We start from the raw sequence: 56,269 nt of genomic DNA on the forward strand, positions 1-56,269 counted from the left end.
CATTCTTTCACCCTCCAGAACACCCTCAACCAACCATTCAGGATCGGGCGGAGGAGTTCTAGGTCGGACCGACTTCCTCGCACCATCCGCTCCTTCTTCTCCCGCACGCACGAAAGAGGCAAAGTAATTGGGGTCAGCGTCTTTGGGCGTCCATTCTGGTCTAGTCTTTTCTGAGGTCATTCGTTGTCCGCAGACTATACAGATTTACACAGATTTTTAAGCTTGGTTTTTCAATCAGACGGATAACCCAAACAGACACGTTATCCGCCAAATCTTGCCGTTTCGATCTAAATCGGGACGAAGCCAGTTCATCGACTCAGTAATCTCTGGACCTAATCACTTTTCCCATCCGCAGATTTCGCTGATTTTCGCAGATTGAAAACCAATCTTTTTGTCTGAAGACTGGAAGCACCGAAATTGATTAGGAGGCCACGGGTTAGGCCAGTTGACTTCAAATAATTGATTACTTGTGCCTCTTCACTTCCGCCAATCTCACGAAGCGCCTTTAATTCAACGATCACTGTTCCATAACAGACGAAATCCGCCTGATACTCCGCTATAATCTCTCCTCGATAAGAAATCGGCAAACGCGACTCACGGGTAAATGGAACGCCAAGGAAATCGAACTCTTTCGCGAGTGCCTTCTGATAGACTGCTTCCAAAAACCCATGACCTAACTCTCGATGAACTGCCATTGCAGCCCCAATGATAGCGTAGGTCTCGTCATCCCTTTTCTCCAAATCTGCGCTCATCTGCGTAATCCGCGGATCTTACTCAGCGTCCACCTCCGAACTCAGCAGACCTATTCCTCCATCAACAAATCAAGGATCTTGTTCGCAGTGTCCGGAATCACTGAACCGGGACCAAAGATCGCTGCGGCACCATGCTCATAGAGAAACTCGTAGTCCTGGACGGGAATCACTCCACCACAAACGACCAACATATCGGGACGACCGAGCTTCTCGAGTTCGCTCTTAAGAGCGGGGAGAAGTGTCTTATGACCAGCCGCCAGCGAGCTCATGGCGACAATGTGACAGTCGTTTTCCACAGCTTGCCGAGCCGTCTCCTCCGGTGTCTGGAAAAGGGGTCCAATATCCACGTCGAATCCCAGATCAGCATAACCTGAAGAAACTACCTTGGCTCCCCGGTCGTGTCCGTCCTGTCCCATCTTAGCCACCATAATCCGGGGACGCCGACCTTCCGCCTGGGAGAACGCCTTGATTTTTCTCGTTACTTCATCCACCTGCTCACTCTTTCCGAACTCGCGTCCATAGACTCCCGAAACTGAGCGAATCTGCGCCCGATAGCGACCAAAGTGTTCTTCCATCGCGTCTGAAATTTCTCCGAGCGAAGCCCTTTTCCGAGCGGCATCGACCGCCAGTTCCAAGAGATTCCCTTTCCCTGTTCCTGAAGCCTCAGCAATTGCGCCTAAGGCTTCGCGAACCGCAGTTTCATCCCGTTCGGTCCGCAACTTCTCTAAACGCTTAATTTGCGACTCCCGGACGGCGGTGTTGTCGATATCAAGGATATCGAGAGGATCCTCCTTTTCGAGTCGGTATTTATTGAGCCCGACGATAGTCTCTTTCCCCGAGTCAATCCGGGCTTGCCGCCTTGCTGCCGCCTCTTCGATTCGCAATTTCGGAACACCTTCCTCGATGGCTTTTGTCATCCCACCAAGAGATTCGCACTCCTCAATGTGAGCCCAAGCCTTGTGCATCAGCTCATGAGTCAACGCTTCCACATAGTAGGAACCTCCCCAAGGATCGATCACCGAGCAAATCCCCGTCTCCTCTTGAAGGTAGAGCTGGGTGTTTCTGGCGATACGCGCCGAAAAATCAGTCGGAAGGGCAATTGCCTCGTCGAGTGCGTTAGTATGAAGCGACTGGGTGTGGCCTGTCGCCGAGGCCATCGCTTCAATACAAGTGCGTACCACATTGTTGAATGGATCCTGCTCCGTGAGGGACCATCCGCTGGTCTGAGAGTGGGTGCGGAGAGCAAGGCTCTTCGGATTCTTTGGGCCAAAGCGATTCACGATCTTTGCCCAGAGCATGCGGGCAGCCCTCATCTTAGCGACCTCCATGAAAAAGTCCTTTCCGATCGCCCAGAAGAACGACAACCGCGGTGCAAACGCATCCACAGAGAGACCCGCTTCAGTGCCAGTCCGTAGATACTCCAGACCATCGGCTAAGGTGTAGCCCATTTCGAGGTCAGCGGTCGCACCCGCTTCCTGCATGTGATAACCGGAAATCGAGATACTGTTGAACTTGGGCATATTCTTGGAGGTATACTCAAAAATATCGCCAATGATCCTCATCGAGGGTTTGGGCGGATAGATATAGGTGTTCCGCACCATAAACTCCTTCAAAATATCGTTTTGGATCGTGCCCGAGAGTTGAGCAAGGTCGCACCCCTGCTCCAATCCTGCAACGATGTAGAAAGCAAGAATCGGGATGACCGCTCCGTTCATGGTCATCGAAACCGAAACTTGATCGAGGGGAATGTTCGCAAACAACACCTCCATATCGAGAATCGAATCAATCGCGACTCCAGCCTTACCCACGTCGCTGACCACCCTTTCGTGATCACTGTCATACCCGCGGTGTGTCGCAAGATCGAAGGCAACCGAGAGACCTTTCTGACCCGCTGCAAGGTTTCGCCGGTAAAACGCATTCGATTCCTCCGCAGTGGAGAAACCAGCGTACTGCCGAACCGTCCAAGGACGCGTCACATACATCGTAGCGTAGGGACCACGCAAATACGGAGGAAGTCCAGCCGTGAAGTCAAGGTGTTCAAACCCTTCCATGTCAGCTTCCGTATAGAGAGGGTTAACCGGAAATCCCTCCAGGGTATCCGACACCCACTCCGAAACAGGACGCCCAGTCTTCTCTTTGACGGATTGCTCCCACTCTCCCCTCGTTGCAGAAAGTGGAGGGGGTTTCAGATCGATTTTTGTGAAATCTGGGTTCTTCATCGATTTTTCGTTTCAGCAATTCAAGGTCACACCGGCTTTTTCAAGAAGCTCTCGATTGAGCAGGAAATTGTCGCTCTTCACCCAGAGAAACTCGTCCATTCCTGACTTTCGAAAAACCTCCTCATTCTCCCCCGGATGTCCGGCGAGGACCACGGTGACTTCCGGGCTACTGGCCTTAATGCTTTCGGCAAACGCGCTAAACAACTCACCGTATTGGTCATCCGTTCCGCAGACGACAGCCACTTTGGCACCGGATTCCGTCAACGCTGCAACTGCCGATTCCGGAGAGTCAAAGCCTTCTGGATAGATCACCGAGAATCCTCCCGAGCTAAAAAAGCCACGAGTAAAATCCGCCCGTATTTTGTGCTTCCGAAGAGGCCCAAGGTTAACGAGAAACAGTTCGGGCGGCTTTCCGGTTTCTTCTTCGAAACGGAAGGCACTCTTCCGCAACCGCTCGAAATCCTCCGCCAATCTCTCGTGCGGTAAGGCAGCAACTCTTTCCTTTTCATCGGTTTCCGGAAAAAATGCTTTCCGAAACTGACCAACAGAGGCCCCCTTCTTCGCCGCCTCCAGCAAGCTCTGCAAATCCATTCCTTCCCATTCAGGCGGATCTTTGTCGCCCATAGCAGCAACCGCTCGATCCTTCTCAGCCTCATAGTCGGGCAAACGCGCCTCGATCAACTCTTCCGCCGGATTTGCATACACATTGGTTCCTATGAGCGAAAATCGACGCTGATTGAGCCGCTTACTCTGCTCTGCACGAGATCGCGCACAGACTTCGGCAACTTTTCCACCACGGAAAGCATCGACGATGCCGCCTGCCGATTCGATCTCCTGAAAACGTTTCCAAGCCTCGTTGACCAACTCGTTCGTCAATGACTCTAGATACCAAGAGCCTCCCGCCGGATCGACAACCCGGTTCAACTCGCATTCTTCCCCAAGGATGGTGTGCGTGTTGCGTGAGATTCTTCGCGAGAATGCATCAGACTCCCGAACACATTCGTCAAATGCCCCTATCGTTAGTCCTTCTAAACCTCCCAGAACCCCGGAGAACGATTCTGTCGTTGTCCGCAGCATGTTGACGTAAGGATCAAACACGGTCTTGTTGAATCTGCCGGTTCGCCCAATCGCCCTCATCGGAGAAGGTGAGGCAATTGAAAAAGATTCCTGAACCTGTGCCCACGCGATCCTCGCTGCGCGGATCTTGGCGATCTCCATGAAAAAGTTACTTCCCAGAGCAAAGGTGAAAACCATTCTCCCGGCAACCGCACCCGGCTCCAATCCCCTTTTGCTCAACTGTCGAAGGTATTCAACACCCTCTGCCAAAACGAGCGCCAGCTCATCCACCGCCGATCCCCCTGCAACGTGAAAAGGTATTCCCGAACAACCGATCAGACCGAACTGTGGCAATGAATCAGCAAGAAGGTCCCACGCGACTTTGACTTGATCCATGAGCACATCATACGCACCCGGCAACGATCCGGCTCCCACCCAGTGTCCAATCGGATCCGAGTGAAACCCACCACGAATTTGGGAGAGGTTGGTCCCGTAATTCTCAACCCATATCCGCAAGAACGAAGCCAGTGGGACCATCGCACAACCAGGGCGAACGTGAATGGCCACCGCCTCTGGAACGAGTCCTTTCAAAGCAGCCTCTAAACCCTTGTACCGAGCCAAAGAAAGGCCGCAGCCACCGACGTCCCCGATTGAGGCCTCTCTGGGATCCAGGCAAAGTGATGTCGCCAGATCAGGGGAAACGACCACCCCCGTCTGGCCGGATGCCAAGCCCTCCATCAGTTGCCGATTGAACTCCACTGGGTCGCCAACAGTAATCTCTTGCAGCGAATCCCACGAAGCGGCCAAATAGCCCTCTGCCTTAGCACCCCGCGGACTCCCAACCTGTCCGGGGTAAGTCCCCACGTAAGGCAATCCTTCGGTTGAATCCTTTCGATAAATCGGGTTCAGAGTAATCCCCTCCACCGTTTTCGTGTGCATCTTCTTGTCGAAAGGTGCTCCCTTCAGAAGACCCTCGGCGGCGCTCTTCCAATCGTCGTAAGACGGCTTGGGAAACTCGTCCAAAAGGGTTTCTGATGATGACATTTTACTATCGTATTCGCTCATGAATCTCTGTGGGGAAAATCACCGCCCACGCATCTTTGTCCCACTTGACCAATTCTCAGTCAATTAAATAAATTTATGTTCATTTCCATTTGACTTTAATTTTTCTTATCGATGTAAGGGAGGAAAGACCAAAATCATGATACAAAAAATCGATCATTTAGGAATCGCGGTCAGGAGCCTTGACGAAACGATTCCCTACTATGAGAAAGCCCTCGGACTGCACTGCCACGGTACTGAAGAAGTGGAATCGCAGGGGGTAAAGACAGCATTTTTTGAGGCGGGAGACGTTCATCTCGAACTATTGGAGCCAACAAGTGAAGACAGCCCTATCGCCAAGTTTCTGGAAAAGAACGGCGAGGGAATCCACCACATTGCTTTTGCCACTGATGATATCACAGGACAGCTCGATCAGGCATCCGGACAGGGAATCCGTCTTATTCACGAAGTTCCTTTTGAGGGGGCTGCCAATAAAATGGTTGCATTCCTTCATCCAAAGAGTACCCACGGCGTGCTGACTGAATTTTGTAGTCCCAAAGAGTGACTCACTAGACACAATACCGTTACACGCGAAAACGGGTGTCGCCAAAACCGAACTTCACCCCTCAAAATTGATTTTGCAGCATGGCTATTGATCCTAGACTTCTCGAAGACCTCAAAGCTCGCCGGGAAACCGCAAAGAAAGCTGGTGGCGAGGCGAAACTTGAGAAACGCAAAGCGAGAGGACTTCTCTCCGCCCGTGAGCGACTTGAAGAATTTTTTGATCCGGGGACGTTCCAGGAGTTTGGCATGCACGCCGCTCATCAATGCACGAACTTTGGAATGGAAAAGACGGTGCTGCCTGCTGACGGAGTGGTGACAGGAATCGGCAGTGTCGACGGACGATCGGTTGCTGCTTTCAGTCAAGATTTCACGGTTGGAGGGGGAGCGCTTGGCGCGATTCATGCCAAAAAGATCTGCGAAGTCATGGACTTTGCCCACGAGAACGGGATCCCGATCGTTGGAGTCAATGATTCCGGGGGAGCCCGAATCCAGGAAGGCGTCGATGCACTTTCGGGATATGGAAAAGTCTTCTTCAAAAACGTATACCTCTCGGGGGTGGTTCCCCAAATCGCCGTAATTTCAGGGCCTTGTGCGGGTGGAGCCGCTTACTCCCCCGCTTTGATGGACTTCCTCATCATGACCCGGGCAAACGCAAACATGTTCATTTGTGGCCCCGGCGTCATCCAATCAGCCACCGGTGAGAAGGCCTCACTCGAGCAGTTTGCAACCGCCGACGCCCATGCCGCCGTAAGCGGCAACATCCACCTCATCGCGGAAGATGACATTCACGCAATGAACTTGGCAGCTGAACTCCTTTCCTATTTGCCTGCCAACAACCTTCAGGATCCTCCGCACAACCTCACTGAGGACCTGACCACGGCGAAGGATGAGGGAATGAACGAGCTCATTCCCGAGAACCCAAAAACTCCCTTTGATGTATTCGAGGTGATCGAGCGCCTTGTCGATGACGGGGAGTTCTTCGAGATCATGCCAGACTTTGCCAGAAGCCTGGTCACTTGTTTCGCACGGATCGACGGCATGATCATAGGAATTATTGCAAACCAACCGAAAGTAATGGCTGGAACTCTGGACATTGACTCCTCGGACAAAGGAGCCCGTTTCATTCGAGCCTGCAATATTTACAACATACCGCTGGTCAATCTGGTAGACGTGCCTGGATTTATGCCCGGCCTTGCCCAGGAGCGCGGTGGAATCATTCGCCATGGAGCCAAGATGTTGTTTGCCTACGCAGCATCCACAGTTCCAAAAATAACGGTAATCATGCGGAAAGCTTACGGTGGTGCCTATCTGGCGATGTGTAGCTCCGACTTGGGTGCCGACCAAGTCTTTGCCTGGCCGACAGCAGAAATCGCGGTCATGGGCGCCGAGGGCGCGGTCAAGGTTCTCTACCGCAAGGAGCTGGAGAAATCGGAGGATCCTAAAGGCCGCGAGGAGGAGCTCCGGAAGGAATACCGCGATAAGTTTGCCTCACCCTACCAAGCAGCAGAGAAAGCGATGATTACGGATGTGATCGAACCCTCGGAAACGAAATCCGTAGTTTCGCGGGCACTGAGGAACACGATGAACAAGCGTGACACACGGCCACCAAAGAAACACGGTAACATACCACTCTAGAATTTGAATTTCTGAGCTCTATGAACGTCTTTCCCAGTCTTCCAATCGCTGCTATGGCCGATTCTCCCGAAGCACTGAACCTCCTGTTTACCGGCTTTTCGTTCGTCGTAGTCGTTCTCGCTCTTCTAGCACTTCTCACTTTTGTCGGGGGAAAGTTTTTTGCGAAGCGGGCGGCCGTTTCGGTTTTGGCGGTTCCGAACGCACCGCGGGCTGCAGATTTAATTAAACAAAAGGAAGCAGTCGAAGGTCAGGTAGCTGCTGTAGTGACCGCTGCTGTTTACCTGGCCTTACAGGACCATCACTTTCGGGTTCATTCGATCCGCCCGACCCAACCCGGTGGTTGGGCGCAGGAGGGGCGCCGCCAACTCTTCTCCTCTCATAGGGTTCGATAAAGAACCAACGCAAAGAATTCATATCGATCATGACCATGAAGAAGCTTAGAGTTACCGTCGACGGGAAGAGCTACGACGTTGAAGTCGAGATTCTCGACGAGGGCGGATCACAACCAGTTCGAACCTCTTATTCACCCGCAAGAGCAAGTGCTTCCGCAGCCCCAGCCGCAGCTCCGAGTGCAGGAGCGTCAAAAAGCGCGGCCGGGGAAGGCGAAGTCCCAAGTCCTCTTTCGGCGGTTGTTGTCTCGGTAGAAGTAAAGGAAGGAGATAGCGTCCAGGAGGGAGATCAATTGCTCACTCTTGAGGCTATGAAAATGAACACTTTGGTTACCGCTCCGAAGTCCGGAACCGTCGAGTCAATTTTGGTCGGTCCCGGCGACGCAGTCGAGGAGGGTCAGGGCTTAATCAAGCTTTCCTAAAACCCTCTTCTTCCAAGCCTGCAAAAGCTTTCCAGAATTTGATGGATTCATTCCTGAAATTGTTATCTGAAACCGGGTTCACTCAGCTCAACTGGCATATGTTTCTGATGTGGGTGATCATCGGAGCCATATTCTATCTTGCGATCGCTAAAAAGTTTGAGCCGCTTCTTCTCATTCCGATTGGTTTCGGGGCGCTTTTAGTGAATCTGCCGGACACGGGCCTTCTTAACTCGCCGGTGTATGCAGACGATGGTTCTCTGGAAACAGCCGGGGGCCTCCTCTATTACTTTTACGAGGGTATTCACATTGAGCTGTTTCCTCCTTTGATCTTCCTGGGAGTGGGAGCCCTTACGGATTTTGGGCCCCTTATCGCAAATCCAAAGACTCTCCTTCTTGGAGCTGCGGCTCAATTCGGGATCTTCGCAACTTTCTTCGGGGCTGTTTATTTTGGATTCGATATGGCAGCCGCGGCATCCATCGGAATAATCGGTGGCGCAGATGGGCCCACATCGATCTTTCTAACCAGCAAACTTGCCCCAGACCTGTTGGGCGCGGTAGCTGTCGCCGCTTATAGCTACATGGCTCTTGTGCCGGTAATCCAGCCCCCAATCATGAGACTGCTCACAACGGAGTCAGAACGAAAAATCCGCATGGTGCGTCTACGTCCAGTAGGGAAGCTGGAGAAGATCGTCTTCGCACTCGTCGTATCTGTCCTTTGCATACTTCTCGTTCCCAGCTCAGCCCCGCTCATCGGAATGCTAATGCTGGGTAATTTTCTTCGGGAATCTGGCGTAACCGAACGCCTCGTAAAAGCCTGCCAAAACGAGATTATCAATATTGTCACGATCTTCCTCGGGCTCGCCGTAGGAACAAAGATGAGTTACGACATGTTTCTCGAGCCAAGCACCCTCAAAATCATGCTCCTGGGGATCATCGCTTTTGTAATCGCTACGGGCTCAGGGGTAATTATGGCAAAAGTCATGAATCTGTTCCTAAAGAAGGATAAGATTAACCCGCTAATTGGATCGGCAGGTGTAAGTGCGGTCCCGATGGCTGCGAGGGTCTCCCAATTGGAAGGACAAAAAGCTGATCCAGGTAACTTTCTCCTCATGCATGCGATGGGTCCAAACGTGGCGGGAGTGATTGGGTCCGCACTAGCAGCCGGTTTCTTCCTTACCCTCTTGGGAGGATAACCCATTCAGTGTATCCCTCTGAATTCCCGCCCTTGGAGACACGCTCGATTTGATCGAAATGAAAAGATACTTACTCAACCACTTACGCCATAGGAGAATCAATCGAGACTCGTTTAAGGGAGATCGTCTGTAGAACAATGCCAATCAAAGAAATAACTGCCGAAGAGGCGGCCAGTCTTATCAAACACGGAGACACCGTTGGGTTTAGTGGTTTTACGCCGGCAGGAGCGGTCAAGGAAATCCCCCGGGCGATCGCCGAAAAGGCAAAGAGAGAACACTCCAATGGCCAACCGTTTCAAATCGGTGTTGTGACAGGAGCATCTACCGGAGATTCTCTCGACGGTAGTCTGGCGCTCGCGAAAGCAGTTTCTTTTCGGACTCCTTATCAGTCGAACAAGGACTTGCGCAAAGCGATCAACGAAGGTGAAGCGCACTTCTTTGACATGCACCTCTCCATGCTACCCCAAAGCGTCCGCTACGGTTTCATGGGACGTTTCGCCATGGCAGTGGTCGAAGCCTGCGATGTCTCGGAGGATGGTCACATCGTTCTCTCAACATCTGTCGGAGCCTCGCCGACCTTTTGCCACTGCGCTGATCGGATTCTCATCGAATTGAACGAGTTTCACCCGAAGAGTCTCCGTGGTTTTCATGATATCTATGAGCCGGAAGATCCACCCCATCGCCGGGAAATTCCCATTTATTCGTGCTCGGAACGCATCGGGTCTGACACCATTAAGGTCGATCCGTCGAAAATAGCTGGGATCGTCCGGACGAGGTTGCCTGACGAAGTCGGGACCTTCAAGGATCCGGACGAAATCACTAATAAAATAGGCGAGAATGTCGCAGACTTTCTCGCTGGTGAGTTGAAACGTGGGGCAATCCCCAAGGATTTCCTCCCCATCCAGAGCGGGGTTGGTAATATCGCCAACTCTGTGCTCGGTGCTATGGGAAGAAATCCTGATATCCCCTCCTTTGAGATGTATTCCGAGGTTATCCAAGACTCGGTGGTGCAACTGATGGAAGACGAGCATGTTCACTTCGGCAGCGCGACCTCATTGACCTTGAGTCAGCCTGTTCTAGCGAAGGTATATGATAACCTAGATTTCTTTCGGTCACGCATTCTCCTTCGTCCGCAAGAAATTTCCAACCATCCGGAAATTGTTCGCCGGCTCGGTATTATATCCATCAATACCGCAATCGAGACCGATATCTTTGGAAACGTGAACAGCACCCATGTCATGGGCAACAACCTCATGAACGGTATCGGCGGATCGGGTGACTTTACCAGAAACGCCTACTTGTCTGTCTTTACCTGTCCTTCAATGGCGAAGGGAGGTAAGATCAGCACCATCGTTCCTTTGGTCAGCCACATGGATCACAGTGAGCATTCCGTTCAGGTGATCATTACCGAACGTGGAGTCGCCGACTTGCGAGGCAAGGATCCGCTCGAACGAGCCCGCCTTATTGTTGAGAACTGCGCTCATCCGGAATATCAGGATCTCCTACGCGGGTATTTCGCTAGCGTGAAGAACGGCCATACCCCGCAGACGCTCAGCTGCGCATTTTCCATGCACCAAGAGTTTCTTGAGACGGGAGACATGCGAAAAGTGGAGTGGTCTCTGCCAATTTAGTCACCTCGGATCTCCTTCGAAATCCATCGCCGAAATCTTAGCCCCGAAAAGACGACGGAGTTTAAAGCGTAGTCCCGATTTTTGAAAATCGGGATTTCCCCCACTGTGGGAATCTGTTTTCTTTCCCCAGTGTCATTCTTCAGTGAGCCCCTTTCATTCGAATTTGTACAACGTGCAATCTGGACAGCTGGGGTAATTGGATTTACCAATGGATTTCTAAGCGGTTTCGTTGTCCTCCGCAGGTCTGCATTGATGATGGGTGCCCTTTCCCACTCTCTGTTGCCGGGAATTGCGGTAGCTGTTCTTCTCTTGGGCCTCACTACTGCTACCGCTTTTGTTGGTGCACTTGTTTCGGCTCTAATCGTAGGTCTAGTCGCACTCTTCATCGCAAAAACCTCGAGGATCGATAGCCATACAGCACTTGCGGTCCTGTACACCGCGGCCTTTGCAGGTGGGCTTTTGATCATCGATTGGATCTCTACTCCCACAGAGTTGGAGCACTGGCTCTTCGGTAACATTCTCGCTCTCTCTGACGAAGACCTGTTTCTTTCCCTGGCAGCTTCCGGTCTGATTCTATTGACGCTCGCAGCATTCTCACGGCCTCTCCTACTGTTTCTTTTCGAGCCAACTATTGCGCAGAGCCAGGGAGTTCCTGTTCGTTTTCTTGGCTATCTGCTCACAGGTTTGGTTATCCTTGGACTAGTGGTATCTATTCAGGCAGTTGGCTGTATCCTCTCGGTTGCGATGCTTGTGGCTCCGGCAGCTGCAATGCTACAGTTTGCCAAGAGTCCGTTCGCACTGGTCTGGGGTGGAGCGTTGCTTGGCTCTACGATCTCCATCGCTGCCGTTTTTGTATCCTATTGGCTAGACCTGAGAGTCGGTGCAGTAATCGTCCTTATGCTTGGAGGGACTGTCTTCGTTGCCTACCTCACCGGAATCCGAAACGGGGCCGTTCGGTTTCTTCTAAATCGACCCCGATCCAAGCAAAGCTAAACAAAGAGGTAAGCATTCCATGGGAAGAAATTCGGTCAAAAAACTTCGAAAACCACCGCGCTACAATCGGGGAACTGCTATCGTTCACCTTCTTGACGAAGCCGACCTGATGAGATTGGTAGAGTCGGCAGACAATCCTCTACTTCTTGTTCTTGAAGGGGTGCAGGATCCTCACAACCTTGGCGCTTGCCTAAGGACCGCCTCGGGTGCAGGCGTGACCTCGGTAGTTGCTCCGATCAAAGGCGCATGTGGCATAACGGATACGGTCAGAGATATTTCCTGTGGAGGAACAGAGGATGTCCCATTTCTTCAGGTGAGGAATCTCAGTCAGACTCTCCGGAAGTTCCAAGATTTAGGCATCTGCCTTGTCGCTACCGCCGACGAGGCCGAGGAATCTCTCTACGAAGTTGACCTGCGTGGACCCACCGCACTGATCTTGGGAAGCGAGGGTTGGGGTGTTCGCCGAAAGACAGCAGAAAATGCCGACCATCGTGTCAACATTCCGATGATGGGAAGCGTTGATTGCCTCAACGTTTCCGTTTCAACTGGCGTTTGCCTTTATGAGGCAGTGCGCCAAAGGCAACAGTAACACCAACCAAAGACTTGCTATGGAATCATCAGACACCCGTGAAAAATCGGTTCTTTGCTTCGGCGACTCCCTTACCTGGGGCTACAACCCCGTCTCGGGGGAACGTCATCCGAGGCACCAGCGATGGCCATTTGTAGCCGAAAGCCACCTTGGATCCGGCTATCATCTAATTGAAGAAGCCTTGAACGGGCGGACGACCGTGGTCGATGATCCGTACCGGGATTTTCGCTCGGGCAAGTCGGTTCTCCCGATGCTGCTCGAGAGTCATTCGCCAATCGACCTAGTGGTCATTTTCCTCGGGGTGAATGACTTTAAGTTTCGGAGTAGCCAAACGAGCCGGGAAGTAGCGTTGGGCATTCTTTCGCTCTACAATACTGTGGTTACCAGCCGTGCCGGACCAGACCAGACATCTCCTGAATGTTTGATCGTCTCACCACCCCTGATCCCAGAACCACACGGGATGATGAACACCCTCTTTAGAAATGGGCTGGATGAAGTTCCAAAACTATTTGCGGAGCTGGAGATGGCCAGTGAGACGTTTCCGTTGCATCTACTAGATGCTGCGCAGATCGTTAAACCTAGTGTTCCGGATGGTATTCACCTTTCCACCGAAGAAACGGAAAAGCTCGGTATCGCAATTGGAACGAGAATTGGCGAATTGATCTAAAAGCACTCAATCTCGGGTAACCGACGTCGTTCAAAATTCTCAATTCCCGGCAACCTCCTGCTACCCGTGACAACTCTTGTTGAAAGAGCTCACCAGTGGCTAATACCCGCTTTCGGCCGCGGCGGCCTTCTGGTTGATGCCACTTGCGGGAATGGCAAAGACACTCTTTTTCTTTGCCGCTTCGCGAAAAATGGTGATCGGGTAATTGGTCTCGACAAACAGGAACTGGCGATCCATCGGACAAGGTCATTGCTGGAGGAGAATGGTTACCGAGCTGACCTCTTCCAGACGAATCATACGGAAGTGGGCAAAATCCTCAAAACGATCGACAGTTCCTTGATTGCGGCAGCCATATTTAATTTGGGCTACCTCCCCAGAGGCGACCACTCGATAGTCACGGAGCCGTCCTCCACCCTCACTGCCATTAAAGCCCTCCTTGAACAGGCGTCACCGGTCTTCCGACTATCGGTCGTTGCCTACCGCGGTCATCCCGGAGGCATTGAAGAAGAAGAGGTGGTTAGAAGATTCTTCGAGGAACTATCTGGTGCAGGATTTTCAGTAGAAACCGAATCTGGAAGCGAATCTCCTACCGCACCTGTGTTCTTTGGATTGAGAAGATCAGCCCACATTGACAGGTGCTGAATATTTTTTCCAACGCGATACGTGATCAAGAGGTCTTCCTGGCCGAGGCTATCAGATGACCGCCACTGTCGAGACCCGGATAGGGATATCACTCAACAGGCCTTCAAAAAGACCTGCAACAATCCCGAACCAGAACTTCCCCCCCTTTTGGCCTGCTCCCTTGATTAGCAGACATAAAATATAGGCAAGGCACCCGCGAATAGCACCATTTCAGGAATGAATCGGGAAAATTGTGTAGCATCTCGCCGTGAGGCGGATGATTACGATTTCATCGGTTTCCTTGGGTCATCGGCCTCACCCGGCCTTCGCCAAGGTTTCTGCGGGCAGGTCGACCGGTTCTCGGAGCACCCACTGGGCACCGGCTCGTGCGATTCAGATCGCCCAAGCCTTAGGAATTGCGGCTAACCAGACGGCGACGCAAAGACACAAAGCTGATAGCAACCATGCCTAACAGGACCCCGAAAGAATCCGGTTCGGGAACAATCTGGATGTTAAACGGATCTGTCGTAGTGGGGTCGGGATTGGTAGGAACACCCACATACGTTCCTAGAGGAAAGTCCCAAATCCCTGCGACGATCGAACCTTCTTTGGTATCAAAAGTAAGAGTAGCAGGCACGCCTCGGTCAGTTGTCTCCGTCGCCTTAAAAACCAAATCTTTGGTCGAAATATCGAAGAGATCAAAATTGTCAAATCTGGCACCACCAGCTGTTCCTTCCAATGCGAAATCGTCGTTCAGCTCTTTAAACAACTCGTCCAATTCAGCACGCAAGGCCGGAGAAGGAGCGAACTCCCATGAATACTCATATCCGGGCGTGCCTGTTGAATCGAACAAACCAGGTCCAGCATCTGCCCCTTTGATGAAATACTCACCGGTAACATTGTTGTAAATAAGGTCAATAATCCCATATGACTGATTGGATGCAAACGCAGCAATTGCAACTGCGGCGAAAAGTGGAAGACGAAGTTGTTTTGTGAATATTGTTCCCATTCCGCAACCGGAGAAAAGTTCCGCTGTTGTCGTTGTCAACATAAATTTATAAGAGATCGACTCTTTTAGAGGTACTTTTTGCTACGCCAGCCGATCCGAACCTCCGAACCGTAAATAATTTGCACAGGGCAAAAAAACCAGTGTTCTTGAGCCGGACATCTAATTCTGGATCCGGGGTCTTCTCGTGTGCATTCCGCCTAATTTTAATATTACGGACCATCCTGTTTTAGTAGACATTCCAGTGTAAGCAGAAACCGTCATGGGCCAAGACTTTACCAACTTGCTAAGAGAACAGAAGAGCCAAATCACCCACGAATTGAAGGTCCTTTCATAACCGCTTGGATTCTAACCGCATTCGATACTGAGAACCCTTCTTGGCTTAGGTTTAAAGAGTTACAGCGCATTTTGAAAGCCGGATGGGCCATCGCTCCCTCGCAAACACCTACGTCTACTTAGAATCAGACTTTACCAAGTCAGACCAACCCGCAAGAAAAAAAGGGCCCAGAATCGAATTGGAGGACAAACCCCTTCAGCTGCGGCTAGCGCGGCGACGAACCAAAGACGCAAAGGACACCGCAGCGACACCCAAAAGCACTCCAAAAGAGCTAGGTTCGGGTACGATCGTTAAAGTAAAAGGATCCGTCGTAGTATTGTTTGGAAGGACAGGTTGGCCTACAAAAGTTCCGAACGCAAAGTCCCAAATGCCCGCTAATATAGCCCCGGTTTGCTCGTTTAAAATTAGGGGCGCAGGGTCGAGATCCCTTTGGGACGAACCCGCAGCTTGAAACGTCAGGGATTTCGTGGCGATATCCACCAGATTCAAACTATTAAACACCGTTCCACCAGCGGTTCCCAAAATAGCATCCGCGTCGTTCAACTCTTTGAACAGCTCATCCACTTCAGCTCGCCAAACCGCACCAGGACCAAATTCCCAAGTGTATTCGTATCCACCAGTTTGGAAGTCCCCAGGTCCCGCATCGCTACCTTCCACGACATACGCGCCAGTGGTGTTATTGTAGGTAATGTTGATACCGGCATTTACTTGGGTGGAAGCAAACACAATGGTAAAAACCACGGCGAAGGCAGAGAGTTGTAGCTGCATTGTTAAATTCTTTCCCATATCGCCGAAGAGCCAGACCTACCCATTTTTGTTGTCAACATAAATTTCTTAAAGGGGCGCACTCTAAATATGGTATTTTTACTTACTCTCAAATGTGGTGAAATTAGAAGAGGGATCGGTTTAAGGTAGGAAAACAACTCTACCCACTTTACTATACCCTCACTCTAAATCCTAGATCCGAAGTCTTTTCGTTTCTGTTCCTTCAAAATCCAAGAAACTATTCTGTGTTAGTCTGTATCCCATGTAGGCCAAAAACGCCATGGACAACGATTCTCCAACCTAACTGCGAGAACAGAAGATCCAACTCAACCACAAATTGACGTATAACGAAAATGTGTTTTTAGACCCCCAGTTTTTTCCACACCAAGCGATTGCGCACCCGACTGAATGGAAAAGACAAAGCATCGACTAGACTAAGTCTACGAACAGAAAGACTCATCTGAGTTTCTACCGGTACATCAGCGCAACACAGACAATCGTCCGCTTCGCTCGCAGACTGATCAACTCGATAGACAACCAGATTCCCAAAGTCAGAATGCAATCGGTGTGACTCGAGGCGAGTTTTTGTGCACAAAACTCGCTTAAACACCGAGGTAGTGAAGAGAAACCCTTCGAATTCGCTATTGATATATAGGTTAACAGAAACCTCTCTCTGGAACTTTCTCCATGCCCAAAGAACCTTAGGAGTCGGTCACTGTCCGTTGAATGGACGATCATTTTGAGATTGAGAAAACGATCAAATCCGACCAGCTTTATACCTGTTACCCAGCACGATCATTTCGAGCAATTTGACCAGATCCGGCATATCTATATCACGTTGGCTCGTTGGTGCTATCGCTCGATGCCTTGTTTTTAGCAGCACGGCACTTGCTTCTGAAGAGTTCATAGAGGCGACCCAGTGGCGGACGATTCAGCAACGGGAAATTCTTTTTTTTCTGCCTGAAGCGTGGAAAGTCGAAACGGATGTTCTAGACAGTGGTTTTGAGGGCATCTCTCCAGTAACGAGTAAAGATGACCCTTTTCAGGAGAGGATCGAAGTCGATGTCGTTGAGGATCGAGACGGTCGCTCTCTGACCGAGTTTGCCACGGAGGAAATCGTTGGTCTGGCAAGCCGCCTGTCAAACTTAACGATTATCACTAGCGGTCCAGTCGAACACGGAGAGCATATCGGTCTTGGGGTTGAAGCCTCGTACACTTCGTCGTGGGGAGAAATGTTCGTTGAGATCTTCTTTTTAAAAACGGAAGGGCGGTTTTATGAATTTACCGTCAAGGGTCAGGCGCAGGATTTAGATAGATTTCGACCAATCTTTGACAAAATGTTGGCATCGATGAGACCCATACCGGCGATCTTTGATCAAGTTTACGTCAATCAAAAATTTCTCATCCAGTTCCCGTCCAATTGGGAGATCAGAGAAGGTCTTCCCGGAACAGTCGTAGCGGGCGTGAGTCCTCGGAATGGAAGAGACGATGAATTCCGGGAGAGAGTAACTGTCGCATACGAGCGGCTTAGAGAGGGAATGACTTTCGAAATATACGCGTCAAAGATGTTTGGAGTTCTTCTTGAACGCCTCCCCGGCTCACAAGAGATCTCTCGACGCAATGTGATGTTTGGAAACACGAAAGGTCTCGCCCTCGAGCTATCTCACAAGATCCAGCGGATCCGCACTACTCTAGAAGTCCTAATCGTTCCTGACGGAAGACAAGTATTTGTCTTTAATTGTGCGGGACGAGATCCCGACTACACGAGTTTCAAACCAATCTTTAGTCGGATTCTGAATAGCTTTGCATCGACAACCCCGCCTCCTACGCTTTTCGAAGACCCATGACGAGTCTGTTGCGAACTTCCCTCCTGTTTTTCCTTCCGGTTTTCGGGGGCCTAATCCTCTACCAGTACTACATTTCCGACCAGCCAACCGTTGAGGAGCAGAAAGTTCTTCTAAAGGAGACTCACGCCGACCTGTTGAACAGAGCAAAGGAATCAGCTGAAACCTGGTTGCTGGAGGGAGAAAACGGAGAAAACCGAATGCCTGCAAATCTCGAGTCAGAAGGTCTCATTCTGGCGGAGGTGATTCAGGAGACGCAGCCTGTAGTTTCCGCTCTCTCCTCTACCCTTTTTGAAAATGTATGGTCTTTGTACCCGGAAACAATTCGGGTCCCGGCCCATATCTCGAAATTTCGCTTTAGTATTGGCTCTGGTCCAGACATCAACGAGACCATGGCCATTTTATTGGAAGAGACAATTTACTACCCGAATGGAGACCCAGCCCGGTTAAATGTATTTCTTCGTTGGGATGCCTCGTTTAACTATGACTAGTTCTTATCCGTTTGTGAAACTTGGAATTCTCCCTCTCTCTTTTGCCGTGTTTTTAGTGCCGAGCTTTTCGGCCGAAACAACTGATCCCGTCTCTGAAAGCATGACGGGATTTGAAGAAGCGATTCGTTTGCAAACTCAGCTTTCAGACGAGAAGCGCGATTGGAATCGGCAACGGGATATTCTCACCGCGGAGATAAAAATGCTTGAGGCACAGTTGGAGGAGTCTTTGGAACGGGTTCGCTCGATCGAAGCTGAGAGAACGTCAATTCAAGAGCAAAGACAGGAGCTCGTCGAAGACCTCGCGACTGAACGTAAGACGGCGGCTCACCTACAGTCGGTTATGGATTCGACGGAGGACCAGTTTAGGAGTTTGTTGACCGCCCTCCCTCCGTGGTTCAATGGATCTACACCAAGAATAGACGTAGATTCAGAGACGATTGATCCCGTGGAATTGTTTAGGGCCCTTCGATCCATCCAAATTGAAAATGAGCGAATTTCGGTCAGCTCGGGCGAAGTTTCTCCCGTCGATTCAAACTTGGACTACCGGGTGGATTTACTCTCTTTCGGTCTGGGTGGAGCTTTTTTCTCGTCCGCCGATGGAAGTTTTGGAGGTAGATATGTCTTTGATGGAGAAATGTGGCAGGTAGAAGACATCAGCCAATTTGCCGGAGAGATTCGATCAGCGATCCTCCAAACGAATGGTTTAGTTGCCCCTGAGATCCTTTTATTACCAGTCTCAGTTAGCGGAAATCCATGATCAGCAGAAAGGAAATATGGTTCTCCATTTTCATTGCTTGTTTGCTCGGGGCTTTCTCTGCATCCGGTGATCCACTCGCAGAAATAAGTGAGCAGGGTCGCGCTCAGGCCAGGGAAGCGCTATCCGAGTTGCGCGAATTCCGACTCAGCGTAGAACAAGAAGCGCTTCCACTCGAGACCCGCGTTCGCGAGCTCCGGGAGCAACTCGATGAGGCTCAAAGACGTCTTGAGCAGTTTCGCGAAGCAGCAGACTCCAGCGCAATCGCCCTGAGTGAACTTCAGGATGAGAAAGAGAAGCTTTCTCTGCGAAGACAAACGATCGAATCCCTTCTCGATGAGATCATCGGCTCACATGCCGTAGCCCCGCGTTATGGAGAACGTGAAATTATCAAAAGCCTATGGAAAGAATGGACTTCGACCAGAGGAACGGCTGACCAACTACTACTCGCGGAACCTATCCTTGTCCAAGTGCTTTCAGATCTGAGCAGCGAGGTAGGAGGCAACATCTCTTCGCTCACTGTATTCCTGCCAACGGGTCAAAAAATAGGAGGTATTGGTCTTTCACTCGGTCCACTTCTCTACTTCGCCGCTCAGGGAGTGAATGTAGGTATGGTAGACAGTTCAGATCCAGTGCTCCCGACTTTGCGACCTTCAGTCGGAAAAGAAGAAGACTTGATTCGAAACACATTGGCCGACCGATCAGGTATTTTGCCGATCGACCCAACTGGAGGAGTAGCACTGGCTCTCCGCGACAGTCAGTCTGGCTTGACTGGCGAGATTCGGCAGGCCGGAATCTGGATTTATCCCATCCTCATCGCCGCAATTGTAGCTCTTGTTGTCGTACTCTTGAAATGGACTATGATCGCCCGGACCCAGATGGCATTTCGTAGAGGGATCCCACTTGGGTTAAGGTTTCAGGCAAATCCTGGGAAGGACACCCTCCGGAAGTTGCTGAAAGACCAGCCAGAACAACTGCGGAGCTTTTGGGAAACACTCTATTCTTCCGGCGGGATCGACCCGGATTCACGAGAAGACCTTCTCTTCGCAAGGTTGATTGAAGTCCGCCTGAGGCTTACCAAAGGCCTTGCCGCTCTGTCCGTTATTGCAGCAACTACACCGCTTCTCGGCCTCCTCGGAACGGTTACTGGAATGATTGCGACGTTTCAACAGATCACTCTTTTCGGTCAGGGCGACCCTCGCAGTCTGTCCGGCGGAATTTCCGAAGCCCTCCTCACTACAAAATACGGGCTGATCGTCGCTATTCCAACCTTCCTGATCTACGCCTACCTGTCGCGCAAAGCCCATGGAACAGTCTCGGACCTAGAGAATTTTGCCCGGGCCGCTGAGAGTCCGGAACAAGGATGAGTCAACTGCTGAAAGAATCTTGGACGATCTGGAAGGCAGGTGGCTTTCTCATGGTGCCTCTGGCGATCATAGCATTTGCCGTTCTCTACGCGGAAATCAGGCTCTACCTACAGATCCGCTTCTACCAACCCGAAAGTTCTGTTTCTGTGACAGGCCCACGCTCGATTTCTACAGTTTTCGAGACTCTCCGCGAATCGATCCTTCAGCCGATCGACCGGAAAGTTCGCTACTACTCCGTTTTGGTTGGCGTCTGTCCGCTCCTTGGCCTTCTAGGCACGGTTGTCGGGATGACTACGACTTTTACGGGAATGGCGCAGCCTGGAACTACCAACCTTTCCCAAGAGGTAGCCAATGGAATCTCCGAGGCTCTCGTTACCACTCAAGCGGGTCTACTGGTCGCGATTCCGGGTCTGATTCTTATCTCTCTCTTGAAACGAAGTCGTGACCGAATTGCTCTCCGTTTCTTTGCTTTGGAAGCCGAACAACTTCAGTCAACCGAGAACGGGTGTCCAAATCAGTTGAAGTTGCACACAATGTAGAATGAAATTACGCAAGACCACGACAACCCCGAGCCACATTGGAGCTACTGATGAATCCATCAACGTGTCACCATTGATCGACGTCGTGTTCATCCTCCTCATTTTCTTTATCGTAACGACAGTTTTCGTTCAGGAGACTGGTATTCAGGTAGAACGACCCCAAGCTGCGAGTGCGTCAGAGCTTTCGCGTGAGGCGATTCTTATCGCAGTAGACCGTGAGGGCAGGATCTACTACGGCGGTAATCCAATCGAGCTTCAGGCCGTGCGACCAGTCGTCAAAAGACTACTTCAAGGAGACGTCCGTCCCGTAATTATCCAGGCGGACCGTGCAACCGCTACAGAAGATCTCGTCGCGGTTATTGACGAGATCAATCTGGCCGGCGCAGCCACAATCAATATCGCAACGACTGCAACCGGTGGATAGACCTACACAATCAGGACAACGACTGGTCCCGGCGATCATAGCCGCTATCTTAACTTTTGCTCTCTTTCTCCTTCTCCCGCTCTCACGGTTTCTCTCTCCCCTGCCGGAACAGGAGGTCTGGACCGTTCGGGAGATCAACCGCATTGAAGTACCTCCTCCGCCTCCCCCAAAACTTTCTCAAACCGAACCAACGCCTGGTCAACAAGTTCAATCTCCTAATCTTCAGCCTCTACCCAGTAGAGTCACTCTAGACGCCCTCCCAATCACCCTTTCGGTCAATCCCGACCCAGACTTAACAACTGTCCCCTCCTTCGTTGATTTGTCAGAGAGTTTCGACGCTGGAGAAGAGATCCGACGTTTTACTTTTGAGGATCTTGACGGCGGACCCGTCGCTCTGAGTGTTCCACCCGTCTCTATACCGCTGCGACTGGCTAGAAGCGGTTTTGGCCGAGGTCGAGTTGTCTTCTCAATCAGGATTCTTACGGACGGGTCCGTCGAGATTCTCGATGTCGTAGAGAGTTCTCATCCCGATCTCATTGAACCCGCGAGAAGGTCAGCGAGAAGAGCCAGGTTCGAAACTCCGAAAATCAACGGAGAACCGGTTGAAGTAGAAGGTCATTGGCCCTTGGTCATCGACGCCACAAGAAGATAATAACCACCCGCCTTCTCTGTAGAAACGAATGATTTTCCGCGCCAGCACAATCGAACTAGTGAGTAATCGGACCAGCCTGCCTGCCAAACGGTTTTTCCTGTTTCACCGAAAAACGAGAGCTTTGCCTCACAGAGAGAACTCATTCGTCGTCTCGCCGGCGTCTCAAGGATCATCATTTCAGCAACACTTTTCAATTTCTGCACGAATGCCGAAGCGAATCTATTTCGGTTTCTTACTCTTTTTGCTTTCTGCCCTTCCAACATTGGGATTTGAACTCGAACCTGTGGAATTCTCCTGGGACAACCCTGACTTTCAGAATAGTTTTATTGGCACCTACGGTTTCAACAGCGACATCGAACCTCGACTATCAACGGCAGACCAAGCCTTTCTGCGAAACACTATCCTTCCCCTTATTGAAACTGATCCTGCAGTGGCGCGGGAGCGCGTAAATGAACGTCTCACCCAAACTTCTTCTCCCGTGCTGTACTTCGTGCAAGGCAACGTTCTCTTACAACTCGGAGAAACGGAAGAAGCCGCATTCTATTTGAAAAGAGCTCTGTCCCTCTTTCCAAGCTTTCGCCGAGCTTACCGGTCACTTGCGCTCCTGCAGCTTCAGGAAGACAACTTTCAAGACTCAATTCCTCTCTGGATCAAAGTGATCGAACTCGGTGGAGGAGACGGTCAGAGCTACGGTTTGCTTGGCTACGCCTACCTGCAGGAAGAGAATTGGATAGCAGCAGCGAGGGCTCTGGAGAATGCGTTAGTCTTCCGGCCGGAGAGTCGTGATATTCGAAGAGGTATTGTTCATGCCTTCACTCAATCGGGCAGACCAGAGCAAGCAAGTGAACTGGTCATCGAACTACTGAACGAAAATCCCGAAGAGCCACAACTATGGAGGCTTTTGGCCAACCTGCGGCTTGCAGAAGACGATCTTTCCGGAACTGCGGCTGCCCTCGAGGTCAGCACGCGGTTTCCAACAAAGCAGCCGGACTCCCTGCTTTTACTAGGGACCATATACGCCAGTTTAGGACTTCCTCAAAAGGCGCTCGATGCCTATGAAAGGTTACTCGAAGTCCCAAAAGCCGACCTATCCTTCGAAACTGCCATGAAGCCGCTGAGGACCCTGATGACTCAAAGATTGTGGGACGAGAGTCTTCGATATGCAGCACTCCTCCGAACCTCTTTTGGTAGGGATCTTGATTCGGACCAATCCAATCTGGTCAATGCGGCGATTGTTACTGCATCTCTATACACAAACCCATCAGAGGAGGTCGCAGAGACTGCGGAATCCTATGCAGAAGTGTTCCCATTGGACGGGCTTCTACACCTGTCCCTTGGCGAGTATTTCACGAATCAGGAAAACCTAGGAATGGCCATACTCTTTCTGCGAAGAGCTGCGGCGACCGATGAACACCAATATGAGGCGAAGCTGCGCCTAGCCAACTTATTCGTATCCGAAGAACGCTACGAGGAGGCGATCACTACTTTGCGAGAGTTACAGCAGATCCAGTTCGATAGTCGGGTAGCCGCCTTTCTCTCCAGGATCGAAAATCTCGAAAACTCCGAACGACTAACGGTTGGACCCTAGGGGAACCCACTCAAGACCCATTCGGGAAGTTATCGTAGTGTCGTTCGCAAAGACCGATGACCCGCAACAACAGACGGTTACTCATGGCTCCGAAATCATCCGCCTCCGAGGCGGATGCAACTCCCTCATAGGGATAGACACCTTACCTCAGCGCGGTTTCACCTTTGGACCGGCTCTTCCAAATTATCGGTTCGATAAGACCGACATCGAAGGGTTTTGTGGCGATCCGAAACTAGTGCGAGTTCTGCCCTACTCCTAAAGTCTTGCACCCTACCAAGCTTTGCATTCGCATCGGCCTGTGCAAGCAGAGAGGGTTCAGCTTACCGCACGGGAAACTGCGGGTAGTTTTGTTCGCACTTCTCTGAATTTGAGGGGCACACAGGATGAAAATGGAAGCGTTTTCCATTGGGTGATCATTGCACTGATCGGCTTTTATTTCGTAGCCGGATCGTGGCTGTTTGGGGGAGTAGTTCTTTGGACCCGACTCATCCTCTTTTGGATGGCGGTTGTCATATTTCTTCTCGCAGTTGCTCCGGTAAAGGATCGGCGGACTCGAGATGGCGCATTAAACCGTTCCAGAAAGGCTTTCGTTACCCTACTCCGATTTCCTGTGTTTTGGATTGGCCTGCTCTTGTTTGGATATGTTGGGCTCCAGTGGTCCAACCCAGCTTGGACTTACACTGAAATAGGCGGTAGGTGGTGGATCTCCAATGTGGGTCTTAAACCGAACTTGGATTGGCCGACATCAGTTTATGCGCCAATTGAAAGAGGAAACCCCGGAAGCTTCCTTTTGCGATTTGTAGGAGTGTGGTTGGTCATTTGCGCAGGCTGGATCGTGATACGCCGTAGGAAAGAGCTGCTCACGGTTCTAATCATATTTGCCGTCAACTCCTTTCTCGTTGCACTCGTAGCCGTCATTCAGGCTATCGACCTTCCGAGTAAAGTGCTCTGGGTCTACCCTTGGCCCAGACCTGACTTTGCAGGACCGTTCTTCTATCGAAACCATGGAGGCGCTTTTTTTTACTTAGCAGCAGCCATTTCATTTGGCCTCGCACTCTATTTTCAGCGGAAATGGGAACCCTCCCAAACGAGAAGCTCTCCAACGATAGTGTTCGCAGTCTTTGGTCTAATGAACAGCGGCGCCGTAGCGGCTTCCGGATCGAGGGCTGGATGGGTTTTCGGAACCGCTATACTCCTTTGTTACGCCGTACTTTCGACCGGAATCTGGCTGCGGAGAAGCCAGTGGCGGACAAGTTCATTTAGCGGCATAATAGTTGGTTTATTGGTTTCAATACTGATCGTTTCCATCGTGGCAGCCCAGAACCAGGAAACATTGGAACGACACTTCCGCCGGTTGCTAAATGTTCCTGCCGAGTTGGAGTATTCAGGAAGAACGATCGGAAATGACGCCTCGATAGTGATGTTTCAAGACGTTCCTATCTTCGGCTACGGTGCAGACTCTTACGGACATGTCTTTAGCCTGTACATCGATCAGTTTCCTGAACTGGTCCGCCAGAACAGACGAACGGGTGGAATCAGAACGAGCTGGGTCCAAGCACACAACGACCCGTTGCAGATGGCAGTGGAACTGGGAATCGTTGGTGCCTCAATCATCAGCTTATTTCTTCTTTATTACCTCGTCATGTTTCTCGCCAAAATTAGTTGGTTTCGAGAAGAGACGATTCTTTGGAGTGTTGCTGTGCTTGTTCTATTTCTCCACTCCTTCGCCGATCTGATTTTCCAAAGTACGATATTGCTGGCGCTGTTCGCTCTGCTCCCCGCTACTGTGCTTTTAAGCCTAAGGTTCGAAAAACAAGAACAGGTATCCTTACAGGGTCCAAAGTCTTCTACCGGGAAACTGACGCCGAGAACCCCTTAGTCGATCGCTAGATTTATTCCACCACTTCGGTAGCAAAAGTACTTGGAACAAACAGTCTCTCGATCAAACAGTCGTGGGATAAAGTGTAGTCTGTATAGACCCGAATATCTTCCCTCCCGAATCCCGACGCCTCAGGCTTTCGCATCATTCTGGTTTCGACTCGTGGCACAAACACTGCTTTAGTAACGCCTATGAGCGCTCCAACAGATGTGAAAGACGCCCCGAAAAAAACTGAAGTAAAGAAGACGATTGATCTCAATAATCTGCCCGAGTGGCTACGCGACTATTCCTATAACGCCTCAACTTTAGAAAAGGGAAATTTCTCCGATCACCCGGTCCACGGAACAACAGTTTATTTGGCCTACACTGCGGTTCCAACTAGGTTCGGTGATTTCCGAGCCTGCATTTTTCAGGACATTATTCACAAAGGCTACATCATTGCGCTCACCTATGGAGACGTTGAAAATGCGGATCTTCTTTACACCCGCATGCATTCCAGTTGCGTCACCAGCGAAACCCTGGGCGGATGCGACTGCGACTGTGTTCAGCAGTTGGAAGGAGCAATGGAGAAGATTGCGAAAAGCGGAGATGGAGTCCTCTTTTATCTTCTACAGGAAGGAAGAGGGGTTGGCTACTCAGCCAAAGCGCGTGATCGAATGCTGGTTCAGGCGAGTGGTGACACCCTCTCGACATTCGATGCCTACCGACTCCTTGGTCTGAAAAAAGACTACCGGCAGTATCTCAACATTGCGGATATCGTGCACATACTCGGAATTGATGCAGAATGGGTAATCCTGACCAACAATCCGGACAAAGTCGCAGCGATGGAGAGGAACGGTCTCACCGTTGCCCGAACAGAGACCATCGAGTTCGAACCGGGACCGTTCAACTTATTCTACCTGAAGTCGAAAAAAGAATCGGGACACGAGCTATCGCGTCCCAACGAAATACCACTTGCCGACATCAAGCTTCCCGAACCAGTAGTACCATTCAAACCGAAGCGGCTGACGGAGGCTGAGCGTTTTATTTATATGGCAAGCTATCTCCTTCCAGTGCGCCCTATTGACGACGAGATTGTGGTTTCGTACGAGGCAGTCCGGAGCATGCTAGGCGACTCTGCGATTGAAGAATACACGACGGGTATCCATCCGCTGATCAAGGAGTTTGAGTCTCTGCGGGGAAATCGGCTCATGCTGAAGATAGACCCTGAGACCATGAAAAGAGCCAATGAAAGTGCGGAGGGTAATCCTCTCCAGGGCCTTCTCTTTGAACCGTATTGGTTTCGCGTTCACGTTTACTACGACATCGTGACGGGTGATGACTTTGTGGTGCTTACTCATGGCAAACCGAAACCCTACGAAAGCCCAATTGTCCGAATTCAAAGCGAATCCATTCTCAATCGATTCCCGGTCAAAGTGGATGACAACAAAGCCAAATACAATCGGGCCATCCAGCACATTGTTCGCTATGGTAGTGGCGCAGTAGTCTTGGTATACCAGGACGGCAGAGGAGCAGGATTCGGAGCTTTTGCAGTGGATAGAATGCTAATGGAGCAAAACCGGAGCAGGGGAACCAGAGACTCCTATGAAAAACTTGGAATTCCCTTTGACCAACGCGACTATGAAGTGGCGTTTCAGGTTTTAAAGAGTCACCTCCCGAGCCTAAACATTCAGATGGTTATGAATTCCCCAAATAGTTTGGTGCAGAAGAATGAATACGCCCAAGCCCTTCACAGGAGTGGACTCAATGTGGTGAATTGGATCTTCCTGGAATCAGAAGGCTGATCGATGGCCGCCAGTGCAGGCCTTGAGATTCTCAAAGACAGAATCTCCCAGATTCCGCAGTTTCTTGCCGAGACGTTTGATTCGGTGTTTCCGCATCCAGAAAAACTTCGATCATCATCAGGGGTAGTCGCCACGGGTTTGGGAAGCTCCGAAGCCGCTGCTCGTTACCTAGTGAGATTACTGAACGAATGGACGTCTATCCCTGCAGAGTTTCTTCCCCTAAATCGATTTTATCAATCCAAGCCAGCAGAAGAGAACTCCCGGTACCTCATTGTTTTTACCCAAGGGCTAGCACCCAACGCCCAGATCGCACTTGCAAGACGAGAGTCGTATTCCGGCCTGACCCTGATTACCTCTTCCACGACCAAGGGCCAAAGGGCGGCCGGAAAACCTGATCGGGCAGACCTCCTCGAAAAAGTCAGAGAGGAAGGAGCAACCATCTTCTGCCATCCTTTCGAAAACGAGTTCGAGATTCTTCCTCGGGTGATCGGTCCAGTCTGCACAATGGCATCGGCACTACTAATCGGATCTTCACTCAGTGAACGGAATATCCCAGTTGGAGAAATCCTATCTTTTTTTGAACATCCTCCTTTGGACGACCTAACCACCGATAAGCTCGCGGCAGAGATTCTAGCCGGAGTGGACTTCTACTTTACTGACCTTACGGTCCTCTACGCGCAGAACCTGAGTGCGAAGATTTTAGAAACTTTGTTTCTCCGAGCTCCTTCTTGCCGAGATGTGTTCGACTACTCACACGGGCCCTTTCAAGCGGAGACGCAAAATCCATCGAGCCGATGGATCTTCAGTTCCCAAAGCCAAGCAGACCACACCCTCCTAAAGGAGATAGGACCCCTTTTTGACCGGATAAATCCTGCGAGGGCCTTCTCGTCTCCACTTCCTGAGCCGTATTCCATTTTTTACTACGAGAGCCTTCTCAACCAAATCACCCTTCAGGCAGCTGCAGAGTACGGCGTAGACCTGGTCGACTGGCCCGGAAAAGGTCTGGATAAAGAAGGGTATTCTCTGGCAAGTCCGTTTGAGGAGAAAGAGATGGAATCATGAGAGTGTTTCGGGTGGCCTTGGAATCCGGTGATGAAACCTACGCGACTTCCCGAGAGGGAGACTTTTACCGCTGTGAAGGAGATCTTACTACTGGTTTCGTTGGGACCGATGAGGAGATCCAAGTTGCCTCGGTTCTGGCTCCGATCGCCCTCGGTTCCACTCTTTTCGCTATTGGATTGAACTATCGCGAGCACGCCATGGAGATGAACCAGCCACTCCCTGACTTCCCGGTAGTTACAATGAAGTCCCCCTCTGCAGTCATTGGTACTGGAGAACCGATTCTCCTTCCTCGGGCGCTGCGTAGCGAACAGGTAGATTTTGAAGCGGAACTCGCCATCGTAATCGGCAAGAGGTGTAAAAATGCTTCCGTTAAAGAGGCATTGTCCTACGTCGCAGGATTTACTGTTGCGAACGACGTGAGTGCACGAGATTGGCAGAAGATTTACAGTGGTGGCCAGTGGTGCAAAGGAAAGGGGTTTGATACGTTCTGCCCTCTTGGACCTTTACTGGTCACTCCAGACAGCATTGGAGACCCGAATAACCTTCACATTAGCTCCCGCCTCAACGGCGAAACTTTTCAGGACTCTTCGACAAGCGATCTAATTTTTCCCGTCGAAGACCTGATCGTTTTTCTCAGCGGAAGCACCACTCTTTTACCAGGAACCGTCATTTTGACGGGCACCCCGCCGGGTGTTGGAACCGCCCGAAATCCGCCTCGCTTTCTGAAACCCGGTGATACTGTGGAGATCGAAATCGAAGGAATCGGAGTTCTCAGGAATCCAGTCGAAGAAGAGAACATCTAGCTCAATTCTGTCCGTGAAGAACACTGTCAAGACTCACGTAAAGGAAGATACCCCGTCAGTTTCAGCCTTTTACGAACAAGTAAACACGTTCTCGGCAGGACTAAAAAGGGCGGTATTTTCCGAGTTAACTCCAACGGAGTCTACCGTTGCTGAACATGAGGTTTCAAAGTCTACAAACAAGCCACTCGCGGGAATGACTTGCCTCATTAAAGACAATTTCGACGTCGCAGGATTTCCCACCCGCGCGTCATCCCTCTTTCTCGAGGAGGTGCGGCCATCTCCTCATCGTGATGGACCGTTCGTCCAGAAAATCCGGGAAACAGGACTTACTATTCTCGGCAAAACCCAAATGAACGAATTTGCTTACGGCTTGGACGGAGCGAATCCTCATTACGGAGATTGCCCACATCCGTTCGAACCCGACTTCGTCTCGGGCGGATCCAGTAGCGGCAGTGCTTGGGCAGTGGCAAAACAATTGGTGAACGTTGGATTCGGCACGGATACAGGAGGATCCATTCGCGTACCCTCCGCCTTCTGTGGACTTTTTGGCCTGCGCCTTCCGCCTAACCCATGGGCCCACGAAGGTTGCATACCTCTTGCCCCTTCACTCGATACCGTTGGATGGATGACACACAACTTGGTGGACCTCATCTCAGTCTCAGAAGCCCTACTGGACCTTGACCTTTCCGAACAGGAAACGATCCTCCGAGGTCTTCAGATCGAGTTTCCCGAGATACCTGTTCCGACCTCTGCAAAAACCAAAATCTCAAGCCCAACGATCCACCGCGATAATCTACCTGACTTGTTTGCACCGATTGTTTCCCAATCATTTTCAATTGTTCAGAGTCTAGAGGCTTACGAAGTCCACAAGGGTTGGATCGAGAGATATCGCGCCCAATACGACCCATCTGTTCTTGCAAAGATATTAAGAGCCCTGTCTTGGAGTTCCGGAGAAATTCAGAAAGCCCATCTAGTTCAGGAAAGAGTCAAAAGGGCCTTTTCTGAGCTATTCGAGAAGTTCGATTTTGTCTTCCTACCGGTCACTCCGGGCGACGTTCCCCGCAAGAGGATGTCGCCTAGGGATCGTGAGCGACTGCTTCAATTAACGTCGCCAGCCAGCCTCGCTGGATTATCTGCGATCACCCTACCCTTTCGCTCTAAGGAAAACCCTTACTGCGCGCTCCAGTGCTTGCTTCCACCAGACCGATGGAAAAGAGTCCTGCCTTCCCTTTTTCAGGCAATGATCTCTCAGGAACAATCATGAACGACCTATCCGGAAAAATTGAAGATTGCGTCGTGTTGCTTGGCCAAGAGCTATCTCCTGTCCTGTGCTCGTCATTTGAATACGAGAATGGCTCGATTTCATCGATCTCGGTCACCGGAGAGGCTCCCACACCGATCGGTAGCCGATCAGTCATCGTTCCGGGTTTTGTCAATGGTCACACCCACGTGGGCGATTGTTTCCTTGCTGACGCGGCTACCAAACTGACTCTCGCAGAAGGGTTCTTCCGGCCTGATGGCTTCAAGTATCGCTCGCTTGCCGCAGTTGCCGCAAAGAAGCATTCCCAAGCAATCGAGAATTTTCTTACCGGCATGGCAGCGTCGGGAACGATTGGGCATATTGATTTCCGAGAACAGGGATCAGTGGGCTGCACCCGTCTTCGTGAGGCATCCGATAGAACGGGTGTTCGGTCAGTAATTCTGAGCCAGTTCGATCAGTTGCCTTTCACCCAAAAAGAATTGGAAGAGAATGTATCTTCTCTCCCCAAAGAGTCAGTCAATGAGCTCAAGGAATTCCTCACTCTGTCCGATGGGTTCTCAGAAAGCACCATGAACGATCTTACCGACACTGCATGGAAGGAGATCAATGAGATTTGTGTTCAGGCAGGAAAGAGAAAAGCCATCCATTGTCTCGAAGACGGAACTTATCGAAGCACTAGTTGGGAAAGGACGGGTGAGGGTGATCTGACCAGAGCAATCCAGTCACTGGATCCTGATCTGATCGTCCATTTGACCGTAGCCACTGAAGAAGAAATCAACGAGATCGCTGAGGCAGGTATTCCCGCGGTCGTCAATCCGCGGGCCAACGCGACCCTCGGGCTGTCACTGCCCCCGGTAGCTCGACTTCTCGATGCGGGCATTCCGGTCCTTTTAGGGACTGACAACGGAATGCTCAATGGTCCCAGTCTCCTTCCCGAACTCGACTTCACCTACAAACTCGTCCGATCACAAACTGGAAACGAGAACTTGGTAGACCCTGCCGTGGTCCTCAAAATGGTAACTACCAACCCAGGCAGAACTTGCTGGGGCAACTGGTTTCCCGGAAGCCTCGAGGTAGGGAATACCGCTTCTTTTGTTGAATTCGACTTCTCTTCACCTCTTCTTTCCACTTCACACCACGCGATTGCTTCGGTCGTCACCCGCTGCCAGCCGGGCGATATTATCCAAACAGTCAGGGACGGGCAAGTAATTCATTATCGCCGTTCATGAGTGGGCTTTTTGAGATCGACGCGGATATGGCGTGGCACTCGTTGCCATGGCAAGGGTTCGAACCGAGTTCGGAAGTCCTCCCGCGAATGGCAATCCAACCGGTTTGTGCCTTTGTAAACCGCGGCAATGATGTCCCACTCAACCGCGAATATGAGGTAGTCTGGAAGCAAATCGAAGTCGCCTGCCAATCATTTTTTTCCGGGGAAAATCAACCTTCGAATCTCCACTCATCGTTCCGAATTCTTCCCTCTTTTAACCGAGTCCCAAACCTTGTCCCGGAAATACTATTTGGAACAAGCCTTCCTGCCGCATCGAAAGCCCTTTTTGAGATTGCCGACTCTGTCCAGAAGGCAAACGTAAGAAAAATCGTATTTGTTCACGCAAACCCAATCCTTGGTCCGTGGTTAGACACGGTCGCCCGTGAATTGAGGATATACTCTGATATGAGGGTATTCACGATCCAATTGGAATTCGGTTCTTCTGAAGCCGGGGTTGTCGCTGAAGAAAGAACTTTGGATGCACTACTTCGTGAGGTAATCGCTTTTCCTGCGAATCCTCCCTTTTAGGGAATGGTTGTAAAATGACTCAAGAGAACACACGTTCCCAGCGGTTTTTGGTTTCGATGACGCCAAAAATGATTCGGGAGGCAGCCCGGAATTCAAAAGCACTCATCATTCTTCCCACAGGTGCCATCGAGCAACATGGCCCACACCTTCCAGTTGGAGTGGATTCCCTTCTGGGCACTTCCTTCGTTTCCAGACTAATCGCAGGTCTTAATGAGGATGAGCCCGTCTGGTTTGCACCTCCCATTTGGATAGGAAAAAGCAACGAACACGACGGTTACCCGGGAACCCTGAGCCTTTCAGGCGATTCATTTCGCGCACAGGTGCTTTCGACCGCCGAACAAGTCAAGCAGATGGGATTCTCCCGAATCGCCCTTTTGAATACGCACGGTGGGAATCAGCCTGTGCTACAAACGACCGTGTTAGAAATTGAAACCTCCTTTGGAATCAAGGCATCCATTCTCGATTCGCATCCGATTACCGATCTTGATCCCAGGGAAGAACAGTTCGGTATCCACGCAGGACAATATGAAACCTCTCTCATGCTCGCCATTTGTCCGGATATGGTCGAAATGGACAAGGCGGACTGCTATTGGATGGACGACCGGTTTCCAAAAGGCTCTTTCGCCGCGGAGAACCATTTCGCCACTTTCGCTTGGAAAATCGCTGATTTTACCCCGAGCGGCACTCTCGGGGACGCGACTCTCGCATCAGCTTCAGATGGAGAAAGATGGGTAACCGGGGTCATTGACGTGCTCCTGAAGCAGATCCGAGAAAAAGTTAGCGGATGAAGCAGTTGCTTACTGCCAATTCCTTTGTGGTTGGAATCGCAGTTGCCATTCTTCTTGCCGCGCTAGCTCCTGAATTCGGTTCCGAGTCTGGTATTCTTCCAGTTCCTCTGCTTAAGGCAGTAGGGATCTTTTTTATTTTTTTTCTTCAGGGAGTTTTGCTTCCACTCGGCGAGCTGAAAAAGGGCCTTACAGACTGGAAGCTACATCTCTGCGTTCAGACGACTACGTTTCTCTTTTTTCCGGTCGTTGTTTCTGCAGCGTTAGCCGCATTCTCGAGCCAATTTGCCCAACCAGATCTCCGTCTGGGTTTTTTATACCTCTCGTTCCTTCCTACGACCATTGCGTCGGCAATAGCGCTAACGACAACGTCGAACGGCAACGTAAGTGGAGCTCTTTTCAACACTACCCTCTCCAACGTGGGTGGCATATTTCTCGTGCCTTTTCTTTGCCTGGGCTTTCTTGGCTTGAGTGGGACCTTCCAGCAAATTGAGGTCGGTCCAATTCTTATCGGAATACTCCTAAAGATTATCCTTCCGTTACTTTTAGGCCAGGGATGCCGCTGGTTCTTGAAAGGTTGGGCCGAAAGGCACAAAGTCGGGATTCGACGATTCAACAATACCGTAATCCTCTTCATCGTTTATGCTGCCTTTTGCCAGAGCTTTACTGAGGACGTTTGGACTACTATCGAGGGACCTGTGCTATTGCTCACCTTTATTGGGGCACTAGTCCTTCTCGCGGTTGCTTCCTTTTACGTCTGGTTCCTTTCAGGCCTAATCCGCCTCGATCCGCCTACCCGAGTCGCAGCTTTCTTTTGCGGGAGCCAGAAGACCCTCGCTGTGGGTCTACCACTCTCGGTAATGATTTTCGGCCAAGACGGCCTCCACGCCGACTTAAGCCTACTGATGGTCCCTCTCCTCGTGTATCACCCTGCCCAGCTCGTGCTAGGAGGATGGCTCAGCCCTCGCCTTGCAAAGTATGCGGAGAAGTCAGTTGGATAACAAACCGACAGCTTGATTCAGACAGCTTTAAGACCCATCCCGAAGCTTGAAGTTCACCTGAATCTCCACCGCGGCATTCATCGGTAGACCTGCGACGGCAACGGCGGCACGGGCATGCCTTCCCAAATCACCGAAAACGGCGACAAAGAGATCGGACGCTCCGTTCACCACGGAAGGGCTCTTCCCATATGCAGGAATCGCGTTCACATAGCCGCCGACGTAAAGAATTTGCTCTACGTCTTCCAAAGATCCCGTAATCGTCTTCATCACCGCCAAAGCGTTGAGTGCACAAACCCGTGCTGCCTCATAACCATCCTCCAAAGATAAGTCTTCGCCCACTTGCCCGATAAACTCGCCTGCGGTCGGAGAGCAGCTAATGACACCTGCTAGAAAAACGAGATTTCCATCCTTACGAAACGGGAGGTAGTTTCCTCCGGGCTTCGGAGGCTCGGGAAGAGAGAGGCCCAACTCAATCAATCGTGTTTCCGCACCAGTCATGATGGCTTCGGGAAAAAGAAGATCTCCTTAGATACTCTTTCTGCAGATTGATAAGCCCTGCGAAAGTCTCCCAGACTTCCGGTGGCCTCTTTAGGAACACGTGCATAAGGAATACAGAACGCAAGGCCCTCTTCGTCAAATGGGTAAGGATCCAGTTGAAAGATTCCCTTCCCTTTCGGCTCGAAACCTATCTCGGTCTTCCGTCCGTCGCGGGTTCGCTGGGCATGCCGCAATTGAGAGGGAGAAGAGAAATCGACGCCTACCAAAAGGGATAAGCTATCGCAGCCCTGAAGAAACTCGAAGCCCAACCGAAAAGATTCCTCCGCGAGAGCCGCCTCTGGAAAACCGGTTTCCCGCAGACCTTCCACCAACTCTTTCTGACGCGAAAGTTGTCCGGCAATAAAATCGCCGTGAATTCGGCTTTCCTCTTCGTTGAGCTGACTCAAATCAGCCTGTTCGGTCAACAGATTCACCGTGTGCATGGAAATTAAGACCGCAGCATAGGAATCTCGTTGGGCTGCCTTTTCCGTAGCCCTTCCACGTACCGACAGGTAGTCCTCCAAATCGATCTCCTCAAAGGCGTCATAAGTTCCCACCAGCTCGCTCGAAAAAGCCGACGGGTTTCCCTCAGGGGTCAGGTTGGGATTTGCATCCACCTCTTTCCAACTGTCGTCATGCCGGGAGACAGCGTCCAACACGTGAACGAAAGGTTCCGGAGGAAGAAATCGCTCATTCTTCCAATGCCGCGCAAATTCCCCCGCCAACGCAGCATGCTTGTCATGCTCGAGCAAGAGCCAGGAGTCTCTCTCTTCGATACGAATCATGGCGTCACTGTAGAACGTTCGTCGAAAACCGCTTCGGGAAAGTACCCTGAGATCGTCATCGTAGGCTCGTTGACCAATTGACTGATCTTTAGACGGATTACTGCACTGCAAGTGATATACGCCTGCTCCCGCGACAAACCCAAACGTTTAACGAGGTAGTCAATTGCGCGTCTGACTACCCGCTTGCTTGCCTCACGTGGATCAGGGTCAGACTCGATGAACACATGGTATCCATGTTCGGCAAACTCAGGAGGCTCCAGCTCACCCGGACATTCGAGGTAGGGTCCCGGGAGAGGACGATCCTTTTGCAACTCTACCTTCATCCGCACCGTCATGGGTGCCTCCATCCCGTTTAGGCATACCTCTCCGTCTCCTTGGGCTGCATGAGCATCCCCTGCACAAAGACCGGCACCAGGGATTTGGACCGGAAGGTGAAGACGACTCCCCGCAACTAAATGCCTTACGTCAAGATTTCCTCCAAATTTGCCGGGTGGTCGCGTGCGGAATTCCCCTTTTTCCTCGGGCTGAACTCCGATAATTCCACAAAACGGACGAAGAGGGATCGTCAGCCCAGGCATCGATCTCGTTTCATTCCCCTCAAAACGCCAAGTATGCAAGAATGATCCCGAAAAGTCGTCCGCCAATAACCCGAGCCCATCCACAAGACCACTCCAGCCCCAACCCTCGTGCTGGTAGTCAAGAATTTCCAGAACCAATCGATCCCCCGGTTCAGCACCTTCTACACAAACGGGTCCGGTAAGTGCATGGATACGGGATTTATCGATTTTTCCGAAATCAGAGGCTGTCATATCCGGCGAAACCTGACCGTCGCTAGAGTCACGCATTTCGAAACTAACTGTGTCGCCGGACTTGATCGTCAGCCGAGCCGGGTAGTCCCGATTCCATCGATTGACGACTTCTGATCGGTCGAGAAAGAAATCCATACGTGGGAAGACTGCTATTCTTCCCAGGGGAAGACAATCCACTTTGAGGTCTCTTCCACGTAATGGTGAGGAACGATTACAGAGGTGGGTTTGTAGTAAAGAGTCGCGATCGTAATTTTCGGGCCTGTGAGCTCCTTGAACTTCTCTAGCAAAAACGCAAAGGTCCTACCGCTATCCGCCAAGTCATCAACCAAAAGCACATGCCCAGTGCATCGGTTGAGAACCTCCTCAGGCGTATCCAGAACGACATCCCCTTGAGTCCGATCCTCGCGGTAGCTTCTCACTTCTACAGGTGTAAAAGGTAGACCGAGCCGGTGGGACAGGCACACACCGATCGGAAGACCACCGCGGCTAATTCCAACGAGCCGGTCAATAGGCTCACGGCAGTGCAGTGCACGCACTTGCTCAGTCAACTGAGAGATTAGATTCCCAAGCTCAGACCACGAAAGCGGTTGTTGTTCCATTCCGGACGGAAAGCAAATCCTGTTCCAAAGGCAAGAACCGCCGGGACCCAACTACCCTCGCTGAACAGAAGTTTCCAATTTAAGGAGCGAAAAAGGGGGGACGTGTTACTTTGGCAACGAATTCAAACTAGATCTCTAAAAAAGTAGATCGATCTCGGGATTCATTATTCTTTCGCTGAACGTAAACTACCGGCATCGAATGTTGGGTTGGATGCTGGAGCTGTCATCCAGCTTCGTTGATATTACTTCGCTGCTCAAATGGAACATACTCGGGATTCGATATCGGGTCTCGAGGGCTTTCGATTGCGATACCGATTTCGATTTTTGCGATCATACTTTGTATCAGGCGCAGTTTAACAACCGTTCACTCATTCCCCCGGAATTCTCATGTACATCCCCAGTAAATCCGCCGACTCCGCTTTGTTGAATCCAAACTTGTTGTAGAATTCCGGAGTGCCCTGCTCGGCGAAGAGACCCACAAAGGCCGTCTTAGGCGCATTCCTCTTCAGGAAATCGGCAAGCGATTCCATAATTAGGCTTCCTACTCCTTTACCTTGATGATCTGGCAAAACAGCCACATCTGTCACCTCAAAGAAACAACCTCCATCTCCGATGATTCGTCCGATTCCAACTCTTTCATTCCCGTGATACGCTACCACAGAGAAAAGAGTGTTTGCCAGACCGACCGCGGCCGCCTCTTTGGACTTTCTCGATAGGCCAGCCTTTAGGCGAATAGCAATATAGTCCGTCACAGATGGAGTCTCTAGTCTTAGATCATAAACCATTCTCTGAGGCATCAACACAATTGGGAGAGAGAGGCTACCAAACTTGCTCGCAGAAGGGCAATCCCTGTGTCGATTCATGCTTCTGGTTGCGTGCTAGGAAGAGCAGTTAAGAAAAGTCAAAATGCCACACGGAATGGAGGTCAGAGCCTTTCACCGAGTGGATGCTTCCGTCTTGTTCTAAAGGGCACTTCGATTCACCTACTTTGGACGTGGCGAGAGCAATTTTGGTTTTGAGCAAGGCGACGGCTCTGCTTGGCGGGCTAGTGGCCCGGCTGCGGAGCCGCAACGCGGCTCAAACCCAAAAGTGTCTCGCCCCGAAGGGGTTGCGGCAGCACCGGTTCCGGGCAGCGTTAGCGGAGAGGTCCGAGGGCCTCTGGCCCGCAGACCTCTCCGCAGTCTCGCCCTCCGCAGTCTCGCCCGGATTCCGGCGGTGCCGCAATCACGAGCCAAAGGAAGTTAATCGAAGTGCCCTAAACTCCAGCATTGTTAAAGAGAATGACTTGCTGCTCACCATCCTCCGTGATCATTACTTGCTTTTCGAAATTTCCCGACGTGTATTCATCAACCACATTCTCCCAAAAGATCATTGATTTCTTGTTTTCCACGAATTGGTGAATCTCCCACGTTCCGGGAAACAGGTTGAATACTCTTACGGCTGCTCTTTGACCAATTCGCTGGCGCCTGAACGTCTTCATAACAAAGAACTCTGCTATCGTTTTTGCATTTGGATCCTTCGCAACCTCACAATAACTGTTCACCATGATGAATCCTGCGATTCTTGATTCGACCATGATCCAGTAGGCATAACGGTCGGTTTCTGTCCGATAGTTGTCGAAATATCGGTATCCAAAACATCCATATTCGTTGACTTGATGGCCTGTGTATGGAGACAGCTCATATTCATAGAGCTCGAACAGCTGCCGAAGCACAGCCTTCTTACTCTCTGGAACTTCGACAAGGTCGTTCTTACTCATGTTTTTCAAAGAACCTCAACGTGTTCCGATTCAGCTAGATGGTGCCACCGCAATCCGGAGCACAATGCTTTGTTTTTGCATGGACTAGAATGCGCCTGCACTCAGGAAACCTTCTGATCGAAATATTTACCGTGTGAGGTTCGAGCCATTCGTGAAACTCCTCATCTGAGAAAAAGTGTTTAATCACCCGGAAGCGCTTACCTCCGGCGAGGCTCCGTTCCTGAAGGTGGTTTCCTTCCTCGTCGAACTTTCCACTGAAAGAACCTGAAACCGCAAGCTGGTCGATAAATACAATTGAGCTTCCCTCCGGAACCCTTTGGGTGATTCCGGAGAGAAAACCGGGAATTCTTGATTTGGGAACGTGGGCAAACCAATCAACCGCCATCACCATGTCAAAATCGCCTGAAATCGACCTCAAGTCATAGGCATCGGCTTGTTCCAGAGTGATTCGTTGCCATGGCAGCTCCTTTTTCCTCGCCTGTTCCAGGGTGGTCTCATTGTAGTCAGTTGCCGTAATCGAATCCGCATCGTCGCTAATCTGCCCCGTCCAGAAGCAGGGACCACATGCGAGTTCCAGGACCCGCTTCCTTTTTGCGATTTTCTTGAGCGCCCGAATTACAGGATGAAGCCCTTCGATCACGCTCGGGTCATCATAACCCATCGAAGAGTCATATTCGGAAGCACGTTGACCATAGTAGACCTGCATCTCTTGGACGATCATCTCTTCTCACACAGGGGCGACGTGTCAGGATCGAGAAGACGAAGCTTCCGGATCTTGAACTACCGATCGGTTCGACCGAATGGTCTTCTGTATCTTTATCTCAGATACGGTTTCGGAAACTACTTCAAACCCGTAGTTCCTGTAAAAACTCAACGCTCTTCCGTTGTTCTTGGTTACTTCGCCAATGACCTTTGAGAAGCCGTTGTTCTCAGCCCAAGCAAAAACTGTATCCATCATTTTCTTAGCGAGGCCAGAGCCCCTCAAATCCGGGGTAATCCAAACCTGAAGCACTTCAGCTTCACCTTCTTTTTCTTCGCTTCCGTAGATTGCTGCAATGGCTACTGGCTCATCCTCGCGAAAGGCAATAAATGTCGAACGTGTAGAACCTTCCGCTGTGCTATCGGCCTGCTGACACCAACTTTCCGGCGAACGTTCTATGGCTGTTTCGTACGTCGAACAGAACGCATAAGGATCGCTCTTGAGCGCCGCGAGTCTCAGATCCCGAAAAAGAGCCCCTTCACAACGCTGGATTCTTCGGATGGTTAACATTTCTTTCAACGAACATCCAAGTTCAGCCAACCTACCTTTCGCAGTTGGCTGACGAACCTAGTTAGCCGTTGTTCTCGTGGTCAATCTGCCGAGCCCTCGAGTAGCTGATCAAACAACTGGTCATCGGTGAAATCACCAAGATGGCAGTTCCGATTGAGAAAAAGTTCTCCGGCTTCTGAATCAGACCGTAAACGCCGGACAGAAATATGGGAAGTGCCGAGACCAAAAGGGCTTTGCCTCCATACTCATTGATCTCAAACCACGCTTCTTCTGATTTGAATGACTGCGGAAAACGGACTCCGTAAAAGTGGTTCATAGGAACCTTCCGTAGAATCAGTGGGATGCTAAGACCTGAAATCAAGATCGCGATTCCGATATTTACGAAGGCGTAGGTTTCGGGATTCATGAGTTTCGGAAAACGGAGACAAAGGAAAATCAGCGCTGTGACGATAGTGAGTTCGCTGATCACAGCGCAATCCCGGAGTTAATTCCTTCCTCTGTTTACGGACTGAGAAGCTGTTCGTAAACAGGTAGCTGGCCTCTTAACCTCAATCTGGTCCACCAAAGTCTTTGTGAAAGTGGGAGATCCAAGAGAGACGGCTCCATCGCAGCGCCGCATTGCGGCAATCGCGAAGCGATGGATCCAACGAAACGAATCACTCGCCCCTTGAAGCGATTACGCGGTTCCGCTCCTTATCCCCCGGCTGTTTTTCGATCGAGTAGACATGATCAGGATAGTCATATCCTTCTAAAAAAGCCTCTTTTTCGAATTCCATACCAATCTTCCTAGCCACCCGAATCGAAGCCGTATTATCTGGATCGACTAAAGCAATGAGCCTTTCTAGACCGACTACATTGAATCCATATTCACGAACTGCTAAGGCGGCCTCAGTCGCGAAACCAAATCCCCATCTAGAACGTGCTAACCGGTAGCCGACTTCAACTTCTTTCTGCCCGCAGATATCAGGAAAACAGGATAACCCACAATAACCGATCACTTCCTGTCCACTTTTCTCAACCACAGCCCAAAGTCCGAATCCAAAGCTTGAATAATTATTGCTGCACTTTGCCAGCCAAGCCCGGGTCTCTTCTCGCGATTTAATCCCACGACTAAACTTCATGACTTCGGCATCTGCGAAGATATACGCCAATGAATCGATATCGGCGGTCTCAAACTCCCGAAGCAATAATCGTTCTGTTTCGATTATTGTCATTGATGGAAACGGTGAGAAGAGGCGCGGCGCATTAACGATGTTGTCCCGAAGCGACTGGTTCGCTTTGTGAGGGTTCATGCCAAGACAACCTATCGTCTAGGCTGTTTAGTCGTGCATATTCGAAATGCAGAATCCTTCTTCGTTTGGGTGATTCAGATCTCTTAGATGAGTGAAGGATCAAAGGAGACATTAACAGAACGTCGCCTGCGCCACATGCACATATCGCTTCTGAAGCGTTCACATGTGAGAGAACCTCTCGCGATTCTATCTTTCCTCTCTTGTGGGACTCAGGGATGACTCTAAGCGCTCCGTTTTTCTGTGGTGTGTCGTCTAGGTGAATTCTGATCGTCATCATTCTTTCGAGAACTTCAACAGGCGGTTGGACATGGACAGAACCATCTTTGGTCGACCAAGGGCCATATCCTTTAATTTCGCATTTTTCTTCGACCGTGATCGTGAGGTCCTGATGCCAAGTAACTGGCCAATTCTCCTGTGGAGTCTTGTCAAAGAGGATACTCCTTACAGGTGATAGTCCTTTGGAGAGGAGATTCTGAAGCCGCACTGATTTCGCCAGTTGGTTGAATTCCTTCGATTTGCTCCGAATGTGCCGAACGCAAGCCGAACCTTCGTTCTTCGAAAGCCGATCTGCCTCTTCCCGCATGGCTTCCACTTCGTCCTTGGTGAAAACCTCACGGACGATCTCAAACCCTTGTGAATGGAAGTCGTTCATTGTTTGCGCGAATGCAGCGCATGAGCTCTTGAACACCGTCTGGCTCGCAGCAGTTTCTAGGAAGGGCATTTCGATTAACCTCCTTTGGCTCGTGATTGCGGCACCGCCGGAATCCAGGTGAGGCTGCGGAGAGGTTTGCGGGCCAGAGGCCCTCGGACCTCTTCGCTAACGCTGCCCGGAACCGGTGCTGCCGCAACCCCTTCCCTTCGGCAGGCTCAGGGCCTTGAGTCTTATCGAAAGGAGGGGCGAGGCACTTTTGGATTTGAGCCGCGTTGCGGCTTCGCAGATGGGCTTCTAGCCCGCCAAGCGAAGCCGTCGCCTTGCTCAAAACCAAAATTGCTCTCGTCACGTCCAAAGGAGGTTAGTCGAAGTGCCCTGAAGTTAAAAACTCGAAAAGCGAAGGCAGGTGCTCAGTACCACATCAATCGAATTGTCTGATAAAAAGAGCCTCATTACCATTTAACTGTAGCTCGTAGTCAACCCGCCTGACCTCAGCTGACATGCCTGAGCCCCGTAGGTAGTCGATTATACCCTCCAGGTATTTGGATTTACCCTGCTTCAATGTGAGGACAGGGAAAATTCTGACTTCTTCCGCAATCCTGCACATTTCAAGTATCGATGACAGGTGAAACTCGTAGGAAAAATGATCAGAATAGAGGAACAGGAAGTGGGAACAAAGAGCCAAATCGAACTCTCGATCAGCGTATTCTACTGTTGGTAGCTCTTTCAGCTCATATCTTTCCTCTCTTTTGCCTTTTTCAAAGTCATTTAGGAACAGCCTCAAGGCTCTGCGCCGATTGAGAAGGAGATTCTCTGGGTCGCGATGATAGGCCCACGTCCAGGAATCCAGACTTGCCCTCACTTGGTTGATTACAAGATCGACGCTTTCTTCAAAACGGGCAGCGATTTCCTCGCCCGAGAAGCGATATAATGGATCGAAAGAAACAACGCGGTTCCCGATTTCACTCATTTCAGCATTGAAGCTAGCCGGGCCATCTCCACATCCAACAATCCTTTTCCTCAAGTCACTATCTGAGAGAGAAAACATCAGCCGATATTCATCCAGTGATCTTCCCCAGGGAACGACTTTTTCAAGTGATAATGGCATGTCCTTTTTCTCCGAAGGTTAAAGGATGGCAACGACTGCGCTAGCCAAAGTTGCCACCACTACCCTGTTGGCTCTTGGTTATACCGTAGAATTCAGTGGTGTGAAATCGGCCACTCTTAAGGGTGTGGTCAGCTAAGCTTCCTTCGTGTTTCATTCCACACTTTTCCATCACTCTTCCCGAGGCTCGATTCTCTTTCATATGGTTTGCCTCAATCTTGTGACAGTTCATCTCAGTAAATCCATATTCAATAACCGCTTTCGCTGCTTCGGTGCAGAATCCTTTACCCCAGAATTGCGTTCCGATCCAATAGCCCAGCGTTCCTCTTTTTTGAGAGGCATTGAATTCAAGTCCAATCGCACCAATAAGCTCACCGCTTTCTCTTTCCTCTATCGCAAATGTAATTCCCTCTTGGTGGTAAAACTGCTTCAAGTGTGTCGAAATCCACCGTTCCGCCATCCCGTCCAAATACGGGTGTGGAATGTGTTGCGTAGTCTTGGCTACCGCTGGATTCCCAGCGAGCTTCTGCACCCGGCTAGCCTCTTCGATTCTGAACCCCCGAAGGGTTAGACGCGTAGTCTGTATTGTAGGAAAACGCTTCATATTGTTTGCGAACGGCATAGCGATCACGCTGCCTGCTGACAACGCTCACCGACCCTAGGGTTGATGGTTGAACGTTCATTTCGTCTTCGGCTCGGAGAGAGAAGGCAGTTGATCATCCGCGTCTTGTTCTTACTTGCCGGTTTGCAGGGCCTCTAGTTCGCCTTTGATGTTCGACCTGGCCTGTTCTTCAAGCTGACTAAAGAATTCGGTCGCGTAGATGCGCTGACAGAGAAACGACTGAAGGATCGATCTCCGACCTGCGGAAAACTGTGCCTCCGGAACGGAGGAATATTCGCGTCTGACGGCAGTCTGGTAGGCCTCGTAATCTTCTGGCTCCGATCCAAGGATGCTCAGATCAATATCAATGATTAGATCCTCATCCTCCCTACCTGATCTGGAGCGTTTTGGATCGGTTGCCACAACTAAGCGCTCAACGTCGTCGGTCAGCTTTCCTCCGACGAATGAACCGATTCGATCCGCAAAATATTGTGCACTCTGTGCTTCGTTGTGGCTATCTAGTGGATCGTAGATGGCGTCATGAAACCAAATCGCGAACTCTATTTCGTCCGAATGCTGTCCAGATGCGTCCAACCAAGAGAGCATTCGGTCAATATGCGACAGATTGTGGTAGGCACGATTCTCGTCGGAGTAGAGCCCTTTCAGTTCTCGGAACGTGCTCTAAGCCGTCTCGTCCGCTACTCCCGCCCGACGGCAAAGTTCGTTGAATCGGCTGGAAGTCGTATGATCCATTCTCTTAAGCTGTTGTTGAGGAATAGCACGGCTCTAGCCGTTGCCTCTATCGACTGGTTCAGACGGTTGGCCGATAAACATGAGGGTTTTTGTGTAGGGGATAGTCACATGGACTTCTCTCATTCCATACGGCTGTTGGAATGGCTCACGTATTTTTAGGGCACTTCGATTAACCTCCTTTGGCTCGTGATTGCGGCACCGCCGGAATCCGGGTGAGGCTGCGGAGAGGTTTGCGGGCCAGAGGCCCTCGGACCTCTCCGCTAACGCTGCCCGGAACCGGTGCTGCCGCAACCTCCTAGGGGCGAGGCCCTTTTGGATTTGAGCCGCGTTGCGGCTTCGCAGACGGGCTTCTAGCCCGCCAAGCGAAGCCGTCGCCTTGCTCAAAACCAAAATTGCTTTCGTCACGTCCAAAGGAGGTTAATCGAAGTGCCCTTTAAAAATCCCTTCTTCTCTTTCAGTAAGCTCCATACCCTATCGATGTCATCTACTGTCATGTAAAAGCTCATTTCTCCTATATCCTCTCCAGCTTTTTGGATATGAATCTCAATCCTCCCAAGGCCCACGATGCAGTAGTCCGGTGAATCCATAATGACTTCAAACTTGAGTATGTCGGTGAAGAATTCCTTCGTTTCCGAAACACTGTATGATGGGACCATCGGGCTTATACGTGTCGCCTTATACATTTTATTGGTTTTGTTTTCGCCGAAAGTGGGCGGGAGCCCAACAGGAAAAAGAGTCGTGTAAGATTGTAGGAACAGTACCCAAGGATCCGCTCTGAAGCGGTCGTTGTGCCTTTCGTCTGATGGCGGTAATCCCTTCCTATCAGACGCATCTACGGAGTGGAAGAGGTAAAGTCTAGTAGTAGGTTTGCGCGGTTTCTACCTGGTTCTGCGTCTGAGTAACAGGAGACCTGCACAGAACATTCCGGCCAGCGCGGCGTAGGCTGTTGGCTCAGGAATCACAGTGATTGTGGAAAAGCCGGGCGATATAAATTCGTCCAGTGAGCTGAAGTTGATGTCTCCTCCCACCGTTTCCGTGAAAGTTGAGGGAGGCGGCGTGATGTCCTCAGCGCGCAAATTTGTGACCTCACCTACGATGTTTCCGACAGTAAAGCGAAATGTGCCGAGGAAAATCTCATTACCAGTCAGAGGAGCGAAGATGTCGTCTACCGAGTCGATGAAGTAGGCACTCGAGCCGGGAGTCAGGGATTTTTCTTCACCAAGAAGCGTGTCATCAAAGGCGGGATTCGCAGAAATGTCGCTGAGTTCCAATACCACTGCAGGATCAGAGGGTGCGTTTTCGCCAAAGACGACCTGAACGCCCGCGCTGAAGATCCCATCGACGGCTAGATCGATCGGGTTGGCTTCTACTTGTATGAGTGAAACCTGCACATCCACCTTTTCGCCCGGTAAAACTTCATAATTACTCTGGCTGAAGCCATACCTAAAATTCGCGTAGGATTGGCTTGCGGCAACGAGAGTCAAAACGACGAGAAGTGGTTTGCTAGGTTTCACAAGACCTCGGTTATGGGCTCTCCAAGGTCACGTCAATCGTAAAGGGCAAGATGTCTTATCAACTTACCAAAACCGAGATGAGTTTTCGTCATTTTGACAGTGGGGTTCCAAGTCTGGTTGACCACTTGGTTCTTCCGTCTTCCTCCAAATGGTTCTAACCGCCTAGTTGTGGTGGAATCGCGGCGTCTCAAGAATGAAGCGCTGAGCGCGAAAAGAATTGAGACCACCGATTGGTTAGCTATTCCTCTCTGTGAATTTTGTGGACAACCGCGAAACCGTCACCGTCTTTATTTGTGTAGAAGTCAGCGGCGTAGGCATATGAATCGTCTTCCGGAGTGTAATTCCTTTCTATTTTCTCTCCTCCGACGGTAACATAAAAGGAGATGCTAGACCCATAGTGCCCGTTCGGTCCACCTTGCGACTTAAACGGCCCTTCACTTTCGCCAAAGCTCTCGAGAAAATCAAAACCAGATGAGCCTCTTCCGGATTCGGCATCACTTTTACTTACCTCGAATTCGACTCTATCGGCGCAAGCAACAAGGCAAAATACAACCAGAACACTACCAAAGATTTTTAATTTCGTTTTCGTTTTAGCCAACGTCGAAGCGAACCCTTCCCTGACCGAATCGGCGGTCAACATCACGGAGGCACGGTTCTATCAAATTCCGATTCAAGATGCAAGAACTCAAGAATCTTGTCGGGGATAGATACCTCGGTTTATTCGCCTCCAGATGTTTTGAAAAGGCCGGGGAAAAACTTTCTCACCAGAACAGTGTCAAACAGAGTCAAAACCACCGCTCCAACAATAGAGATTCCGATGAAAGCTAACACCGCTTTCCCAATGGAAAAGAAAAAGAAAACTCCAATACTCATTGAGAACAGCAAAAGTATAGTGAACATGTATAGCCCAATAGCCAGCTGAGCTCTCCGGTCTAGCGATCTATCCAATGCACTAAAAACTACTGCTAACAACCCACATAAGCTCAAAGAGATTGATAACGAGTGGCCATCTTCGAACAAAATATATGGGCAGATGACCATCGCACTGAAGAAGACAAATAAGATTGGCGCAATCAGACTTCGCTTTGCTCGAGTTTTTGGTTCTTTTGGGTTCATTTGAAGCCAATGTGGAGGTGGTAGGCGCGTGGGTCGAACAGTAGCCCCGACATCGTCTGGGGAAAAGGAAAATCCCGGAGTCGCCTCGTTCTCCTGGTTGCAGCCTACGGAGCAGGCCGGAAACAGAAGCAGGAGCTCTTGACCGCCATCTAGCCCGCCGAAGTTTCTACGAAGATGGAAACTCGAAGAGCAACGGCTGTTGCTCAGTGCCGCAATGCGGCCATCGTGAAGCGATGGACTTAGCGTTAAGCGTGGCAAACGGAGGAAGGCATCCGCTTTCCGGGGCCGAGGCTACGAATTTGTTCTGTGCTATTTTGCAAGAGCCACTGCGAAATCTGGATTGAGCGGATTAATATCCACACGCCTCTCGTGAGCAATGACAACTAAATCCATATCTTCCATAGGAATGGCTCCAAGCAAGATCTCGTCACCCATGACAATCGCCCCGACATAGGCACGACGGTTATTAAACCTAGTTTCGATAGGCCCAACGTAAGGAACCATCTGTTTGCTACCGTCGGCAAGTGTGACCTCCTTTTGACCGCCTGCTCTTAGTTCAAGCTGTAGGCAAACATGCTCCGGTATCGCAAGATAGACGGAACCTGTGTCCGCAAGTGCCTCTGCCTCAATAGGTTCTTTTTCTGGTAGACTCGGATTGCGCAACAAAAGCAATCAACAAGATAGTCCCATATCCGAGAAATATCAATCTTATGTCTGTGGGGAAGTACTTTCTTCCGATTGTAAAGGTGTCTCAGGACCGGAACGCGGAGAGTGAGTGGAATTGAGACTACCCTCTGGTTAGCATTATTCCGCAAGGATTAAGAGATCGAGAAATACCTCAAATGAATCCGCAATGGGATACTCATTCTTGTGAATGCGATCCGCATCAGTGGGAATTCCAATGCTCAGGCAACCAGCTACGTCGTCCTCGTGGTCCCAGAAAATCACCTTACCGTAACGTAGTCCCATTCTTCCTAAGCAGAATTGGTTGCCAAAAGAATCGAATCCCACGGGAACAAGATCTGGGGAAACTCTACCCTCGTAGATCTCCCTTGCTTCAAATATCTCAGGTATTGTGTAAAGCTGTAGCCCATAAAGATCGCCGCCTGGGATCTTTTGTATTCTCATTGGATCCACCAAGCACTCTGGTTCGTATGCACCGTCGTGTTCTTCTATAAATAACCGAAACTCTCGAGGAATTCCCTCCGGAAAAACCTGGTTAAGTCTCTCTATGTCCTGCGCTGATGGTGGACCACTTAATTCGTGGAATTCAATCATTGTCAACGTGGAGACCAGAGAATAACCCCGCAAGGCTCGGTCGTTCGGTTGATTCTAGATTTGGCGGAACGGTTCACTGGTTGTCTGTGTCGTCTTGATATCATACTTTGGAAGTAGGTAAACGATACCAACGCCTATAGGTCCGGCAAAAGAGAGGAGAAACCATGATGTGTGTCGCCCTCTATCTCTGATAACCCGCCAAAAACCTGTGTAATAGCATATAAGTCCGAGTATCCAGGTTGCATTTACTATAACCTTTAAAACCTCTGGGTGTCTCTCGGATTCAAAGAACTGCCTCCCAAGGACTATTCCGCCCAAAAGAGCTAACCCCACAAATAGAAGGAAATTTGAGGGGAGTCCGTCGTCTCTGACAGTTTTCATTCCTTCTAATCACTTCAAGGCTAGGCGACCCGGCCCGAGGAGTCCAGCGTTCTGTCGATTGTCGATTTCACAGGCGATTACACCGGAGTGCCTACGCCGTTTGTTCTCGTTATCTTTGCTCAACCGGAAGAGGCGGTGTTCCACCACGTATTGAATGTTGCAAATCTATACTCTTCCCTGTCCGACTAGTTCCAAGTTCGACTCGACCACCGAGATCGACTGAAACTCCTTGGGGGCCGAACAATCTGGTTTGTATTCCAGGTTCGAGTGATATTTCCAATCGAGATTTTTCTCTTATTGCAGATGCGTGAGTCTTTATAGCATCTGAAAGCAGCAGGGCTGCGACGACAATTCCTACTGACAGGATGATCAAGGGGATAAGTGTATTTTTCATATTCATTAGAGAATGCGGTGCAGAGACCCACAGGAATTTGACTATAGCCCCGACATCATCGGAGTGGAAGGATAATCCCGGACTCGCCTCTTGCTCCTCGTTGCGAATACGGCCATAGCGAAGCGATGGACGAAACGTTCATTGGACGCACTCGATCCATCGCGTCGTCTTCCCCCGATCTGTTATATCTCTGTTTCACCCAGTTCCCGAGGCGTCGGGAAATGTTTCGGTATCGTCAATGTTCTGCAGGCCCCAATTGGCAATGTTTTGCACGATCGGCCGGAGAGACTCCCCACGTTCGGTAAGGAGGTAATTAAATCTTCGTTTATCGTCTATGTCGGGCTCTCTCTTCACCATGCCCAACTCAGTGAGCCGGCGTAATCGGTGACTCAGAATGTTCCGGGCGATTCGCTCTGGCGCATTTCTAAGTTCGTCGAATTGCGTGGCCCCGTGAAGAAGATCACGCACGATCAGCAGGGTCCACTTATCTCCCAAAATATCCAAAGTGCACGCGACAGGGCACCCCGATCTACGATTTTTGTTCAAACTCATGCTTTTAGGTTGCAAATTTAAACTGAAATACGAATATAGGTTGCATTATGCAACTTTAATCGATGAGTGATCCAATCCAGATATTTGAAGCAGGTTCTCTCAAAGGCTGGAGAGACTTTCACTTCTCCATTCCAGGTCTCCCAACAAAGTCGAAGCAATTCCTGAAGAGTGAACTTGGACTCACCAGCATGGAGGTCTCACTGAATGCCCTTCGAGTCGGCGAAGATATGCCCTTCGTTCATAAGCACAGAGAGAATGAAGAACTGTATTTGTTCTTATCGGGCTCTGGAGAATTCCAAGCAAACGGAGAGGTCTATCCCGTGAAAGACGGTACTTGCGTCAAGTGTTCGCCAGACGTTCGCAGGACTTTTCGAAACACTGGGGAAGCAGAGATGCTCTTCATCGTCATCCAAGCAAAAGACAATTCGTTGCTTGATCACTTCACGATCCAAGATGGAGAGCTGGTTGATGAACTTCCCAAATGGTCCGCTTCCAACGATTCTTCGACATAATACGGCGCTGAGGCGCACAGGGGTTGGACTGTAGCCCCGACAATGTCGGGGCGGCAAGGGCAATCCCTGAGTTGCCTCATGCTCCTGGTTGCGGCCTGCGGAGCGGTCCGGAAGCTGGGCATGAGCTCTTGACTGCCATCTGGTCCGCCGAAGTCTCTACGGAGGTGGAAGTTCGAAGAGCAACGGCTGTTGCTCAGCGCCCCATTACGGTCATCGCGAAGCGATGGACGCAACGTAGAGAGGAGGCGCGCCTATGGCGTTGCCTCCCTCGCCTTGTTCGGATTTGGTTTGTTAACTTCAATTTCAATCACCTTGGCTCGTTCATCATCGAATTTGATTCTATAGGACCAACCATTACTTGAGCTAGAGGATTTGCCAAGAATTGGCTGATCAAATACCTGGGGATAGTCCCTATTCAGTTCTTCGAATGTGTCTCCAACCTCAACTCTTTCAATAACTGCATAGAGTGCTTCTTGTCCGATTGCTCCCTCGGCAATCACATGTGTAGTGTATGGAAAGTAAGCTATCCCGATTGGTAGTAGAACAAAACGAACAAGGGGAAAGAAAAGAATTGGTGACAACCAAGCTACGAGTGTGGGAACAAAATTCTTTACTTGGAGTAGCCAAAAAACGCTTCCGGCAATCGCGCCTATCAAAACGGGCCACCATATCAGAAAGATTATTCCGAATTCAAACAAGGCTGCGACCAGAAGGAACGAAATCGTAGTCGCTAGAGTCCAGTAGATCACAGAGACCCAAAATTTTGTTTCTTTTCCTTTTCCTATTTTTAGCGCTAGCGGTAAGCCGACAACCAGCCAGCCGAGAAAAGTGAATATGAGGGGCCAGAACAGAAAAAACTCGAAGTCGGTTATGTAGCCGAATCCGGTGGTGCGGAATTGCATCCACGATAGGAACCCGATGAATGGGAGGAGCCAGCCAATGAAGACGGCAAAAAAGCTATGTCCGGCTCGTTTCATTCTTTATGCGAATGCTACGCTGAGGCGCGTTGGGATTGAACCGTAATGAGCTCACTCATGGAGGTTCAAGCCCGGAGTCGCCTCATGCTCCTGGTCGCGGCCTGCGGAGCGGGCCGGAAGCTGGAGCAGGAGCTCTTGACCGCCATCTAGTCCGCCGAAGTTTCTACGAAGGAGGAAGCTCGAAGAGCGACCGTTGTTGCTCAGCGCCGCATCGCGGCCATCGCGAAGCGATGGACGCAACGTAGAAGTGTGAAGACGGCGGCGCTGGCCGGCGTTGATCACTCCTACAATTTAAATCTATTCTTTTGAATTGTATTCGTCGAGTGCTTTTAATGCAGTCTCATTACCTTCGTTAGCAGCTTTGATTAAACCCTGTGAAGCTCCCCGCCAAAGTGCTCTAGATTTATCGTCTGATATAACGGCAGCTAAAAAATCAATCGCTTCCTGATTTCCTTGTTCTGCAGGATATTGCAGCGCAAAGACTGTAGATGAAAGAAGGAGTCCATATCGTTTGTGATTGAGTAGGACTTCCAAGCACTTTCGAGACCCCATACCAGCGCCAATACCAAAAGCGTTGGCTGTAAAACTCCTTATTCTAGATTCGCCTGTAGCACTAATCAGTACTTCTACAGCCTGATCATTACCTTCCCCCGCAGCTTCACCTAAAGGTGTGAAAAATGATCGCATTATTTCAAGATTCTCAAGAACGCGATCACGCTCTTCGTCGTAATCGATACCTTCATAGAGTATTTCTCGATAATCAGAGACTATTTGTAAAACAAGCGGATTTCCCTCTAATGCTAGTTTCAAGAGCTTTCTGAAATGCTGCTTACTCGGTCTCTTTACATCTCTGAGCTTCTGAACTTCAATCGTATTGAATTTAAGCTCTTTCAGAAAGTCCTGATCTTGCTTGGAAAGCGTGGAAATCGGAATTTCGAATATTTGAAAATCCGATTCTCTCCTTATTTTTACTGTTTCGTCATTCTGGGAAAGGTATTCCGCCTCTAGTTTTTGACCTTCCGCGTTCGTCCATTCTCGTGCATCGAGGCAGAGCGAAAGAAGGGCTGGAAGGAGCCAGATAGTTGTTCGTGATCTCATTTTTACTAACGTCGAGGCTAGGCGACTCGGCCTTAGACATCCAAACTTCTGTGGATTGTCAATTTCACGGGCGAGTTCATCGGGTTGCCTACGCTGGTTGGATATGGGCCTGGTTACTAAGGATCAGTCACGATATTCTGTACAGGGCCGTTGCCTTCATTGCAATCTGTTTCTCACCACGGAGAACACGGAAAACGCAGATCCAATAGTTCATTTTTCTCTTCGTTCTCCCTTCCGTGCTTTCTGAGCGATCCGTTGTTCAGATTCTTTTCTTTCCCATACGTCAAAGGTCATACGACGAAGGAAAGCGGAGCTTCCGATAGTTATGTGCACTGGCTTGTTGTGTGTTAGTAGTAGTGAAGCGTCCCATTAGGATTAGGTTCATTAAGACTTAATGGAGTTATGCCGCAGGGCAAATGTCCATTCTGATATACTTCTAATAGTCTGTCATGAAATCGAGGGATGCGAAACTGTGAAAATGCTATCTCTTGTAGAGCAGTGACTATATCCCATCCAATCGCTTCGATCAGCTTGCTTCCCAGGTTCAAATCCGAAATTCTTCCTTCGACCTTGGGAGCAATATGGACGTCAAAAAAACCTCTGAGGGCGCGAGCGGAGTTATTCCATTCCGTATAGTTTTGAGAATGTCTGGACGACAGGAAGCCGGTAACTTCGTTACGCATTTCAAGGCGGAAATCTGTCCAATCATCTGACATTGCCATGCTTATGGCTTCATCTCGGTCTTGAACATTTATGGCGTCTTTGATGCTGTCCTTCTGACCAATTCGGTTGAGCCAATCAATTCCAGCAATCCTTTCCAATTCTTCTTCAGGAAAGGGCTTTAGATAATACAGTGGTCTTGGATAGGTAAGCATTATTTTTACCCAACGCCGAGATGTCTCAAGACTGAAGCGCGGAGCGCGTAATGAAGTTTATACGACTGCCTAGTTCTACTTCTCACTTGTCCATCCGTCTGATTTTTGGATAGCGGTAAAAAGCATTTCGATAGCTTCAGTCTCCGAGTACGCTCTACCCGAAACACGAGCTTCACTCCATGGTTGTGATTCTCTAGGCATCAAGTAATCGATACGGTATTCATTTGGAGTCGTTCCAAAGACCGAGACATACCACGGAGACTCATATGTGTCTTCTTCTAAAAAATAGAGTTTAGCGTGAGATGTAAGGCCAAACGCAACCGTTTCATTTCTACTCTTTTTTAAGTTTCGGAGTAGGCTAAGCATTGCCTCTCCCATCTTCTTGGAAGCTTCACTTTCTGATCTGGCAAATTCTGTGTAGAATTCTTCGAGACTCTGACGTTTTTGGTCTTTGCAGCGAGATAGATTCATTTCTTTCATAGATTGCGCCGTTGAAACGCGCAACACTTGGACTATAGCCCCGACATGACCGGGGTGGAAGGAAAATCGCGGAGCCGTCTTTTGGTCTTATCAATCCCTTTTTGTCTACTCACGGTTGACTCGACTAGACTCGGACGAAGGGTGTGGCGCCCTCCTACTCTTTCCCAGCCTCTTCACGAACCGGCAGCAAGGTCGCTTCGCTCATTCCGTGAATTATTTTTTTATCTGCTGGGCAGACGGTGGCTAGGATGCCTTCGAGCTCGTAGCTGTCGCTTCCCAAGCGGAAGTAGAACGGGCAAAGGCGGACCCTTCCTTCCATGATTTTGGGTTCGCCGTCAGGTCCGTAAACCGGATGCCGAATTCTCTTTGGCTTGTGAAAACGCTGAAGCACGTAGAGGTTCTCATCGGCTTCTCTCATCGCCTGGCGGAGAGCCGCCGTCCAGTTCTCCCGGGACACGTCGCTCCCGAGAACCACACTTCTCGCACCCCAGGCCTTTTCGTTGAAACCACTCATTTTGAGGATCAAATTGCGCTCTTTTTGCGATCCTTCTCCCAGTTCATCCCAAGAGGATATTGGCAACTGGCCGACCGTCGGCGCGTGAAGGAAAGCGTTTGCCGAAACGGGAGCCGAATCGACAATCCAAGTATCCGGGACGATTCGAAACAGAATGCGGCGGCTCTTCTTCCCCAGGTTTTCCTCCCAAAATGCCTTTAGCTTTGGATGGTGAAGCAAGCCGAGGCTCAGCTTCTCTTCCTGATAGTGCTTTACAGGAGGAGTCACCCGCAACGAACCATTCTCAACGGCCTTCACCAGATCGTCCGCCCACGCAAAGCCCGCCAGGTCAAACAGCTCCCAGAAGCGATACATGACATCAATCTTCTGCGGATTTCCATCAATGGAGGCGCAAATCGATTCCCCCAGAACCATGATTTCCTCCGGATGGAAAACAAAGACCCTCCGTCCTTTCCGCTGAAGCTGCGAAGCAATCCACTCCATCTCCGGTCGGTAGGTCTCTGCTTCGTCACTCACCACCAAGGCGACGAAGGGATTCTCATACAGGTCGGAGCCATCCGTGATCGCACGGAAAAAGGCCTCCGGAATCTCTTCTTCGGACTCAACCACCGGGCCATCCCCGCGGTAGAGTTCATTCAAAAAGCCGGTCAAACCAATCCCGCCCGGAACTGAATCAATCTCGGTGAGACAAAAGCCCTCGTCGGTGAGCAGAAGATCCGGCCTGATGATCGCCGGAAGATCGTTCTTGACGGTTTCGACTCTTCCATGCTCGACGAGTGGGCCCGGTTTTCCCCGGTCAAGGTATTCGGCTACCCATCCTGCTTCCAACTCTCCGTTCCTTAGAATGCGACTGCCGCTCGAAGAACGTCGATACAACCTTTCGAGCGCCAACTGAAACTCTGCGAGCGCCGGACCGATTTCGCGGATCGAAGCCAACTGCTGCGGACTCAAGGGGAACGCGTCCGGAGAAGTGATCCAGGTCTTGTCTGCGAAAAGCGTTGTCCCGGCAAAAGCCTTCTGGAGGTCGTCCTTCTTCACACGTCCGAGTCATTCCCCGCTGCTGCGTTGCGGCCAACCGGGCCGCCCGCTCTGAGCCAGGCATGAACAAATGGATCCAGTTCTCCATCCATAACGCCCTGAATATTGGATGTCTCCTCGCCTGTCCGAAGATCCTTGACCATCTGATAGGGCTGGAAAACGTAGTTCCGAATCTGATTCCCCCAGGCAATTTCACCCTTCTCCCCATAAAATTTCTCCATCTCCGAACGCTTCTCGTCCTCCATCTGTTCGTAGATGCGCGACTTCAGCATCTTCATCGCAGTCGCCTTGTTCTTGTGCTGGGAGCGATCACTTTGACAAGCGGCCACCAGGCCGGTCGGCAGGTGTGTCAGACGGACCGCCGAGTCGGTCTTATTCACGTGCTGCCCACCCTTCCCACTGGACCGGTAGGTATCAATCCGTAAATCCTCATCGCGAATCTCCAGCTCGATGTCGTCATCCACTTCCGCAATCACATCCACCGAGCAGAAGGAGGTGTGCCGTCTCTTATTGGAATCAAACGGGCTGATCCGCACCAAGCGATGAACCCCCCGCTCCGCTTTGGAGAACCCATAAGCATTATCCCCCGAGATTCGTAGAGTGGCCCTCGATATTCCCGCTTCTTCCCCCGGTTGAATATCCTGCACCTCGACCTCAAATCCCGAGCGTTCACTCCACCGAGTGTACATCCGCAAAAGCATATCCGCCCAATCACAGGACTCGGTCCCTCCAGCACCCGCATGGATGCTGAGGATCGCATCCTTCGCGTCATGCGGACCACTCAGGAAAGACTGCAGCTCCAACCGATCGATTTTTTTCTGGAGAGCGCCTGCCAACTGTTCGGTCTCCGCAGCAGCCGTCATAGCATCTTCGCCCTCTTCTTCATCGGCCAGCTCTGCCATGGTTTTGACGTCCTCCACTTCGGACTGGAGACCCTCCATCCCCTCCACAAGGCGCTTCATCCGACTGACCTCGCCCGTGAGTCTCTGGGCTTCTTCGTTGTTATCCCAAAACCCGGGCTCCGACATCTTTTGCTCCGATGCCGCTATCTCCTTCTTCTTTTGATCGACGTCAAAGATACCTCCAGAGGTAACCGGCACGCTTGTGCAGTTCATCAATCTGGGAAAGAAGCTCGGGCGTAATCATAGTGAAAATTCTAGGCACCCTCTGATCAGGAAACCGTCCTGATTGAGAAACAGGTCACTAGAATCGTCAACCGGTTTCGCAATCGAAGGGAAACCCGCGAACTGCGGAGGGACCTACGAAGCGAACCCTCCCTTGAGATAAACCACTGGGAATCTTCTAGTCGTCGAATTGATCGCACCGGCCAGCAAGCGGCTCGTTACACCATTCTCACAAACCAGACAAACCGTCCGGTCCTCCGGGAGAATCGTTGGATCTTCCAATATATCGTCGGTCCGAATGCTCTCGGCACTACTGAGAATTCCTGAAGGGGCCGGAACTCCTTC

64 protein-coding genes (1 of these 64 cut by a window edge) are annotated in these 56,269 nt (G+C 50.6%); 29 read left to right on the top strand and 35 right to left on the bottom strand.

The window, feature by feature from the left end:
* The 4 genes from AAGJ81_08620 to AAGJ81_08635 form a co-directional block, all read right to left on the bottom strand.
* A partial coding sequence (locus tag AAGJ81_08620) for a methylmalonyl Co-A mutase-associated GTPase MeaB (protein ID MEM0966194.1) occupies positions 1 to 180 on the bottom strand: 180 nt, incomplete at its 3' end.
* A 152-nt stretch (positions 181 to 332) separates the two neighbouring features.
* Positions 333 to 752 (bottom strand): GxxExxY protein, encoded by a 420-nt coding sequence (locus AAGJ81_08625; GenBank protein ID MEM0966195.1) that lies wholly within the window; start codon positions 750 to 752, stop codon positions 333 to 335.
* A 50-nt stretch (positions 753 to 802) separates the two neighbouring features.
* A complete protein-coding gene (gene scpA, locus AAGJ81_08630) occupies positions 803 to 2,971 on the bottom strand; it encodes a methylmalonyl-CoA mutase (protein MEM0966196.1) in 2,169 nt (722 codons plus the stop codon).
* Positions 2,972 to 2,983: 12 nt separating this feature from the next.
* Positions 2,984 to 5,071, bottom strand: coding sequence for a methylmalonyl-CoA mutase family protein (locus tag AAGJ81_08635; protein MEM0966197.1), 2,088 nt, complete (start codon positions 5,069 to 5,071; stop codon positions 2,984 to 2,986).
* Positions 5,072 to 5,228: 157 nt separating this feature from the next.
* Here AAGJ81_08635 and mce point away from each other — a divergent pair, with 157 nt between their 5' ends.
* The 10 genes from mce (at position 5,229) to AAGJ81_08685 (ending at position 13,793) form a co-directional block, all read left to right on the top strand.
* Positions 5,229 to 5,633: a methylmalonyl-CoA epimerase gene (mce, locus tag AAGJ81_08640; protein ID MEM0966198.1), complete on the top strand. Its 405-nt coding sequence runs from the start codon at positions 5,229 to 5,231 to the stop codon at positions 5,631 to 5,633.
* 80 nt (positions 5,634 to 5,713) lie between these two features.
* A complete protein-coding gene (locus AAGJ81_08645) occupies positions 5,714 to 7,267 on the top strand; it encodes an acyl-CoA carboxylase subunit beta (GenBank protein ID MEM0966199.1) in 1,554 nt (517 codons plus the stop codon).
* A gap of 20 nt (positions 7,268 to 7,287) precedes the next feature.
* The gene (locus AAGJ81_08650; GenBank protein ID MEM0966200.1) at positions 7,288 to 7,659 is read left to right on the top strand and encodes an OadG family transporter subunit; all 372 of its coding nucleotides are present in this window, start codon (positions 7,288 to 7,290) and stop codon (positions 7,657 to 7,659) included.
* 35 nt (positions 7,660 to 7,694) lie between these two features.
* A complete protein-coding gene (locus tag AAGJ81_08655) occupies positions 7,695 to 8,078 on the top strand; it encodes a biotin/lipoyl-containing protein (GenBank protein ID MEM0966201.1) in 384 nt (127 codons plus the stop codon).
* Between the two features lie 41 nt (positions 8,079 to 8,119).
* On the top strand, positions 8,120 to 9,271 hold the full coding sequence (locus tag AAGJ81_08660) for a sodium ion-translocating decarboxylase subunit beta (protein ID MEM0966202.1): 1,152 nt from the start codon (positions 8,120 to 8,122) through the stop codon (positions 9,269 to 9,271).
* Between the two features lie 137 nt (positions 9,272 to 9,408).
* Complete coding sequence (locus AAGJ81_08665) at positions 9,409 to 10,902, top strand: acetyl-CoA hydrolase/transferase family protein (GenBank protein MEM0966203.1); 1,494 nt, start codon at positions 9,409 to 9,411, stop codon at positions 10,900 to 10,902.
* Positions 10,903 to 11,031: 129 nt separating this feature from the next.
* Positions 11,032 to 11,895: a metal ABC transporter permease gene (locus tag AAGJ81_08670; protein MEM0966204.1), complete on the top strand. Its 864-nt coding sequence runs from the start codon at positions 11,032 to 11,034 to the stop codon at positions 11,893 to 11,895.
* Between the two features lie 19 nt (positions 11,896 to 11,914).
* Positions 11,915 to 12,484, top strand: coding sequence for a 23S rRNA (guanosine(2251)-2'-O)-methyltransferase RlmB (rlmB, locus tag AAGJ81_08675; GenBank protein MEM0966205.1), 570 nt, complete (start codon positions 11,915 to 11,917; stop codon positions 12,482 to 12,484).
* 19 nt (positions 12,485 to 12,503) lie between these two features.
* Positions 12,504 to 13,151 carry a GDSL-type esterase/lipase family protein gene (locus AAGJ81_08680; protein ID MEM0966206.1) on the top strand — a complete coding sequence of 216 codons (648 nt, stop codon included), beginning with the start codon at positions 12,504 to 12,506 and terminating at the stop codon, positions 13,149 to 13,151.
* A 66-nt stretch (positions 13,152 to 13,217) separates the two neighbouring features.
* Complete coding sequence (locus AAGJ81_08685) at positions 13,218 to 13,793, top strand: class I SAM-dependent methyltransferase (GenBank protein MEM0966207.1); 576 nt, start codon at positions 13,218 to 13,220, stop codon at positions 13,791 to 13,793.
* A gap of 388 nt (positions 13,794 to 14,181) precedes the next feature.
* On the opposite strand, the gene AAGJ81_08690 is transcribed toward AAGJ81_08685, so the two are convergent.
* A complete protein-coding gene (locus tag AAGJ81_08690; GenBank protein ID MEM0966208.1) occupies positions 14,182 to 14,823 on the bottom strand; it encodes a hypothetical protein in 642 nt (213 codons plus the stop codon).
* Between the two features lie 487 nt (positions 14,824 to 15,310).
* Positions 15,311 to 15,883, bottom strand: coding sequence for a PEP-CTERM sorting domain-containing protein (locus AAGJ81_08695; protein MEM0966209.1), 573 nt, complete (start codon positions 15,881 to 15,883; stop codon positions 15,311 to 15,313).
* A gap of 806 nt (positions 15,884 to 16,689) precedes the next feature.
* On the opposite strand from AAGJ81_08695, the gene AAGJ81_08700 reads away from it, so the two are divergent.
* From AAGJ81_08700 to AAGJ81_08780, 17 genes are all read left to right on the top strand, one after another.
* Entirely contained in the window at positions 16,690 to 17,727 is a 1,038-nt protein-coding gene (locus AAGJ81_08700) for a hypothetical protein (GenBank protein ID MEM0966210.1), read from the top strand.
* Positions 17,724 to 18,215, top strand: a complete 492-nt coding sequence (locus AAGJ81_08705; protein MEM0966211.1) for a hypothetical protein — start codon at positions 17,724 to 17,726, stop codon at positions 18,213 to 18,215. Before AAGJ81_08700 ends, AAGJ81_08705 begins: the two co-directional genes overlap by 4 nt.
* A complete protein-coding gene (locus tag AAGJ81_08710) occupies positions 18,208 to 18,972 on the top strand; it encodes a DUF3450 family protein (GenBank protein ID MEM0966212.1) in 765 nt (254 codons plus the stop codon). The genes AAGJ81_08705 and AAGJ81_08710 overlap by 8 nt, the downstream gene beginning before the upstream one ends.
* Entirely contained in the window at positions 18,969 to 20,336 is a 1,368-nt protein-coding gene (locus tag AAGJ81_08715; GenBank protein ID MEM0966213.1) for a MotA/TolQ/ExbB proton channel family protein, read from the top strand. The genes AAGJ81_08710 and AAGJ81_08715 overlap by 4 nt, the downstream gene beginning before the upstream one ends.
* Positions 20,333 to 20,875: a MotA/TolQ/ExbB proton channel family protein gene (locus AAGJ81_08720; GenBank protein MEM0966214.1), complete on the top strand. Its 543-nt coding sequence runs from the start codon at positions 20,333 to 20,335 to the stop codon at positions 20,873 to 20,875. The genes AAGJ81_08715 and AAGJ81_08720 overlap by 4 nt, the downstream gene beginning before the upstream one ends.
* 1 nt (position 20,876) lies before the next feature.
* On the top strand, positions 20,877 to 21,299 hold the full coding sequence (locus AAGJ81_08725; GenBank protein ID MEM0966215.1) for a biopolymer transporter ExbD: 423 nt from the start codon (positions 20,877 to 20,879) through the stop codon (positions 21,297 to 21,299).
* Positions 21,292 to 21,951: an energy transducer TonB gene (locus AAGJ81_08730; protein ID MEM0966216.1), complete on the top strand. Its 660-nt coding sequence runs from the start codon at positions 21,292 to 21,294 to the stop codon at positions 21,949 to 21,951. Before AAGJ81_08725 ends, AAGJ81_08730 begins: the two co-directional genes overlap by 8 nt.
* Before the next feature lie 205 nt (positions 21,952 to 22,156).
* Positions 22,157 to 23,539 carry a tetratricopeptide repeat protein gene (locus tag AAGJ81_08735; GenBank protein MEM0966217.1) on the top strand — a complete coding sequence of 461 codons (1,383 nt, stop codon included), beginning with the start codon at positions 22,157 to 22,159 and terminating at the stop codon, positions 23,537 to 23,539.
* A 298-nt stretch (positions 23,540 to 23,837) separates the two neighbouring features.
* Positions 23,838 to 25,418 (top strand): O-antigen ligase family protein, encoded by a 1,581-nt coding sequence (locus AAGJ81_08740; protein ID MEM0966218.1) that lies wholly within the window; start codon positions 23,838 to 23,840, stop codon positions 25,416 to 25,418.
* 191 nt (positions 25,419 to 25,609) lie between these two features.
* Positions 25,610 to 27,202, top strand: coding sequence for a GTP cyclohydrolase (locus AAGJ81_08745; protein ID MEM0966219.1), 1,593 nt, complete (start codon positions 25,610 to 25,612; stop codon positions 27,200 to 27,202).
* A 3-nt stretch (positions 27,203 to 27,205) separates the two neighbouring features.
* Entirely contained in the window at positions 27,206 to 28,264 is a 1,059-nt protein-coding gene (locus AAGJ81_08750) for a hypothetical protein (protein ID MEM0966220.1), read from the top strand.
* Entirely contained in the window at positions 28,261 to 29,067 is an 807-nt protein-coding gene (locus AAGJ81_08755; GenBank protein ID MEM0966221.1) for a fumarylacetoacetate hydrolase family protein, read from the top strand. The genes AAGJ81_08750 and AAGJ81_08755 overlap by 4 nt, the downstream gene beginning before the upstream one ends.
* A gap of 13 nt (positions 29,068 to 29,080) precedes the next feature.
* On the top strand, positions 29,081 to 30,331 hold the full coding sequence (locus tag AAGJ81_08760; GenBank protein MEM0966222.1) for an amidase family protein: 1,251 nt from the start codon (positions 29,081 to 29,083) through the stop codon (positions 30,329 to 30,331).
* Complete coding sequence (locus tag AAGJ81_08765; protein ID MEM0966223.1) at positions 30,328 to 31,557, top strand: amidohydrolase family protein; 1,230 nt, start codon at positions 30,328 to 30,330, stop codon at positions 31,555 to 31,557. The genes AAGJ81_08760 and AAGJ81_08765 overlap by 4 nt, the downstream gene beginning before the upstream one ends.
* Positions 31,554 to 32,123 (top strand): hypothetical protein, encoded by a 570-nt coding sequence (locus AAGJ81_08770; GenBank protein ID MEM0966224.1) that lies wholly within the window; start codon positions 31,554 to 31,556, stop codon positions 32,121 to 32,123. Before AAGJ81_08765 ends, AAGJ81_08770 begins: the two co-directional genes overlap by 4 nt.
* Before the next feature lie 14 nt (positions 32,124 to 32,137).
* Complete coding sequence (locus AAGJ81_08775) at positions 32,138 to 32,911, top strand: creatininase family protein (protein ID MEM0966225.1); 774 nt, start codon at positions 32,138 to 32,140, stop codon at positions 32,909 to 32,911.
* Complete coding sequence (locus AAGJ81_08780; protein ID MEM0966226.1) at positions 32,908 to 33,909, top strand: bile acid:sodium symporter family protein; 1,002 nt, start codon at positions 32,908 to 32,910, stop codon at positions 33,907 to 33,909. Before AAGJ81_08775 ends, AAGJ81_08780 begins: the two co-directional genes overlap by 4 nt.
* A 27-nt stretch (positions 33,910 to 33,936) precedes the next feature.
* On the opposite strand, the gene AAGJ81_08785 is transcribed toward AAGJ81_08780, so the two are convergent.
* The 14 genes from AAGJ81_08785 to AAGJ81_08850 form a co-directional block, all read right to left on the bottom strand.
* Positions 33,937 to 34,407, bottom strand: a complete 471-nt coding sequence (locus tag AAGJ81_08785; GenBank protein MEM0966227.1) for a RidA family protein — start codon at positions 34,405 to 34,407, stop codon at positions 33,937 to 33,939.
* Positions 34,404 to 35,231 carry a DUF3891 family protein gene (locus AAGJ81_08790; GenBank protein ID MEM0966228.1) on the bottom strand — a complete coding sequence of 276 codons (828 nt, stop codon included), beginning with the start codon at positions 35,229 to 35,231 and terminating at the stop codon, positions 34,404 to 34,406. The genes AAGJ81_08785 and AAGJ81_08790 overlap by 4 nt, the downstream gene beginning before the upstream one ends.
* A complete protein-coding gene (locus AAGJ81_08795; protein ID MEM0966229.1) occupies positions 35,228 to 36,175 on the bottom strand; it encodes an acetamidase/formamidase family protein in 948 nt (315 codons plus the stop codon). The genes AAGJ81_08790 and AAGJ81_08795 overlap by 4 nt, the downstream gene beginning before the upstream one ends.
* Positions 36,176 to 36,189: 14 nt before the next feature.
* Positions 36,190 to 36,639, bottom strand: a complete 450-nt coding sequence (locus AAGJ81_08800; protein MEM0966230.1) for a phosphoribosyltransferase family protein — start codon at positions 36,637 to 36,639, stop codon at positions 36,190 to 36,192.
* 368 nt (positions 36,640 to 37,007) lie between these two features.
* Positions 37,008 to 37,502 (bottom strand): GNAT family N-acetyltransferase, encoded by a 495-nt coding sequence (locus tag AAGJ81_08805; GenBank protein ID MEM0966231.1) that lies wholly within the window; start codon positions 37,500 to 37,502, stop codon positions 37,008 to 37,010.
* Positions 37,503 to 37,894: 392 nt separating this feature from the next.
* Positions 37,895 to 38,398: a GNAT family N-acetyltransferase gene (locus tag AAGJ81_08810; protein ID MEM0966232.1), complete on the bottom strand. Its 504-nt coding sequence runs from the start codon at positions 38,396 to 38,398 to the stop codon at positions 37,895 to 37,897.
* Positions 38,399 to 38,432: 34 nt separating this feature from the next.
* Entirely contained in the window at positions 38,433 to 39,119 is a 687-nt protein-coding gene (locus tag AAGJ81_08815; GenBank protein MEM0966233.1) for a class I SAM-dependent methyltransferase, read from the bottom strand.
* A gap of 24 nt (positions 39,120 to 39,143) precedes the next feature.
* Entirely contained in the window at positions 39,144 to 39,668 is a 525-nt protein-coding gene (locus AAGJ81_08820) for a GNAT family N-acetyltransferase (GenBank protein MEM0966234.1), read from the bottom strand.
* A 61-nt stretch (positions 39,669 to 39,729) separates the two neighbouring features.
* Entirely contained in the window at positions 39,730 to 40,074 is a 345-nt protein-coding gene (locus AAGJ81_08825; protein ID MEM0966235.1) for an SdpI family protein, read from the bottom strand.
* Between the two features lie 250 nt (positions 40,075 to 40,324).
* Positions 40,325 to 40,882, bottom strand: a complete 558-nt coding sequence (locus tag AAGJ81_08830; protein MEM0966236.1) for a GNAT family N-acetyltransferase — start codon at positions 40,880 to 40,882, stop codon at positions 40,325 to 40,327.
* Between the two features lie 31 nt (positions 40,883 to 40,913).
* Positions 40,914 to 41,612: a phytanoyl-CoA dioxygenase family protein gene (locus tag AAGJ81_08835; GenBank protein MEM0966237.1), complete on the bottom strand. Its 699-nt coding sequence runs from the start codon at positions 41,610 to 41,612 to the stop codon at positions 40,914 to 40,916.
* Between the two features lie 421 nt (positions 41,613 to 42,033).
* A complete protein-coding gene (locus tag AAGJ81_08840) occupies positions 42,034 to 42,720 on the bottom strand; it encodes an SAM-dependent methyltransferase (GenBank protein ID MEM0966238.1) in 687 nt (228 codons plus the stop codon).
* 40 nt (positions 42,721 to 42,760) lie between these two features.
* Positions 42,761 to 43,321 (bottom strand): GNAT family N-acetyltransferase, encoded by a 561-nt coding sequence (locus AAGJ81_08845; protein ID MEM0966239.1) that lies wholly within the window; start codon positions 43,319 to 43,321, stop codon positions 42,761 to 42,763.
* Between the two features lie 129 nt (positions 43,322 to 43,450).
* On the bottom strand, positions 43,451 to 43,924 hold the full coding sequence (locus tag AAGJ81_08850; protein ID MEM0966240.1) for a phosphohydrolase: 474 nt from the start codon (positions 43,922 to 43,924) through the stop codon (positions 43,451 to 43,453).
* Positions 43,925 to 43,933: 9 nt separating this feature from the next.
* Between AAGJ81_08850 and AAGJ81_08855 the strand changes: the two genes are divergently transcribed.
* Positions 43,934 to 44,230: a hypothetical protein gene (locus AAGJ81_08855; GenBank protein MEM0966241.1), complete on the top strand. Its 297-nt coding sequence runs from the start codon at positions 43,934 to 43,936 to the stop codon at positions 44,228 to 44,230.
* Positions 44,231 to 44,472: 242 nt separating this feature from the next.
* Here the strand turns inward: AAGJ81_08855 and AAGJ81_08860 are convergent, their stop codons facing one another.
* The 7 genes from AAGJ81_08860 to AAGJ81_08890 form a co-directional block, all read right to left on the bottom strand.
* Positions 44,473 to 44,754, bottom strand: coding sequence for a hypothetical protein (locus AAGJ81_08860; protein ID MEM0966242.1), 282 nt, complete (start codon positions 44,752 to 44,754; stop codon positions 44,473 to 44,475).
* 195 nt (positions 44,755 to 44,949) lie between these two features.
* Positions 44,950 to 45,585: a PEP-CTERM sorting domain-containing protein gene (locus AAGJ81_08865; GenBank protein MEM0966243.1), complete on the bottom strand. Its 636-nt coding sequence runs from the start codon at positions 45,583 to 45,585 to the stop codon at positions 44,950 to 44,952.
* Between the two features lie 238 nt (positions 45,586 to 45,823).
* Positions 45,824 to 46,225, bottom strand: a complete 402-nt coding sequence (locus AAGJ81_08870; GenBank protein ID MEM0966244.1) for a hypothetical protein — start codon at positions 46,223 to 46,225, stop codon at positions 45,824 to 45,826.
* A gap of 785 nt (positions 46,226 to 47,010) precedes the next feature.
* Positions 47,011 to 47,364 (bottom strand): clan AA aspartic protease, encoded by a 354-nt coding sequence (locus AAGJ81_08875; protein ID MEM0966245.1) that lies wholly within the window; start codon positions 47,362 to 47,364, stop codon positions 47,011 to 47,013.
* Positions 47,365 to 47,505: 141 nt separating this feature from the next.
* A complete protein-coding gene (locus AAGJ81_08880) occupies positions 47,506 to 47,979 on the bottom strand; it encodes an SMI1/KNR4 family protein (GenBank protein MEM0966246.1) in 474 nt (157 codons plus the stop codon).
* Between the two features lie 54 nt (positions 47,980 to 48,033).
* Complete coding sequence (locus AAGJ81_08885) at positions 48,034 to 48,360, bottom strand: hypothetical protein (GenBank protein MEM0966247.1); 327 nt, start codon at positions 48,358 to 48,360, stop codon at positions 48,034 to 48,036.
* 589 nt (positions 48,361 to 48,949) lie between these two features.
* Positions 48,950 to 49,306, bottom strand: a complete 357-nt coding sequence (locus AAGJ81_08890) for a helix-turn-helix domain-containing protein (protein ID MEM0966248.1) — start codon at positions 49,304 to 49,306, stop codon at positions 48,950 to 48,952.
* A 62-nt stretch (positions 49,307 to 49,368) separates the two neighbouring features.
* Here AAGJ81_08890 and AAGJ81_08895 point away from each other — a divergent pair, with 62 nt between their 5' ends.
* Entirely contained in the window at positions 49,369 to 49,818 is a 450-nt protein-coding gene (locus AAGJ81_08895) for a cupin domain-containing protein (protein MEM0966249.1), read from the top strand.
* A gap of 251 nt (positions 49,819 to 50,069) precedes the next feature.
* Here the strand turns inward: AAGJ81_08895 and AAGJ81_08900 are convergent, their stop codons facing one another.
* From AAGJ81_08900 to AAGJ81_08935, 8 genes are all read right to left on the bottom strand, one after another.
* Positions 50,070 to 50,795 (bottom strand): hypothetical protein, encoded by a 726-nt coding sequence (locus AAGJ81_08900; protein MEM0966250.1) that lies wholly within the window; start codon positions 50,793 to 50,795, stop codon positions 50,070 to 50,072.
* A gap of 51 nt (positions 50,796 to 50,846) precedes the next feature.
* On the bottom strand, positions 50,847 to 51,077 hold the full coding sequence (locus tag AAGJ81_08905) for a hypothetical protein (GenBank protein ID MEM0966251.1): 231 nt from the start codon (positions 51,075 to 51,077) through the stop codon (positions 50,847 to 50,849).
* A gap of 15 nt (positions 51,078 to 51,092) precedes the next feature.
* Positions 51,093 to 51,893: a hypothetical protein gene (locus AAGJ81_08910; GenBank protein MEM0966252.1), complete on the bottom strand. Its 801-nt coding sequence runs from the start codon at positions 51,891 to 51,893 to the stop codon at positions 51,093 to 51,095.
* A gap of 347 nt (positions 51,894 to 52,240) precedes the next feature.
* The gene (locus AAGJ81_08915) at positions 52,241 to 52,768 is read right to left on the bottom strand and encodes a hypothetical protein (protein ID MEM0966253.1); all 528 of its coding nucleotides are present in this window, start codon (positions 52,766 to 52,768) and stop codon (positions 52,241 to 52,243) included.
* Positions 52,769 to 52,843: 75 nt separating this feature from the next.
* Positions 52,844 to 53,239, bottom strand: coding sequence for a hypothetical protein (locus AAGJ81_08920; protein ID MEM0966254.1), 396 nt, complete (start codon positions 53,237 to 53,239; stop codon positions 52,844 to 52,846).
* Positions 53,240 to 53,402: 163 nt separating this feature from the next.
* On the bottom strand, positions 53,403 to 54,800 hold the full coding sequence (locus AAGJ81_08925) for a hypothetical protein (GenBank protein ID MEM0966255.1): 1,398 nt from the start codon (positions 54,798 to 54,800) through the stop codon (positions 53,403 to 53,405).
* Positions 54,797 to 55,946, bottom strand: a protein-coding gene (gene prfB / locus AAGJ81_08930; protein ID MEM0966256.1) for a peptide chain release factor 2 whose coding sequence is annotated in 2 segments (ribosomal slippage) — positions 54,797 to 55,873 and positions 55,875 to 55,946 — 1,149 coding nt in all. Because the reading frame shifts where the segments join, the coding sequence is not laid out codon by codon here. The genes AAGJ81_08925 and prfB overlap by 4 nt, the downstream gene beginning before the upstream one ends.
* A gap of 113 nt (positions 55,947 to 56,059) precedes the next feature.
* Positions 56,060 to 56,269, bottom strand: the final stretch of a protein-coding gene (locus AAGJ81_08935; GenBank protein MEM0966257.1) for a HesA/MoeB/ThiF family protein. Its footprint extends 885 nt past the window's final position; only the last 210 of its 1,095 coding nucleotides appear in the window; its start codon lies off the right edge, out of view; its stop codon occupies positions 56,060 to 56,062.

Source organism: Verrucomicrobiota bacterium, from assembly GCA_038744685.1.
GTDB lineage: Bacteria > Verrucomicrobiota > Verrucomicrobiia > Opitutales > Puniceicoccaceae > Puniceicoccus.

Coding starts and splice junctions, on each gene's coding strand:
- AAGJ81_08625 (MEM0966195.1), bottom strand. CDS start 752: ATGAGCGCAGATTTGGAGAAAAGGGATGACGAGACCTACGCTATCATT.
- scpA (MEM0966196.1), bottom strand. CDS start 2,971: ATGAAGAACCCAGATTTCACAAAAATCGATCTGAAACCCCCTCCACTT.
- AAGJ81_08635 (MEM0966197.1), bottom strand. CDS start 5,071: ATGTCATCATCAGAAACCCTTTTGGACGAGTTTCCCAAGCCGTCTTAC.
- mce (MEM0966198.1), top strand. CDS start 5,229: ATGATACAAAAAATCGATCATTTAGGAATCGCGGTCAGGAGCCTTGAC.
- AAGJ81_08645 (MEM0966199.1), top strand. CDS start 5,714: ATGGCTATTGATCCTAGACTTCTCGAAGACCTCAAAGCTCGCCGGGAA.
- AAGJ81_08650 (MEM0966200.1), top strand. CDS start 7,288: ATGAACGTCTTTCCCAGTCTTCCAATCGCTGCTATGGCCGATTCTCCC.
- AAGJ81_08655 (MEM0966201.1), top strand. CDS start 7,695: ATGAAGAAGCTTAGAGTTACCGTCGACGGGAAGAGCTACGACGTTGAA.
- AAGJ81_08660 (MEM0966202.1), top strand. CDS start 8,120: ATGGATTCATTCCTGAAATTGTTATCTGAAACCGGGTTCACTCAGCTC.
- AAGJ81_08665 (MEM0966203.1), top strand. CDS start 9,409: ATGCCAATCAAAGAAATAACTGCCGAAGAGGCGGCCAGTCTTATCAAA.
- rlmB (MEM0966205.1), top strand. CDS start 11,915: ATGGGAAGAAATTCGGTCAAAAAACTTCGAAAACCACCGCGCTACAAT.
- AAGJ81_08680 (MEM0966206.1), top strand. CDS start 12,504: ATGGAATCATCAGACACCCGTGAAAAATCGGTTCTTTGCTTCGGCGAC.
- AAGJ81_08690 (MEM0966208.1), bottom strand. CDS start 14,823: ATGTTGACAACGACAACAGCGGAACTTTTCTCCGGTTGCGGAATGGGA.
- AAGJ81_08695 (MEM0966209.1), bottom strand. CDS start 15,883: ATGCAGCTACAACTCTCTGCCTTCGCCGTGGTTTTTACCATTGTGTTT.
- AAGJ81_08705 (MEM0966211.1), top strand. CDS start 17,724: ATGACGAGTCTGTTGCGAACTTCCCTCCTGTTTTTCCTTCCGGTTTTC.
- AAGJ81_08710 (MEM0966212.1), top strand. CDS start 18,208: ATGACTAGTTCTTATCCGTTTGTGAAACTTGGAATTCTCCCTCTCTCT.
- AAGJ81_08715 (MEM0966213.1), top strand. CDS start 18,969: ATGATCAGCAGAAAGGAAATATGGTTCTCCATTTTCATTGCTTGTTTG.
- AAGJ81_08720 (MEM0966214.1), top strand. CDS start 20,333: ATGAGTCAACTGCTGAAAGAATCTTGGACGATCTGGAAGGCAGGTGGC.
- AAGJ81_08725 (MEM0966215.1), top strand. CDS start 20,877: ATGAAATTACGCAAGACCACGACAACCCCGAGCCACATTGGAGCTACT.
- AAGJ81_08735 (MEM0966217.1), top strand. CDS start 22,157: ATGCCGAAGCGAATCTATTTCGGTTTCTTACTCTTTTTGCTTTCTGCC.
- AAGJ81_08745 (MEM0966219.1), top strand. CDS start 25,610: ATGAGCGCTCCAACAGATGTGAAAGACGCCCCGAAAAAAACTGAAGTA.
- AAGJ81_08750 (MEM0966220.1), top strand. CDS start 27,206: ATGGCCGCCAGTGCAGGCCTTGAGATTCTCAAAGACAGAATCTCCCAG.
- AAGJ81_08755 (MEM0966221.1), top strand. CDS start 28,261: ATGAGAGTGTTTCGGGTGGCCTTGGAATCCGGTGATGAAACCTACGCG.
- AAGJ81_08765 (MEM0966223.1), top strand. CDS start 30,328: ATGAACGACCTATCCGGAAAAATTGAAGATTGCGTCGTGTTGCTTGGC.
- AAGJ81_08770 (MEM0966224.1), top strand. CDS start 31,554: ATGAGTGGGCTTTTTGAGATCGACGCGGATATGGCGTGGCACTCGTTG.
- AAGJ81_08775 (MEM0966225.1), top strand. CDS start 32,138: ATGACTCAAGAGAACACACGTTCCCAGCGGTTTTTGGTTTCGATGACG.
- AAGJ81_08780 (MEM0966226.1), top strand. CDS start 32,908: ATGAAGCAGTTGCTTACTGCCAATTCCTTTGTGGTTGGAATCGCAGTT.
- AAGJ81_08785 (MEM0966227.1), bottom strand. CDS start 34,407: ATGACTGGTGCGGAAACACGATTGATTGAGTTGGGCCTCTCTCTTCCC.
- AAGJ81_08790 (MEM0966228.1), bottom strand. CDS start 35,231: ATGATTCGTATCGAAGAGAGAGACTCCTGGCTCTTGCTCGAGCATGAC.
- AAGJ81_08795 (MEM0966229.1), bottom strand. CDS start 36,175: ATGGATTTCTTTCTCGACCGATCAGAAGTCGTCAATCGATGGAATCGG.
- AAGJ81_08800 (MEM0966230.1), bottom strand. CDS start 36,639: ATGGAACAACAACCGCTTTCGTGGTCTGAGCTTGGGAATCTAATCTCT.
- AAGJ81_08805 (MEM0966231.1), bottom strand. CDS start 37,502: ATGAATCGACACAGGGATTGCCCTTCTGCGAGCAAGTTTGGTAGCCTC.
- AAGJ81_08810 (MEM0966232.1), bottom strand. CDS start 38,398: ATGAGTAAGAACGACCTTGTCGAAGTTCCAGAGAGTAAGAAGGCTGTG.
- AAGJ81_08815 (MEM0966233.1), bottom strand. CDS start 39,119: ATGATCGTCCAAGAGATGCAGGTCTACTATGGTCAACGTGCTTCCGAA.
- AAGJ81_08820 (MEM0966234.1), bottom strand. CDS start 39,668: ATGTTAACCATCCGAAGAATCCAGCGTTGTGAAGGGGCTCTTTTTCGG.
- AAGJ81_08825 (MEM0966235.1), bottom strand. CDS start 40,074: ATGAATCCCGAAACCTACGCCTTCGTAAATATCGGAATCGCGATCTTG.
- AAGJ81_08830 (MEM0966236.1), bottom strand. CDS start 40,882: ATGACAATAATCGAAACAGAACGATTATTGCTTCGGGAGTTTGAGACC.
- AAGJ81_08835 (MEM0966237.1), bottom strand. CDS start 41,612: ATGAACGACTTCCATTCACAAGGGTTTGAGATCGTCCGTGAGGTTTTC.
- AAGJ81_08840 (MEM0966238.1), bottom strand. CDS start 42,720: ATGCCATTATCACTTGAAAAAGTCGTTCCCTGGGGAAGATCACTGGAT.
- AAGJ81_08845 (MEM0966239.1), bottom strand. CDS start 43,321: ATGAAGCGTTTTCCTACAATACAGACTACGCGTCTAACCCTTCGGGGG.
- AAGJ81_08850 (MEM0966240.1), bottom strand. CDS start 43,924: ATGCTCTCTTGGTTGGACGCATCTGGACAGCATTCGGACGAAATAGAG.
- AAGJ81_08855 (MEM0966241.1), top strand. CDS start 43,934: ATGCGACAGATTGTGGTAGGCACGATTCTCGTCGGAGTAGAGCCCTTT.
- AAGJ81_08860 (MEM0966242.1), bottom strand. CDS start 44,754: ATGTATAAGGCGACACGTATAAGCCCGATGGTCCCATCATACAGTGTT.
- AAGJ81_08870 (MEM0966244.1), bottom strand. CDS start 46,225: ATGTTGACCGCCGATTCGGTCAGGGAAGGGTTCGCTTCGACGTTGGCT.
- AAGJ81_08880 (MEM0966246.1), bottom strand. CDS start 47,979: ATGATTGAATTCCACGAATTAAGTGGTCCACCATCAGCGCAGGACATA.
- AAGJ81_08885 (MEM0966247.1), bottom strand. CDS start 48,360: ATGAAAACTGTCAGAGACGACGGACTCCCCTCAAATTTCCTTCTATTT.
- AAGJ81_08890 (MEM0966248.1), bottom strand. CDS start 49,306: ATGAGTTTGAACAAAAATCGTAGATCGGGGTGCCCTGTCGCGTGCACT.
- AAGJ81_08895 (MEM0966249.1), top strand. CDS start 49,369: ATGAGTGATCCAATCCAGATATTTGAAGCAGGTTCTCTCAAAGGCTGG.
- AAGJ81_08900 (MEM0966250.1), bottom strand. CDS start 50,795: ATGAAACGAGCCGGACATAGCTTTTTTGCCGTCTTCATTGGCTGGCTC.
- AAGJ81_08910 (MEM0966252.1), bottom strand. CDS start 51,893: ATGAGATCACGAACAACTATCTGGCTCCTTCCAGCCCTTCTTTCGCTC.
- AAGJ81_08915 (MEM0966253.1), bottom strand. CDS start 52,768: ATGCTTACCTATCCAAGACCACTGTATTATCTAAAGCCCTTTCCTGAA.
- AAGJ81_08920 (MEM0966254.1), bottom strand. CDS start 53,239: ATGAATCTATCTCGCTGCAAAGACCAAAAACGTCAGAGTCTCGAAGAA.